Annotated in this window: 44 protein-coding genes and 11 tRNA genes; 34 read left to right on the top strand and 21 right to left on the bottom strand. The window is 45.1% G+C overall.

What is annotated here, in order from left to right; translation table 11 throughout:
* Positions 1 to 130: 130 nt before the first annotated feature.
* The 3 genes from AYJ58_RS15505 to AYJ58_RS15495 form a co-directional block, all read right to left on the bottom strand.
* A tRNA-Met gene (locus tag AYJ58_RS15505) sits at positions 131 to 207 on the bottom strand.
* Between the two features lie 41 nt (positions 208 to 248).
* Positions 249 to 325: transfer RNA gene (locus AYJ58_RS15500), tRNA-Met, on the bottom strand.
* A gap of 41 nt (positions 326 to 366) precedes the next feature.
* Positions 367 to 443, bottom strand: a tRNA-Met gene (locus tag AYJ58_RS15495).
* A 257-nt stretch (positions 444 to 700) separates the two neighbouring features.
* On the opposite strand from AYJ58_RS15495, the gene rlmKL reads away from it, so the two are divergent.
* The 5 genes from rlmKL to rmf all read left to right on the top strand — a co-directional run bounded on the left by rlmKL (position 701) and on the right by rmf (position 7,235).
* Positions 701 to 2,830, top strand: a complete 2,130-nt coding sequence (gene rlmKL / locus AYJ58_RS15490) for a bifunctional 23S rRNA (guanine(2069)-N(7))-methyltransferase RlmK/23S rRNA (guanine(2445)-N(2))-methyltransferase RlmL (protein ID WP_106650812.1) — start codon at positions 701 to 703, stop codon at positions 2,828 to 2,830.
* Entirely contained in the window at positions 2,823 to 3,077 is a 255-nt protein-coding gene (locus AYJ58_RS15485) for a glutaredoxin family protein (protein ID WP_106650811.1), read from the top strand. Before rlmKL ends, AYJ58_RS15485 begins: the two co-directional genes overlap by 8 nt.
* A 1-nt stretch (position 3,078) precedes the next feature.
* Positions 3,079 to 5,004, top strand: a complete 1,926-nt coding sequence (locus AYJ58_RS15480; RefSeq protein ID WP_106650810.1) for an ABC transporter ATP-binding protein — start codon at positions 3,079 to 3,081, stop codon at positions 5,002 to 5,004.
* 28 nt (positions 5,005 to 5,032) lie between these two features.
* The gene (locus AYJ58_RS15475; RefSeq protein ID WP_106650809.1) at positions 5,033 to 6,871 is read left to right on the top strand and encodes a DUF3466 family protein; all 1,839 of its coding nucleotides are present in this window, start codon (positions 5,033 to 5,035) and stop codon (positions 6,869 to 6,871) included.
* A 187-nt stretch (positions 6,872 to 7,058) separates the two neighbouring features.
* Positions 7,059 to 7,235: a ribosome modulation factor gene (gene rmf / locus AYJ58_RS15470; protein WP_006082074.1), complete on the top strand. Its 177-nt coding sequence runs from the start codon at positions 7,059 to 7,061 to the stop codon at positions 7,233 to 7,235.
* A gap of 118 nt (positions 7,236 to 7,353) precedes the next feature.
* Here the strand turns inward: rmf and fabA are convergent, their stop codons facing one another.
* Positions 7,354 to 7,869 carry a bifunctional 3-hydroxydecanoyl-ACP dehydratase/trans-2-decenoyl-ACP isomerase gene (gene fabA / locus AYJ58_RS15465; RefSeq protein ID WP_028759638.1) on the bottom strand — a complete coding sequence of 172 codons (516 nt, stop codon included), beginning with the start codon at positions 7,867 to 7,869 and terminating at the stop codon, positions 7,354 to 7,356.
* 74 nt (positions 7,870 to 7,943) lie between these two features.
* Positions 7,944 to 9,677 (bottom strand): AAA family ATPase, encoded by a 1,734-nt coding sequence (locus AYJ58_RS15460; RefSeq protein ID WP_106650808.1) that lies wholly within the window; start codon positions 9,675 to 9,677, stop codon positions 7,944 to 7,946.
* A gap of 221 nt (positions 9,678 to 9,898) precedes the next feature.
* On the opposite strand from AYJ58_RS15460, the gene AYJ58_RS15455 reads away from it, so the two are divergent.
* The 11 genes from AYJ58_RS15455 (at position 9,899) to AYJ58_RS15405 (ending at position 17,454) form a co-directional block, all read left to right on the top strand.
* Positions 9,899 to 9,989, top strand: a tRNA-Ser gene (locus AYJ58_RS15455).
* Positions 9,990 to 10,357: 368 nt separating this feature from the next.
* Positions 10,358 to 12,355 (top strand): methyl-accepting chemotaxis protein, encoded by a 1,998-nt coding sequence (locus tag AYJ58_RS15450; protein WP_106650807.1) that lies wholly within the window; start codon positions 10,358 to 10,360, stop codon positions 12,353 to 12,355.
* 190 nt (positions 12,356 to 12,545) lie between these two features.
* Positions 12,546 to 12,636 (top strand) — tRNA-Ser (locus AYJ58_RS15445).
* Positions 12,637 to 13,026: 390 nt separating this feature from the next.
* Positions 13,027 to 13,117, top strand: a tRNA-Ser gene (locus tag AYJ58_RS15440).
* Between the two features lie 386 nt (positions 13,118 to 13,503).
* Positions 13,504 to 14,148, top strand: a complete 645-nt coding sequence (gene uvrY / locus AYJ58_RS15435; RefSeq protein WP_006082070.1) for a UvrY/SirA/GacA family response regulator transcription factor — start codon at positions 13,504 to 13,506, stop codon at positions 14,146 to 14,148.
* 103 nt (positions 14,149 to 14,251) lie between these two features.
* Positions 14,252 to 16,081 (top strand): excinuclease ABC subunit UvrC, encoded by a 1,830-nt coding sequence (gene uvrC, locus AYJ58_RS15430; RefSeq protein WP_106650806.1) that lies wholly within the window; start codon positions 14,252 to 14,254, stop codon positions 16,079 to 16,081.
* Positions 16,082 to 16,128: 47 nt separating this feature from the next.
* A complete protein-coding gene (pgsA, locus tag AYJ58_RS15425) occupies positions 16,129 to 16,677 on the top strand; it encodes a CDP-diacylglycerol--glycerol-3-phosphate 3-phosphatidyltransferase (protein WP_006082068.1) in 549 nt (182 codons plus the stop codon).
* 220 nt (positions 16,678 to 16,897) lie between these two features.
* Positions 16,898 to 16,973 (top strand) — tRNA-Gly (locus AYJ58_RS15420).
* 44 nt (positions 16,974 to 17,017) lie between these two features.
* Positions 17,018 to 17,091 (top strand) — tRNA-Cys (locus tag AYJ58_RS15415).
* Between the two features lie 49 nt (positions 17,092 to 17,140).
* A tRNA-Leu gene (locus AYJ58_RS15410) sits at positions 17,141 to 17,227 on the top strand.
* Positions 17,228 to 17,367: 140 nt separating this feature from the next.
* Positions 17,368 to 17,454: transfer RNA gene (locus AYJ58_RS15405), tRNA-Leu, on the top strand.
* A gap of 892 nt (positions 17,455 to 18,346) precedes the next feature.
* Here AYJ58_RS15405 and AYJ58_RS15400 read toward each other — a convergent pair.
* Together AYJ58_RS15400 and pepE are read right to left on the bottom strand one after the other, a co-directional pair.
* A complete protein-coding gene (locus AYJ58_RS15400; RefSeq protein WP_232790820.1) occupies positions 18,347 to 19,930 on the bottom strand; it encodes a glucan biosynthesis protein G in 1,584 nt (527 codons plus the stop codon).
* A gap of 425 nt (positions 19,931 to 20,355) precedes the next feature.
* Positions 20,356 to 21,075: a dipeptidase PepE gene (gene pepE / locus AYJ58_RS15395; RefSeq protein ID WP_106650804.1), complete on the bottom strand. Its 720-nt coding sequence runs from the start codon at positions 21,073 to 21,075 to the stop codon at positions 20,356 to 20,358.
* Between the two features lie 286 nt (positions 21,076 to 21,361).
* Between pepE and htpX the strand changes: the two genes are divergently transcribed.
* Positions 21,362 to 22,225 carry a protease HtpX gene (gene htpX, locus AYJ58_RS15390; protein ID WP_106650803.1) on the top strand — a complete coding sequence of 288 codons (864 nt, stop codon included), beginning with the start codon at positions 21,362 to 21,364 and terminating at the stop codon, positions 22,223 to 22,225.
* 95 nt (positions 22,226 to 22,320) lie between these two features.
* Here htpX and AYJ58_RS15385 read toward each other — a convergent pair whose 3' ends face one another.
* The gene (locus AYJ58_RS15385) at positions 22,321 to 23,256 is read right to left on the bottom strand and encodes a LysR family transcriptional regulator ArgP (protein WP_106650802.1); all 936 of its coding nucleotides are present in this window, start codon (positions 23,254 to 23,256) and stop codon (positions 22,321 to 22,323) included.
* 125 nt (positions 23,257 to 23,381) lie between these two features.
* Between AYJ58_RS15385 and AYJ58_RS15380 the strand changes: the two genes are divergently transcribed.
* Complete coding sequence (locus AYJ58_RS15380) at positions 23,382 to 23,999, top strand: LysE/ArgO family amino acid transporter (RefSeq protein ID WP_106650801.1); 618 nt, start codon at positions 23,382 to 23,384, stop codon at positions 23,997 to 23,999.
* 244 nt (positions 24,000 to 24,243) lie between these two features.
* On the opposite strand, the gene bcp is transcribed toward AYJ58_RS15380, so the two are convergent.
* Positions 24,244 to 24,711, bottom strand: a complete 468-nt coding sequence (bcp, locus tag AYJ58_RS15375) for a thioredoxin-dependent thiol peroxidase (protein ID WP_012197276.1) — start codon at positions 24,709 to 24,711, stop codon at positions 24,244 to 24,246.
* A 3-nt stretch (positions 24,712 to 24,714) separates the two neighbouring features.
* A complete protein-coding gene (locus AYJ58_RS15370) occupies positions 24,715 to 25,266 on the bottom strand; it encodes a glycine cleavage system protein R (protein ID WP_006082061.1) in 552 nt (183 codons plus the stop codon).
* 172 nt (positions 25,267 to 25,438) lie between these two features.
* Here AYJ58_RS15370 and dapA point away from each other — a divergent pair, with 172 nt between their 5' ends.
* From dapA to nadE, 10 genes are all read left to right on the top strand, one after another.
* Positions 25,439 to 26,323 (top strand): 4-hydroxy-tetrahydrodipicolinate synthase, encoded by an 885-nt coding sequence (gene dapA, locus AYJ58_RS15365; protein ID WP_006082060.1) that lies wholly within the window; start codon positions 25,439 to 25,441, stop codon positions 26,321 to 26,323.
* 3 nt (positions 26,324 to 26,326) lie between these two features.
* Positions 26,327 to 27,424 carry an outer membrane protein assembly factor BamC gene (bamC, locus tag AYJ58_RS15360; RefSeq protein WP_106650800.1) on the top strand — a complete coding sequence of 366 codons (1,098 nt, stop codon included), beginning with the start codon at positions 26,327 to 26,329 and terminating at the stop codon, positions 27,422 to 27,424.
* A 369-nt stretch (positions 27,425 to 27,793) separates the two neighbouring features.
* Positions 27,794 to 28,876, top strand: coding sequence for an efflux RND transporter periplasmic adaptor subunit (locus AYJ58_RS15355; RefSeq protein ID WP_006082058.1), 1,083 nt, complete (start codon positions 27,794 to 27,796; stop codon positions 28,874 to 28,876).
* Entirely contained in the window at positions 28,873 to 31,968 is a 3,096-nt protein-coding gene (locus AYJ58_RS15350; RefSeq protein WP_106650799.1) for an efflux RND transporter permease subunit, read from the top strand. Before AYJ58_RS15355 ends, AYJ58_RS15350 begins: the two co-directional genes overlap by 4 nt.
* A gap of 181 nt (positions 31,969 to 32,149) precedes the next feature.
* Entirely contained in the window at positions 32,150 to 34,063 is a 1,914-nt protein-coding gene (htpG, locus tag AYJ58_RS15345) for a molecular chaperone HtpG (protein ID WP_106650798.1), read from the top strand.
* Positions 34,064 to 34,361: 298 nt separating this feature from the next.
* On the top strand, positions 34,362 to 35,225 hold the full coding sequence (locus tag AYJ58_RS15335) for a co-chaperone YbbN (protein ID WP_106650797.1): 864 nt from the start codon (positions 34,362 to 34,364) through the stop codon (positions 35,223 to 35,225).
* A 140-nt stretch (positions 35,226 to 35,365) separates the two neighbouring features.
* Positions 35,366 to 36,010, top strand: a complete 645-nt coding sequence (gene adk / locus AYJ58_RS15330; RefSeq protein WP_006082054.1) for an adenylate kinase — start codon at positions 35,366 to 35,368, stop codon at positions 36,008 to 36,010.
* A gap of 111 nt (positions 36,011 to 36,121) precedes the next feature.
* Positions 36,122 to 37,126 (top strand): ferrochelatase, encoded by a 1,005-nt coding sequence (gene hemH, locus AYJ58_RS15325; protein ID WP_106650796.1) that lies wholly within the window; start codon positions 36,122 to 36,124, stop codon positions 37,124 to 37,126.
* A 163-nt stretch (positions 37,127 to 37,289) separates the two neighbouring features.
* A complete protein-coding gene (locus tag AYJ58_RS15320; protein WP_028759658.1) occupies positions 37,290 to 38,594 on the top strand; it encodes an inosine/guanosine kinase in 1,305 nt (434 codons plus the stop codon).
* A gap of 201 nt (positions 38,595 to 38,795) precedes the next feature.
* On the top strand, positions 38,796 to 39,626 hold the full coding sequence (gene nadE, locus AYJ58_RS15315; RefSeq protein ID WP_106650795.1) for an ammonia-dependent NAD(+) synthetase: 831 nt from the start codon (positions 38,796 to 38,798) through the stop codon (positions 39,624 to 39,626).
* 248 nt (positions 39,627 to 39,874) lie between these two features.
* Here nadE and AYJ58_RS15310 read toward each other — a convergent pair whose 3' ends face one another.
* Positions 39,875 to 40,357: a DUF6942 family protein gene (locus tag AYJ58_RS15310; RefSeq protein WP_106650794.1), complete on the bottom strand. Its 483-nt coding sequence runs from the start codon at positions 40,355 to 40,357 to the stop codon at positions 39,875 to 39,877.
* Positions 40,358 to 40,540: 183 nt separating this feature from the next.
* Here AYJ58_RS15310 and AYJ58_RS15305 point away from each other — a divergent pair, with 183 nt between their 5' ends.
* Positions 40,541 to 42,016: an alpha/beta hydrolase gene (locus AYJ58_RS15305; RefSeq protein WP_106651839.1), complete on the top strand. Its 1,476-nt coding sequence runs from the start codon at positions 40,541 to 40,543 to the stop codon at positions 42,014 to 42,016.
* Between the two features lie 98 nt (positions 42,017 to 42,114).
* Here the strand turns inward: AYJ58_RS15305 and AYJ58_RS15300 are convergent, their stop codons facing one another.
* A complete protein-coding gene (locus tag AYJ58_RS15300) occupies positions 42,115 to 44,295 on the bottom strand; it encodes a diguanylate cyclase (RefSeq protein ID WP_106650793.1) in 2,181 nt (726 codons plus the stop codon).
* Positions 44,296 to 44,791: 496 nt separating this feature from the next.
* On the opposite strand from AYJ58_RS15300, the gene AYJ58_RS15295 reads away from it, so the two are divergent.
* Positions 44,792 to 44,868 (top strand) — tRNA-Pro (locus AYJ58_RS15295).
* 163 nt (positions 44,869 to 45,031) lie between these two features.
* On the opposite strand, the gene AYJ58_RS22040 is transcribed toward AYJ58_RS15295, so the two are convergent.
* Positions 45,032 to 46,036 carry a recombinase gene (locus AYJ58_RS22040; RefSeq protein ID WP_232790819.1) on the bottom strand — a complete coding sequence of 335 codons (1,005 nt, stop codon included), beginning with the start codon at positions 46,034 to 46,036 and terminating at the stop codon, positions 45,032 to 45,034.
* Between the two features lie 15 nt (positions 46,037 to 46,051).
* Here AYJ58_RS22040 and AYJ58_RS15285 point away from each other — a divergent pair, with 15 nt between their 5' ends.
* From AYJ58_RS15285 to AYJ58_RS15270, 4 genes are read left to right on the top strand one after another with little or no spacing between them, the layout of a single operon-like run.
* Positions 46,052 to 46,276, top strand: coding sequence for a hypothetical protein (locus AYJ58_RS15285; RefSeq protein WP_106650792.1), 225 nt, complete (start codon positions 46,052 to 46,054; stop codon positions 46,274 to 46,276).
* Positions 46,277 to 47,545 carry a tyrosine-type recombinase/integrase gene (locus tag AYJ58_RS15280; RefSeq protein ID WP_106650791.1) on the top strand — a complete coding sequence of 423 codons (1,269 nt, stop codon included), beginning with the start codon at positions 46,277 to 46,279 and terminating at the stop codon, positions 47,543 to 47,545.
* A 60-nt stretch (positions 47,546 to 47,605) separates the two neighbouring features.
* Positions 47,606 to 47,821 carry a helix-turn-helix transcriptional regulator gene (locus tag AYJ58_RS15275; RefSeq protein WP_106650790.1) on the top strand — a complete coding sequence of 72 codons (216 nt, stop codon included), beginning with the start codon at positions 47,606 to 47,608 and terminating at the stop codon, positions 47,819 to 47,821.
* The gene (locus tag AYJ58_RS15270) at positions 47,811 to 48,170 is read left to right on the top strand and encodes a hypothetical protein (RefSeq protein ID WP_106650789.1); all 360 of its coding nucleotides are present in this window, start codon (positions 47,811 to 47,813) and stop codon (positions 48,168 to 48,170) included. The genes AYJ58_RS15275 and AYJ58_RS15270 overlap by 11 nt, the downstream gene beginning before the upstream one ends.
* A 296-nt stretch (positions 48,171 to 48,466) precedes the next feature.
* Here the strand turns inward: AYJ58_RS15270 and AYJ58_RS15265 are convergent, their stop codons facing one another.
* From AYJ58_RS15265 to AYJ58_RS15230, 8 genes are all read right to left on the bottom strand, one after another.
* On the bottom strand, positions 48,467 to 49,036 hold the full coding sequence (locus AYJ58_RS15265) for a TetR/AcrR family transcriptional regulator (protein ID WP_106650788.1): 570 nt from the start codon (positions 49,034 to 49,036) through the stop codon (positions 48,467 to 48,469).
* 97 nt (positions 49,037 to 49,133) lie between these two features.
* Positions 49,134 to 49,787: a MarC family NAAT transporter gene (locus tag AYJ58_RS15260; RefSeq protein ID WP_051714268.1), complete on the bottom strand. Its 654-nt coding sequence runs from the start codon at positions 49,785 to 49,787 to the stop codon at positions 49,134 to 49,136.
* A 45-nt stretch (positions 49,788 to 49,832) separates the two neighbouring features.
* The gene (locus AYJ58_RS15255) at positions 49,833 to 52,868 is read right to left on the bottom strand and encodes an efflux RND transporter permease subunit (RefSeq protein WP_106650787.1); all 3,036 of its coding nucleotides are present in this window, start codon (positions 52,866 to 52,868) and stop codon (positions 49,833 to 49,835) included.
* The gene (locus tag AYJ58_RS15250; RefSeq protein ID WP_106650786.1) at positions 52,865 to 53,947 is read right to left on the bottom strand and encodes an efflux RND transporter periplasmic adaptor subunit; all 1,083 of its coding nucleotides are present in this window, start codon (positions 53,945 to 53,947) and stop codon (positions 52,865 to 52,867) included. The genes AYJ58_RS15255 and AYJ58_RS15250 overlap by 4 nt, the downstream gene beginning before the upstream one ends.
* Before the next feature lie 155 nt (positions 53,948 to 54,102).
* Positions 54,103 to 54,438, bottom strand: a complete 336-nt coding sequence (locus tag AYJ58_RS15245) for a hypothetical protein (RefSeq protein ID WP_106650785.1) — start codon at positions 54,436 to 54,438, stop codon at positions 54,103 to 54,105.
* Between the two features lie 20 nt (positions 54,439 to 54,458).
* Positions 54,459 to 55,187, bottom strand: coding sequence for a MipA/OmpV family protein (locus tag AYJ58_RS15240; RefSeq protein ID WP_157825781.1), 729 nt, complete (start codon positions 55,185 to 55,187; stop codon positions 54,459 to 54,461).
* Between the two features lie 655 nt (positions 55,188 to 55,842).
* A complete protein-coding gene (locus tag AYJ58_RS15235; RefSeq protein WP_106650783.1) occupies positions 55,843 to 57,105 on the bottom strand; it encodes a type II toxin-antitoxin system HipA family toxin in 1,263 nt (420 codons plus the stop codon).
* A complete protein-coding gene (locus AYJ58_RS15230; RefSeq protein WP_106650782.1) occupies positions 57,102 to 57,449 on the bottom strand; it encodes a helix-turn-helix domain-containing protein in 348 nt (115 codons plus the stop codon). Before AYJ58_RS15230 ends, AYJ58_RS15235 begins: the two co-directional genes overlap by 4 nt.
* Positions 57,450 to 57,671: the final 222 nt, after the last annotated feature.

Below are 57,671 nucleotides of genomic sequence, written 5' to 3'. Positions count from 1 at the left end.
TTTAATTCTGTCATTTAAGAATCGGTTGCAGTAGCCGGATTGCTAATGTTAAATCAGCGACTACCTTGGCCTGTTGTTTATAAGGAGTTGAGCCCGATAGCCGTTTCTCGTTATAAACACATATAGAAAGTGGTTGCGGGAGCCGGATTTGAACCGACGACCTTCGGGTTATGAGCCCGACGAGCTACCATGCTGCTCCATCCCGCGTCCGATATCTATCTGTTTTACTTTACTATTTTACTTTAAATTGGTTGCGGGAGCCGGATTTGAACCGACGACCTTCGGGTTATGAGCCCGACGAGCTACCATGCTGCTCCATCCCGCGTCCGATATCTATCTGTTTTACTTTACTATTGTGCTTTAAATTGGTTGCGGGAGCAGGATTTGAACCTACGACCTTCGGGTTATGAGCCCGACGAGCTACCATGCTGCTCCATCCCGCGTCCGTCTTCAAAGCGGGGCAGACTATAACGGCAGCGCCTTGGCATTGCAAGGACGAAGATCGAAAAAGGTGGTGAACGCTTAAATATAAAGCGGAGTGGGGGGCTTTCATACGATTTACGTATAAGTTGGGGATTTTTCGTCGATTATCTTAGGTCAAGACAGTGACTAAATGGGACTTGGGCTAATAACTGTTTATCTTTTATGTATCCGAGCAGGTATAATGTCGCTTTGATTTTGACTGTGTACTGATTATCCCATGCTTAATTTTTTTGCCGCCGCCCCTAAGGGCTTTGAATATAGCTTAGCCCAAGAGCTGACAGAATTTGGTGCGACTGAAGTAAAAGAGAGTGTTGCAGGTGTATATTTCACTGCCTCCTTAGCTTTAGCGTATCGTATTACTTTATGGACACGCTTAGCCAGCCGCATTGTGTTGGTTATCTATAAAGGCAGCTGCGAGTCGGCAGAGCAACTCTACAATGCCGCTTATTGTGTCGATTGGCCGGCACACTTTTCCAATAAAAGCACTTTTAGTATCGATTTTCACGGTACGGGTGGTTTTATCAATAATACCCAGTTTGGCGCCTTGAAGATTAAGGATGCGATTGTCGATCGTTTCCGTGATGATGATATTGAGCGTCCGAATGTGTCTCGTGTTGATGCTGATTTTAAAGTTGATGCACATTTCCGTAATGGCGTGATCACGATTGCGATGAACTTCTCGGGTCCATCGCTTCATCAACGTGGCTATCGTTCGACCACAGGTGAAGCGCCATTGAAGGAAAACTTAGCCGCCAACATGCTCGTACGCAGTGGCTGGCAAGCGGCGCCTTCGACTTTGCTCGATCCTTTCTGTGGTAGCGGTACTGTATTAATTGAAGCGGCTTTAATGGCGGCCGATATTGCCCCAGGTCTGCAACGTAGCCGTTTTGGTTTTGAACATTGGCGTCGCCATGATAAAGCCGTGTGGCAAGAAATCGTTGAAGAAGCGAAAGCGCGTGCATCATTGGGCGTGAAACGTTGCGAGATTAAATTCTACGGTTCAGATATCGATTCGCGTTTAGTCGCGTTAGCCAAACGTAACGCCGAAAATGCCGGTGTACTGGAGTTAATCGAATTTAAAGTTGCGGATGCTTTAACGATAACGCCGCCAGCGGAAAGCGGCTATTTGATCACTAACCCACCTTATGGTGAGCGTTTAGGCAATGTGTCTGAGTTATTGCAGCTTTACTATCAGCTGGGCGACAAGTTTAAGAAAGAGTTTGGCGGCTGGAAAGTGGCCATGCTGTGTAGTGATATTGAACTGGTGTCATCGCTTAAGCTTAAAGCCGATAAACAGATGAAGATGTTCAACGGTGCACTTGAGTGTGCTTTTAACATCTACACCTTGCATGCCAACAGTACTCGCCGTGATACACCAGTGCTGCCAGATGGTGTCGACATTGCCGATATCGCCCCAGCTTTTGCTAACCGCATTAAGAAGAATGCCAAGTTATTAGAGAAATGGGCGAAGAAAGAAGGCATCGACAGCTATCGTATTTACGATGCCGACATTCCTGAATATAACGTCGCAGTTGATAAGTATTTAGATTACGTGATTATTCAAGAGTATATGGCGCCAGCGACCATACCTGAAGCCGTGACTAAACGTCGTTTAAGCGATGTGTTATTAGCACTGCCATCGGCCATTGGCATCAATCCGAACAAGATGATCATGAAAACCCGTGAGCGTCAAAAGGGCACGAGTCAATATCAAAAGCTGGATGAGCGTAAGTTAGAGCTTATTACCACCGAATATGGCGCTAAGTTCAAGTTGAACTTAACCGGTTATTTGGATACTGGTTTGTTCCTCGATCACAGATTGACACGTCGCTTAGTCGGTCAAAAGTCTAAAGGTCGCCGCGTACTGAACTTGTTCTCTTACACAGGTTCTGCTTCTGTGCACGCAGCGCTAGGTGGTGCTAAGTCGGTAACGACAGTTGATATGTCTAATACTTATATCGCTTGGGCGAAGGACAACTTTGCGCTCAATGGACTGCAAGGTAAGCAGTATGAGTTTGTTCAATCTGACTGCATGCAGTGGATCCGTGATTGTAATGAACAGTACGATTTAATCTTTATTGATCCGCCAACCTTCTCAAATTCTAAGCGCATGGAAGATTCGTTTGATGTGCAACGGGACCATGTGAATTTATTGGCATCTTTAGTGAAACTGCTCAGTCCAACGGGCGAGCTCGTGTTCTCTAACAATAAACGTAAGTTTAAGATGGACATAGAGACGCTGACAAAGATGAACATTAATGTGAAGAACATTGATGATGTGACTTTACCTATGGACTACAAACGCAATCCACATATTCATAATACCTGGCTTATCACCCATGCCTGAGTTGACTCAAGCAGAATTAGATAACAGGCCTTATCTGCTATATCACACAGATGGCTGCCATCTGTGTGAACTTGCCGCGGCGTTATTGGACGCGGCTGATATTGGTTATCGGGCCATAGATATATGTGACGATGAATACCTCGCGCAGCGTTACGGCGTATCGATCCCTGTGCTTAAAGCTTGGGATGATAGAGAGTTACATTGGCCATTTAACGCAACGCAATTACAAGAGTTTACAGGAGCTTAGTTTGAGTCTGGTTCGTATCAATAGTGGCTCTTTAGCCTATGGTTACACTCCGTTGTTACAAAAAGCGGATTTTACTATTCAACGCGGCGAGCGCGTGTGTATTGTTGGCCGTAACGGAGCTGGCAAGTCGAGTTTATTAAAAATCTTATCCGGCGATGTGTTGTTGGACGAAGGTGAGTTCAACATCGCTGGTAATGTGACCGTGAGTCGTCTACAGCAAGATCCACCTAAAGCTGAGCAAGGTACGGTATACGCGTATATTGCGGCAGGGTTAAAGGAAGTGGGTGAGGCGCTTGAGCGTTATCATCAACTGTCCCACGATGTCGCCCATGCCTCCCCTGAGCAAATGGATCGTATGCTGAATGAGATGCAAGGTCTGCAAGAAACCTTAGATCATTATAATGGTTGGCAGCTCGATTCGCGCATTCAACAAAACTGCGAATTATTAGGACTCGATCCTGATAAATCCTTGAGCGAGTTATCCGGGGGTTGGCAGCGTAAAGTGGCGTTAGCCAGAGCACTGGTCAGCGAGCCTGATCTCTTGTTACTCGATGAACCAACCAACCATTTAGATATAGACACCATTGAGTGGCTTGAAAAGTTTTTACTCGATTATCAAGGCGCTATCGTCTTTATCAGTCACGATAGGGGCTTTATTGCCCGTATGGCGACGCGGATTGTCGATTTAGACCGTGGTGTTGTGACCTCATGGCCGGGCAACTATCAAATGTATCTTGATGGTAAGCAAGAATGGCTGCGGGTTGAAGCTGAGAAAAATGCCTTGTTTGACAAGCGTCTCGCCGATGAAGAAGTGTGGATCCGTCAAGGCGTTAAAGCTAGACGAACCCGTAATGAAGGCCGAGTGCGTGCGCTAAAGGCCCTACGTGAAGAGCGCAGTGAGCGGTTAAACCGTCAAGGCAATGCTAAGATGGCGGTATCGGATACCGAACGCTCTGGTAAGTTAGTGTTTGATGTAACCGATCTTAACTTCAATCTGCCCGATAAAAATTTAGTTAAAAACTTTAATACGACGGTTATCCGCGGCGATCGTATTGCGCTGATCGGTCCGAATGGTTGTGGAAAATCAACCTTGATCAAGCTGTTAATCGAAAAGCTGCAACCGCAATCGGGCGAAATTAAAGTCGGTACTAAGCTTGAAATCGCTTATTTCGACCAATATCGTGAAGCCTTAGATCCTGAGCAAACGGTTGAAGATAACGTTGGCGAAGGTAAAAAAACCATCACGATTAATGGCCAAGACCGCCATATATTAAGTTATTTGCAGGATTTCTTGTTCTCACCTATGCGTGCCAGAACCCCTGTGAAAGCGCTATCGGGTGGTGAAAAAAACCGTCTGTTGTTGGCTAAGCTATTAATTCGTCCAGCAAACTTAATCATACTCGACGAACCGACCAACGATCTTGATATTGAGACCCTAGAATTGCTAGAGTCGCTGCTCACTGAATATCAAGGCACACTTTTGTTAGTGAGCCATGATAGGGCATTTATCGATAATACCGTCACCAGTAGTTGGTGGTATGCGGGTAATGGCCATTGGAGCGAGTATGTGGGTGGTTATCAAGACGCTGTGAATCAGGGGGCAAAGTTTTATTCTGAGGAACCTAGTTCGCAAAAGGCGGTCGAAGCTCCTGCGGTTGCAACGAAAGCGGTTGAAGTTAAGGCTGCAGAACCTGCGAAATCGGTAAAAAAACTGTCTTATAAGTTACAGCGTGAGTTAGAGTCGTTACCCACTGTGATGGAGCAATTAGAGGCTGAAATTCTCGCATTGCAGACGAGCATTGGACATGCAGACTTTTATAGTCAGGCGCAGGATAAAGTTAATCAGGTATTGAGCCTGTTGGCGTATAAAGAAAAGCAATTGGAAGTTTGCTTCGAGCGTTGGGAAGAGCTTGAGTCACTGAAGTAAACCAATAATAAAAATGGGAATAGAATTAATGAAGTCAAAGTTGGATAAAGCCCTTTCCTTGGTTGCCCTAGGTGTCCTTGGTGTATTAAACAGTGCCCATGCTGCACCTGTCTATGAAATCGTTAATATCGATAATTTTGATCTGCAAGGTACCCTTGAAGGTACTCGTAGTGGTTATGCCTTAGGTGTGAATGGCAATGATGAATTAGTCGGTATTTCAAAGGGCAAGAAAAAACTCAGCAGTTCAGATGTTGAAGGTGGCGTTATTGATGTTGCCGATGGTATCGCGCCAGAAGAAACTATTACGTATTCGATAGATAAAGCCATCATTGCTAACAACTTTGCCTTTGTTGCTAAGGAAAATGACGAAACATCTAACCCTTGGTTGCCTACCTTTGACAGCATTAATGGCACTAAACCGCCAAGTGATACGGCTGTGATTAATTCAGTTGATACCTTTTATTACGGTATTAATGATGCAGGTATCAAAGTGGGCAGCATGACTGCACCTGAAAAGAAAACAGAGAATACAGCAACTACTGATGTAACAGATGATTACTGGTATTACCGTGATTATGAGTTCCGCGGTGTCGCGAAATCCGGTCAAACAGAAATTTCTTTACCGCCGCCTTATACTAAATTTGTTAATGCTGACAATACTAAAACAGCTGAGTTAGGTGGATGGTCGGCGGCAACAGCCATTAATAGCAATAATTTAGTAGCGGGTTATGTTAGTACCGATATCAGTAAATATGGTAGCGATCGTGTCAATTATTGTTTAGGTACAGATAATACTTTGCCGTTGGATGTTTGCGTACAACGCGAGCAATACCCGAATAGTACTGGTACACGTAATATTCAGTATCAGACTCGTGGCTATGTATGGCAAATCGAGAATGATGTAGCTACAGGCACTGAGTTACCTTTAGGCCTAACGCCTGCGACTGACAATACCTTGACCTTTACCGCTCAAGCATTGGGTTTGAATGATAATGGTGTCGTAGTGGGTCGCTCACATGTTTATCGTGGTGGTGACACCAATAATTTGCGTCAAGATGCAGCTTATTGGGCTAAAGATACTGAAGGTAAATACCAATACCATTGGATCCCTATGGTCGATTCGATTTCTAGCTCTATTGCCTATGATATTAATGACAGTGGTATTCTTGTCGGTAGTTATCGCAGCTATATTCAAGGTTATTTGCGCGACAAGTTTTTCTATTTTGATACGAATCAAGCTGATGCAACAATAGTAACCCCGAATGATTTCGCCGCTTCTACAACGGATCTTTCGAGTAAACCGAAGAGTATCAACAATAAAGGCCAAGTTGTAGGTTATATTGAGACAACATACGATAAAGAAAAACCCCGTCCTAAAGCCGGTTTCCTGTATGAGAAATCAACTGGTGAGTTTAGCAATCTAAATAAGTTGTTGACCTGCGAATCTAAAGGCTATGAAAAAGCCAGCGATGGTAGCTGGGCACGTCATCAAGTCGAAGTGCGTGACGGTTCGGGTAAAACCTTCACGTACAATGCCGATATTATTGTGGTCGAAGGGACGAGTATTAACGAAGAAGGCACTATTGTAGGGACGGCGTTTATCCGTAAACCTTCTTATCAATTTGATAAAGATGGCAACATAGTAATTGGCGAAAATGGTGAAGCACTATTTGAACTCAATGGAAATGGTGATCCAGTAACTGCTTATGTTCCGCGTATGGTCGTGTTAAAACCGGCCTCTAGCGGTGAAGCTTGTACTGTAGTTGATGACAACACTGATAATAGTAATTATGAACGTCAAGGTGCAGCAACCCTAGCTTGGTTATTTGTCTTGCCATTAGTGTGGTTCCGTCGTCGAATTCGTTAAGTTTTAAGCTTCAATTCAGACTTAAAAAATCGAGGCAAAATGCCTCGATTTTTTTTAATCATGATCTCAATAGTTTAATAAATAGTCGATAAAATGGACGATTTTTTGATTGATCTTGGCGTCAAAAAGCACTATTCCTATGTGTGAAGCTTTTGCTTCTATTTTATGTAGAACAGAGGACGCTTGCATGAAAAGACAAAAACGAGATCGTTTAGACAGAGCTTTTTCAAAAGGATTCCAAGCTGGGGTTGGTGGACGCTCTAAGGAGCTCTGTCCATATGCAAATCTTGATTCGCGATCGCAGTGGTTAGGTGGTTGGCGTGAAGGTGTGGATGGCCGAGTTAATGGGCTATTTAATAAATAATTGAGTTTTACCTCACTAATTAAATAGCCCAGAATAAGTAATGCAGCATATTGCCCTCAGATGAGGGCATTTTTATATCTGCAGTACTTATATCTTCAGTGTTTTGGAGTAAGGCGGATTAGAATGTAGAGGTGTCGCTAAAGACACCGACTTTAAGATCGGTTGCACTGTAGATCTGACGGCCATCCACTTCAAGAATTGCATCGGCAATGCCCATTACCAGTTTACGGTGAATAGTACGCTTGATATTGAGCTTGTAAGTGACTTTCTTCGCGCCAGGTAATACTTGGCCAGTAAACTTCACTTCACCAACACCTAGTGCACGCCCTTTACCTTCAGCGCCTTCCCAGCCTAAATAGAAGCCAACGAGCTGCCACATGGCATCTAGGCCTAAACAGCCTGGCATCACAGGATCGGTAATGAAGTGGCAGTCGAAAAACCATAAGTCTGGATTAATATCGAGTTCAGCGACAATTTCACCTTTGCCAAACTCGCCGCCATTATCATTGATAGTGACGATTCTATCTATCATCAGCATGTTATCGACAGGTAGACGAGGTGAGTTTGGACCAAATAATTTCCCATGGCCACAGGCGATGAGTTCTTCTTTATTGAAACTGTTTGCTTTATTCATTGTTTTACTACTCCAGCAATAAGAGCCGCCAAGATTAGCGAACACGTGTAAGCTAAACAACTCCGATCAGCTAATTAGCGGCGAAAAAATCCCAATTTTGCGAGCAATCTTGTGATTAGACCGATTTCCTCCTCTCCATTTCCTGCGAGCTTATCTAATCGTTCCTGTACGAGGCCGTATAATGAATCATGAGGGAAATCATTATCTTCATCGGCAACACCCGCGGGCATTTGCATTAATAGCTCTACAGCCTGATCCATATGCTCAATGGCATAGATATGAAACAGTCCTTTGCCTACAGCTGTAATCACTTTGGGATTAAGATTTAGCTGTAGCACGTTCGACTTGGGCATAATAACGCCTTGTTCTCCGGTAAGTCCGCGGCGCTCACACAGATTAAAAAAGCCTTCAATCTTCTCGTTGATACCGCCAATCGCTTGCACATTACCAAATTGATCCAATGCGCCGGTAATCGCCAGTGATTGAATAATGGGCTGCTCGGCAATCGCCGACATCAAACAACAGTACTCCGCGAGTGATGCACTATCGCCATCAATTTCTTGATAGGATTGCTCGAAAACGATATTGGCGTTCAGATGTAAAGGTGCGTCTCGTCCAAAGATACGGTATAAACAGGCTGAAAGGATCATCATGCCTTTGGCATGTATATTCCCACCAAGTTCAGATTTTCTTTCAATATCGGCTACTTCACCATCACCGTAGTGAACCGATGCCGTGATCCGCGCAGGTTCACCATAGCTATAATCGATAGCATCAATCACAGTTAAGCCATTGATTTGGCCAACCATAGCACCCGAAGTTGGCAGATTTATGAAATTGTCATCGAAGCTTTGGCCTGAATATTCTTCCGAACTGTTATGCCGATAGTTGGCTTGGGTTAACGCGTGCTCAATACTGCTTGCATTGATACTTGGTTTACCACGGTAGGCTTTTGCTTGCACCATGAGTTGGGCAAACTCGAGCATAGACAAACTGAGACGACGTTGATGTTCGGTTAACCGTGCACTATAACGAAAGAGTGGCGCTAAGCTGGATTGTTCAAGCGTGACATCCACGCTTTGGGCAACCGCTTGCAGCCATGTGACGTATTGTGACTCTTTATAACGCACCGAGTCGATTTCGCTGGCGAGTTCTGCTAGTAGTGTAAAGTGACGTTGAAATTGCCAATCCTCTGTTCTGACTTGGCTATAAATCATCCCAGCACCAACTAGGACAATCTTACAGTTCAGTGGAATAGGACTTAGGCTGCTGCTAATTTGATATTCTTTATGGGTAAGGATTTGCATCACTAATTCCCATAAACCTTCACGTTTCCACAGTGACTCGGCGCAAATGAATACATAATGGCATTGTGCTAGGGCGCCAGCTTTATACTGACTCGTTGTCCCAGTTTGCACCATACGGCCAACTAAATCAGCGCGGCGAATATTACCACTAAGGTAGCAATAGTGAGTGGTTTTCTCGGCAATACTTCCTTGATTTTCTAGTGGCTTATCGGACTGCCACTGAAATGTTACCGCCTTATCAATCGGACGTGTCGCCACTAAATACGCAGGGGATAGAGGTGCTAGGCTATCGATACAAGCTTTGATGATTAACTGGCGGTCAATACTCGGGAAATCGGCTAAATATAAGTGTTGATCGACAACAGCTTGGTGGAGTTTAAACGCATCCACAGTGCGCTCTTGCCCTAAGAGTAATGCGCTCAGATTAGCATCCGTTTCAGAAAGGGTTGGCAGGCTAAATTCAGGTGCGAGTGAAGACGTGGGTATCAAGAGTGAATTCATATAAGCATTTACCGTGAAAAGTTACAGTGATTTTACCATACCAAGACGACAAGTCTCTCACTGTATAGGTGTTTTTACGTCTGTTTGCCCGATTATTCGTTAAAACGGGTGATGTATTTGCCGTAAAAAACACCTGAGTGGATATAAGTTGAGCATTTGATTCGAGAATTAAAAATTGAGGTTTACAAGCTAGCGGTATGCTTATATTATTTTCGGCGTTAGGAGGGGTGGCAGAGTGGTTTAATGCACCGGTCTTGAAAACCGGCGTGGGTTTATAGCCCACCCAGGGTTCAAATCCCTGCTCCTCCGCCATATTTTACGAGAAAGGCCATCAGTAATGATGGCCTTTTTTGTTTGCATGATTTGAACCAAGGTTCCTCATTCTAAGCGCAGCTCCTGCGCCATATTCAGGAGATAGGCTATCAGCAATGGTGGCCTTTTTTGTTTGTGCAATTTGAATCCCATGTTTTCATTCAAAGCTGCGTTACTGTGGCTGATTAGCGGCATTTTAGTCCGCTCTTTCTATTTATGGTCTACACTCAAATCCGTGGCCAACTTAATGGTTTTTATGGCCTTTAAAATTTGCACTAGGATGGTGCGACGTATGATTCTCGACAATCTTGGGTCATACGGCCGAGCAATTCTCCCATCTGGGTGACTTATTTTAAGTAGAGAAAGCTATGTGGTTACCAACACGTATTTCGCAGCGCCTCACTATGGGCAGCATAGTACTGCTTTTACTGACCGGACTCGCCGTTTTTGGTGTGATGTCACTGAGGGGGCAACCTAGAGTAGTGGCGGCGAGTCAGGAGTTAATTGAGCAAACCGGTAGCAGTATCGTGAGGCAACTCGCACTTAAGCTTGCCAGCATTGAGGGTATTACTTTAAGCCTTGCACGCCTTGCAGAAGTGCTACCCCACGAGCAAGCTCTTTATCTTAATTCCTTACCTAATCTAATTGATAACAATGGCGATCTCACTATTGCAGGCGGTGGGATCTGGCCAGAGCCAGATAAATTTGTCGCTGGCAGCACCCGTCACAGTTTTTTCTGGGCCCGTGGTAGCGATAATTTACTGGCTTATTCCGATGACTATAATACGCAATCTGGCCCTGGCTATCACAATGATCCTTGGTATACAGGGGCACGCACGAGTTCAGTATCCCAGTGCCTATGGTCTGAAGCCTATCAGGATACCGTGACGAAAGTGGCGATGGTGACATGCAGTGTGCCATATCGTCTGACGGGGACATTTGCTGGGGTCGCAACAATAGATTTAAAACTTGATGATTTAGCAAAATTTCTAACAGAACATGGCAATGTAACTGACGGCTATGCTTTTGCTTTAGATCAAGCGGGTAATATCTTGCATTTTCCTGAAGCGAATAAGTCCGACATTATGCTGCGCTTTACCGATCTCGTCGGGCAGTTACCTTGGCTTGCCCCCGTTGAAGCTGCGCTTAAACAAACCTCAATTAATAACGTAATTTCCGTGAGTTTAGATAAGGATGGAAGACTCAATCAGGCGAGCGAGGTAAGCCTTTTTGTGATGCCTGATACCGGATGGGTGATTGGTCTTGTGACGCCAAAGACCCGAGTCACAGGGCTTGCCCGTGAGCTGACCTTTGATATTTTGTTGTTTTTATTACCCTTGCTCGCCATTTTACTTTATTTGGCGTGGTTGTCGGGTAAAAAACTGTTGGCGCAGCTTGAGGAAACCACAGATCAAATTGCTTCCCTTGGGAGCGGTAATTTGGGCGCCAATGTCGAGCTGCAAATTCAGCGGGATGATGAAATTGGTGCTTTGCGTCGAGCTGTAAATACCTATGCGGGTACACTGAGGGCAATGCTAGATTTGATCACCCAAGAGGCGAAGAAAGTTCAGTTTGAGGCAACGCAATTAAGTGGTCTGAGCCATAGGTTAGCCCAACGTGCAGAACAGCAGCGGCTTGAGAGTGCGCAACTCGCCGCGGCGATAACACAAATGTCGTCAAGCGCGATGGAAGTGGCGAATAACACTAACGATTGTGCTGCAACGGCGCAATCCTCTTTAATTGTGGTGCGGGAAGGGCAAACCCGAGTGGCATCCAGCAATGCTTCGATTGAGGCATTAGCGGGGGAGATCGCCAATGCGACCAAGGTGATATCCCTGTTGGCTCAAGATAGCCAGAAAGTGGGCGCCGTATTGGATGTGATCAAGGCGATTTCAGAGCAAACTAATCTGTTAGCGTTAAATGCGGCAATAGAAGCGGCAAGGGCGGGGGAACAGGGTCGCGGCTTTGCGGTTGTTGCCGATGAAGTGCGAACTCTTGCTGGTCGTACTCAAGATTCCGCCAATGAAATCAGTACCATGATTAATGCTTTACAATCAGCATCTCGGCTTGCGGTACAAGCGATGCAAACGGGCGAGTCCCGCACTGTCCACGCAGTTGCTGAGGCTGAGGGAGCGGCCAGTTCTCTATCGAGTACTGTACAAAGTTTCGATGATATTTCGCAGCGAGCCCAGCAAATTGCTTTAGCTGCTCAGCAACAAAGCCAAGTGACTCAGGAGATCAATGAGTTGGCGGTGAGGATTAATAGCATTAGTGAAGATAACTCACTTGATGCGACCGCACTCGATGCGTTAAGCCTTGAAATGCAGAAACTATCCGACCGTTTAATCAATATTAATCGAGCTTAAGCCTAATATCCTGATAAAAAGTTATGTAGTTGATCGCCTTGTTAGTGGTGCTTTAACTGACCGGAAATTCAAAGCATAAGCCGAATTACGCGATTTTTTAAGCAAATTGGATGTAGATTGACCATGTGGATTGCTATTTTAAATTAAGAGTTTACAGCGGAGTAGGAGATAGCTATTATCTCGCTCGTTCGGAGGGGTGGCAGAGTGGTTTAATGCACCGGTCTTGAAAACCGGCGTGGGTTTATAGCCCACCCAGGGTTCAAATCCCTGCTCCTCCGCCATATTTTACGAGAAAGGCCATCAGTAACGATGGCCTTTTTTGTTTGTGCAATTTGAACCAAGGTTCCTCATTCTAAGTTCAGCTCCTCCGCTATATTCACGAAACAGGCCATCAGTAATGATGGCCTTTTTTGTTTGTGCAATTTGAACTAAGGTTCCTCATTCTAAGTTCAGCTCCTCCGCTATATTCACGAAACAGGCTATCAGTAATGATGGCCTTTTTTGTTCGTGCAATTTGAACCAAGGTTTCTCACTCTAAGCCACAAGTTTTCTGTTTTTGCTTTGAAACACGTTTTTTAATCAAAAATTGAATTTGAAATAATCAATTAACACGATTAAGCATAAATTTAAGTTTACAGTGGCAGTAGAGATCGCTATTATCTCGCTCGTTCGGAGGGGTGGCAGAGTGGTTTAATGCACCGGTCTTGAAAACCGGCGTGGGTTTATAGCCCACCCAGGGTTCAAATCCCTGCTCCTCCGCCATATTTAGTCAAAATGCCGCTAAGCAATTAGCGGCATTTTGCATTCATATCGTTTGAACCCTTGGGTTCCTGATTTGAAGCGCAGCTCCTACGCTATATTCACGAAAAGGCCATCAGTAATGATGGCCTTTTTGTTTGTGCTGTACTACCGATCCAACAAGCATTTAGGCTGATAGCGCTTTGTGTATTGCTTCGTTTTTAAACGCTTTTTATTGGTATGCTATTCTGGAATCCTTTCTTTAAATATCATCTAGTTAACAATGTTGAATTTATGCTTTGCGAAATGGGGTTGTTGGGCTAAATTAGCCTTATGAACTCGTTATCCGTTTGCTGTGTTGCTTTATTTAACGCACGGAACGAGCTGAAAATAGTAAAAGGTGGATAAAGTTGATTTCGATATATTTGGTTGACGATCATGAGCTTGTGAGAACTGGGATCCGCCGTATCTTAGAAGATGAACGTGGGATCAAAGTGGTGGGCGAAGCCCCTGATGGTGAGACTGCGGTGCAGTGGGCTCGCCAAAATGAAGCCGATGTGATCTTAATGGACATGAATATGCCAGGAATGGGCGGACTGGAAGCCACTCGAAAAATTTTACGTTATCAGCCCCATGCTAAAATAATTGTGTTGACTGTGCACACGGAAGATCCGTTTCCAAGTAAAGTTATGCAGGCTGGCGCTTCGGGTTATTTGACTAAAGGGGCTACGCCACCGGAAGTACTGCAAGCGATACGTCAGGTCTCTCGTGGCCAACGTTATTTATCCCCTGAAATTGCCCAACAGATGGCGCTGAGCCAGTTTAATCCCGCCGATGAAAACCCGTTTAAGTCTCTGTCTGAACGTGAGTTACAAATCATGTTGATGATCACCAACGGCGAGAAGGTAAACGATATTTCTGAGCAGCTGAACTTAAGCCCTAAAACCGTTAACAGTTACCGCTATCGTTTATTTGCCAAACTGGGGATCAGTGGTGATGTTGAGCTAACGCGGTTAGCTATTCGCTATAAGATGTTGGATGCTGGCCATTTTTAATGGAAAGTGGATTGCGTTGGTCGATGACTTTAATCTAGCGAGTTCTTGGGTTATATGTTCCTATGTTGTTTGTGTTAAGTCTGCAAAATTGTGGGTGTAAATGATGTCGAATGAATTTAACGCCCAAAGTTTTTTGCGTACAGTTTCGTCCTCCGCTGGGGTTTATCGCATGTATGACGTCAAGAATGACGTCATTTATGTGGGTAAAGCCAAAGATCTCAAAAAACGGCTCAGCTCGTATTTTCGTAAAAACCTAGGCAATGTTAAAACCCAAGCCTTAGTCTCGCATATACACCATATTGATGTGACGCTGACCCATAGCGAAACCGATGCGCTATTGCTTGAAAATGATTACATCAAGCAATACATGCCCAAATACAATGTGTTATTGCGTGATGACAAATCTTATCCTTACATACTGTTAAGCCAGCATGAACACCCAAGGCTTGCTTATCATCGTGGTCCGCAGCGGGAAAAAGGCCACTATTTTGGCCCTTATCCTAACGGCGGCGCGGTACGTGAAAGTCTGCATTTAATGCAGAAGCTGTTTCCAATTCGTCAATGTGACGACCTTTACTACAAGTCTCGCTCACGCCCCTGTTTGCAATATCAACTTTCCCGTTGCAGCGCACCCTGCGTGGGTAAAGTCAGCAACGCTGATTATGATGAGCAAGTAAAACTCGCCAGCCTGTTTTTAAAGGGCAAAGATCAGCAAGTGATCAGCGCCTTAGTTAACAAAATGGAGCTTGCGGCCGAGCAACAAGCCTATGAGCAAGCTGCACGATTTCGCGATCAGATCATGGCGCTGCGTAAAGTCGCCGAACAACAGGAAGTATCGAATAATAAAGGTGATATGGATGTCATCGGTGTGCATTATGCGTCGGGCATCGCCTGTTTCCATTTGCTGTTTATCCGCGAGGGTAAAATCTTTGGCAGTCGCAGCTATTATCCTTCCGTGCCCGCCCAAACCGATATGGACGAAGTGCTGCGCTCTTTCATCCTGCAGTTTTATTTAAATGCGGATATTCAACGCACGATCCCAAAGGAAGTGGTGATTAGCCACAACTTTGAAGAATTACATGAACTCGAAACGGCGATTTCAGAAGCGCTAGATAAAAAGTTTTCGATTAAGACCAATGTGCGTGCCGATAGGGCGAGCTTCTTACGGTTAGCCGTGACCAATGCGACCAATGCCGTGGTTACGCGCTTGTCCCATAAAAATACGGTCGAGCAGCGTTTTGTGTTACTTGAGGATATCCTTGAATTGAGTACGCCTATTCAACGGATGGAATGTTTCGATATCAGTCATACCATGGGGGAGAGCACGGTTGCCTCCTGTGTGGTGTTCAATCGGGAAGGGCCGCATAAAGGTGAATATCGTCGCTATAATATCGAGGGGATTACACCGGGCGATGATTACGCGGCAATGAAGCAAGCGGTGAGCCGACGCTTCGATAAGATTGAGGCGGGCGGTAAAATCCCTGACATTCTGTTTATCGATGGTGGACTCGGGCAGCTGCGTATCGCCCAGAAGATAGTGGATGAAAAGTTTGTCCATTTAGATAAAGCGCCGCAGCTCATTGGGGTGGCGAAAGGTGAGGGCCGTAAACCTGGGCTTGAAACCTTGATCTTAGGAGATACCGAAACCAGCTTTTCCCTCGAAGGTGATTCGCCTGCGTTGCACCTTATTCAACATATTCGTGATGAATCCCATCGATTTGCAATCACTGGCCACCGTAATCGTCGCCAGAAAACCCGCAATACTTCAACACTGGAATCGATTCCTGGAATTGGTCCTAAACGTCGTAAAGCTTTGTTGCAGCATTTAGGTGGCTTGCAAGAAGTGAAAGGAGCAAGTGTGGCGGAATTAGTCAAAGTACCAGGGATCAGCATAGAAATGGCACAAACCATTCATGATGCATTGCGAGGGTGATAAAATTAAGGCAAGATTGGCGCTGCTTTTGACTAACTGGTTTGATCATGCCGTTTAACTTACCTATAGCATTAACTCTTTTCAGGCTTTTTTTACTGCCCATTTTCGTGGTGCTGTTTTATTTACCCTATGACTGGACCCCTTTTGTTGCCGCCTTTACCTTTTGGCTCGCGGCGTTAACGGATGCATTAGATGGTTATGCTGCCCGTAAATTGAAGCAATTAACCCGTTTTGGCGCTTTCCTCGATCCAGTCGCTGACAAGTTGATGGTGATCACAGCCTTAGTGCTGTTAGTCGATCAATACGCCAATATCTGGTTGACTATGCCTGCACTATTTATGATTGGCCGCGAGATTGTCATTTCAGCGTTGAGAGAATGGATGGCTGAGATAGGTAAACGTGGCACTGTCGCCGTGTCTTGGATTGGTAAATATAAAACTGCCGCGCAAATGGTGGCAATTATTGGCCTTATTTGGCAATACAATCCTTTAATGACCAATGCCGCTTTTGTGCTGCTATATATCGCCGCAGTATTAACGTTTTGGTCAATGATGAGTTACATTTTAGCCGCTTGGAAAGATCTGACTGCTGAATAGTGCAATAAAAAATCAAAGAGATTATTTAGTGTGCAAGCAGTAAGTTATCGATAAAACAGCGGTTGACACTGGGTGGTAAATCGGTAGAATGCCACCCCGTAGACAAGAGACGATGTGAAAACAAAATCTTAACGCTACTGAATATTGAAATGTGATATTCGCTCTGTTGGTAAGGTGAAATACGATACCTTGTTGATTTGAGTCAATAGCAAAACACAATGCGACATTAGCTCAGTTGGTAGAGCGATACCTTGCCAAGGTATAGGTCATCGGTTCGAACCCGATATGTCGCTCCAATATTCTTGAAGTCTGATTCTGGTTAATCCAAGTTAGCAACTATGGCGCGATGGCAGAATGGCTATGCTGCGGATTGCAAATCCGTCGATCTCGGTTCGACTCCGGGTCGCGCCTCCATAGATTAACGTATTAATGACACGATTCCCGTCGTTAATATAAAGAGTTTGCCCGAGTGGTGGAATCGGTAGACACAAGGGATTTAAAATCCCTCGCTGGTAACAGCGTGCCAGTTCAAGTCTGGCCTCGGGTACCATTATTTTTTATTATAATGGTAAAAATAAAGTCCTAAGCATTAATAGGAGTTTATTAAAGATTTAGTTGTTGTATTAAGTGTTAGCTATATAGCGTTAATAATATTTTTGACATGATTCCCGTCATTAATATTCAGAGTTTGCCCGAGTGGTGGAATCGGTAGACACAAGGGATTTAAAATCCCTCGCTGGTAACAGCGTGCCAGTTCAAGTCTGGCCTCGGGTACCATTATTCTGTATGAATAGCATAAAGCCTCAACGAAAGTTGGGGCTTTTTTGCATCTGGATTTCCACATTTAGTCAGTGTTGTCCGCGAGAGATTTAAGGCCAAACTTGACTAACACGCTTGGCGTGCCGCTGCCGATAAAAGCTTAAGTCTGGCCTCGGGTACCATTATTCTGTTTGAATAGCATAAAGCCTCAACGAAAGTTGGGGCTTTATGCATCTGAATTTCCACATTTAGTCAGTGTTGTCCGCGAGAGATTTAAGGCCAAACTTGACTAACACGCTTGGCGTGCCGCTGCCGATAAAAGCTTAAGTCTGGCCTCGGGTACCATTATTCTGTATGAATAGCATAAAGCCTCAACGAAAGTTGGTTTTTTTTTGCATCTGGATTTCCACATTCAGTCAGTATTGTTCGCGAGAGGTTTAAGGCCAAACTTGACTGACACGCTGAGTGCGCCGTTTCCGATATAAGAGATTATCTCAATGTGTTGAACTAATCTCGCTTGCCTTAGTTAGCAGGGCTTCTTGCTGCGGGCTAGTCATGGGACGGAGTGCTGAAAACCATTGCATCATGTAACGGCGGTGTGTTTGAAGTTGATAGCATCATTTTGAAGCAAGCCAGTAGCTATGTGGATTTAACTCTTTGTGCAGTGAACTCAGAGCAAAAGCCGTGATATTATTTCGGCGAAATAACAGGTCGTGAGTTTTTTGCTTTGGTTTAACTTATTTATGCTTAGATAAATCTAGGAATGGAAAACTTATCAATAAAATCTCTCGATAAACGCTAGGTATAAAAAAGCGCCAGTAAATACTGACGCTTTAATTAACTCTAGCTTTTTATTAACGCAATAGGCTTAGTTGATGCTCGTTCGGCAATGGTTTTAATAAACAAAAACCTATTGCCAATCGTCGCTATTCCAGCGGTATAACCAAGTCGCTGCGAGGGGTTTATCGTCTTTCTTAAGCTGTAATCTCAGTTCCGCTACATTGGTGCTTTCTGGTTCGAAGCTGACAAATACCCGTGCGCCATTGATGTCAGGGTGAGCAACAATCCGAGTAGACAGGATTTTGCCTTTGCTGATACTGGCGTCGATACTAATTTTATCAATATCTTGTGGCTTGATATTACTAAAGTCGACGAGTAACTCTTTACCCTTGCTGAGCACTTGTCCCTTCGAACTGCGGACTACCCGCGCTTTTGACGCGATCGAAGGGCTGTCGTTTGACGCTGTCATACGATAGGAATATTTATAGGGTTGATCTTTTTTCAGGCCGCCTTGCGGCTCCCAATAGGCAACTATGTTGTCGTTGGTTTCTGCACTCGATGGGATTTCAATCAACACCAGCTGACCCTTGCCCCAATCATTGAGTGGCTCAATCCACGCTGAAGGGCGAAGTTGGTAGTTTGCACTCAGATCTTGATAGTCTTCGAACTTACGGTGGCGCTGGATCAGACCAAAACCTTTAATATCTTCATCGGCAAAGGCGCTGACTTGCAGTTTGTTGGGGTTATTTAGGGGGCGCCATAGACGCTCGCCATTACCGCGATCGATTTGCAGACCGTCGGAGTTGTGTACTTCTGGGCGGTAATCGGGTTTATCCGAGTTATCTAATCCACCAAATAGGAACATAGAGGTCAGTGGTGCAAGGCCAACATGTTGAATATCTTTGCGTGGGAACAGGGTTACATCCACTTCGACACGTGATGGTGCGCCAGGGTAAATACCAAAACGATAGGCCCCCGTGACACTTTGGCTGTCTAGCAGGGCATGCACCACAATCGCCGTTTGGTATTTGGATGGTCGTTCAACCCAAAAGCGCTTAAACAATGGATATTCTTCGCCTTTAGGTTGGGCGACATCTATTGCTAAACCGCGATTCGACAGGCCATAGGTTTGGCCTTTAGACAGTACGCGAAAATAGCTCGCGCCTTGGAACATGATGAATTCATCTTTCATTTCATCGTCATTGATGGGGTAATGCAAACGCACGCCAGCATATTGACCTAATTGGGTGATGAGTTTTTCAATGGCGTCACTGGGCACATCGAACGAGGCCTCAGTGAGCTCTATCGGTATCGCTTTGCTGTTTTCGACCACGTCGATATCGACAAGGTTTTTATAGAGAAAACCCGGAGCAAAAAGCTGTACCGAAAATTTAGTGGGTGTACCGCCCCAAATCGCGGCATTTTCTTGATAATTGATTTTGCCATAGGTGGCAAAATCAAGATCGATCAGCTCTTTAGGCGCTTTCTTGGCTTCTTTAAATGGCTTTTGCGACAGTTGTTGCGCGAGTTCGACTACAGTATCGTGGGTAAAATTTTTAGATTTTTTTTCTGGGACAGACGCAGGTGCTGCGGTTGTCTGTGCGGCATTGACGTTATTGATGCCGACGACGTAGACGATGGCGGTCAAGATGAAAAAAGGTAGTTTTTTGAGTAATGCCGGATAACCGGTAGGGTAATTCATCATATGATTCATTCGCAAAATGGAAACTCCTTACTAAAATGACGCTGATCCATAGGCAGATATGCAATATGTTTCAGTCTAGCTAAAGATGTTTGAACTATTTAATCCCTAATTATTAATAATTTGTCTGCGACAAAGCCCGAAGTTGTTGGATTCGAATAGCTGTGGCGAGCAGTAATTTTACCTGCGAAGCTTGATATTTGTAACATAAATTATGACGGATGCTATTTAGCCGTTGTATGCCACATTACTCTGTTGATACCTCAATCAAATGAATGTGCCCTCTATTAAACTCTTGGTTGCTTAGTGAATTCAGTAATGAAGGTTAATTTAATTACAACTGATTTAGTTCAAACGATGACTTAAAGAAAACAATATTAGTGGTTGAGGCTCACATTATTTTGTGAGCCTCAAAAAAGTGACTCTGAACATGCCTTTCAGAGCGATGGCTTGAGTAAATTTGAGAGATCGCTGCCCACAGGGATAGGTATTTCTTGCTGTTCTCCGCAGAACAAATACGCAGGTTGGTTACCTAAGAGTGAGAGTTTGTCTCCCTGACGCCACAGGGCTGAGCCTTCGACTATACCGACCACAGGGGTTAATGGGTCGACTTTTGTGAACTCTAATAACCGCTGGGCACGGGTTTCACCATTGTGGCCCGGTGCTTGGTAATTGGAATAATGCGGATTGAGCTGGAACGGTACTAAGTTTAATGCCTTGAACGATGGCGGCTCGATGATGGGCATATCGTTCGTGGTGCGAATGCTTAACCCTGATACGTTAGACCCCGCGCTCCAGCCGATATAAGGTTTACCTTGGGCGACTTGATCACCAATTAGCTTAACCAGATCATAACGATATAGTTGGTGCAATAAATGAAAAGTGTTGCCGCCACCGATTAAAATACCGTCGGCATCTTTAATCGCTTGTTGTGGATCGGGATGCTGGTGAATGCCACTGATATCGAGTTCAAGCTCACTTAACCCTGTCACTACAGACGCTAAATAAGTGTCATAACTCATGCTGACGCCAGCATAGGGGATAAAAATCCATTTCTGCGCCTTGGCGGTAAGCGGTTTAATAAAAGGGATCGCGTGGGCAAGGTAAGGTGTATCACCGACACGAGAGCTGCTCAGTAGTAGGGCATTGATTGTCATTTTATATCCTGAAATCTCGGAATGTGCTGGCATGTTAACAAAGATTAATCCCGATAAACATAGAGAAATAAAGCAGAATTGCGCTGTAGCACTGATAGCCGCTAGATTTAAGTTTCGATTAATATACTGTCCCTAGACTCTCGATCCATGAAAGACAGTGCCTATATACGAGAAAGATAACCTAATTTAAAAACTCTTTTCTTTTACCACTTGAATTTCGATGATTTGGACATATTATGTCTTTGAGCAAAGTTAAATGGCACATTCTTGCCCTAAAGGAGCTGAAATGAAGCGTATATTTTTATTGATTGCGACTAACCTAGCTGTGTTGCTAGTAGCCTCAATTGTGATGTCTATTCTAGGCGTTAACACGTCGACTATGGGTGGACTGCTGGTGTTCGCTGCCATTTTTGGATTCGGTGGGGCCTTTATCAGCTTAGCCATTTCAAAATGGATGGCGAAAAAGACCATGGGTTGTGAAGTGATCACCACCCCACGTGATAGCACTGAGCGTTGGTTAGTAGATACGGTTGCCCGTCAAGCTAAGCAAGCGGGGATTAAAATGCCAGAAGTGGCGATTTACCAATCACCCGACATGAACGCGTTTGCCACAGGCCCAAGTAAAGACAATTCATTGGTGGCTGTGAGTACGGGTCTGTTATATGGCATGAGTCAAGATGAAATTGAAGGCGTATTAGCCCACGAAGTGAGCCACGTAGCTAACGGTGACATGGTGACCTTGACACTTATTCAAGGTGTGGTGAACACCTTCGTGATCTTCGCAGCCCGTGTGGTTGCCGGCATTATCAACAATTTCGTGTCGAGCAATGATGAAGAAGGCGAAGGTTTAGGCATGTTCGCTTACATGGCGGTGGTGTTCGTGCTTGATATGCTATTCGGTATCTTGGCTTCAATCATCGTCGCTTACTTCTCCCGTATTCGTGAGTACAAAGCCGATGAAGGCGCGGCCCGTTTAGCGGGTAAAGGCAAGATGATTGCTGCGCTTGAGCGTTTACGCCAAGGTCCAGAAAGCACGGCAATGCCTGCACAAATGTCTGCCTTTGGTATTAACGGCAAACGTTCAATGGCGGAAATGATGATGAGTCATCCTCCATTAGAAAAACGCATCGCAGCGTTAAGAGCAAGCTAATAAAGAGTGAGTTAGGTTTACGTTTTAAGCCTCACTTACAATCAGAACTATGACTCTGAATATCGGGCTCAAACTTTGGTTTGAGCCCGATTTTTTTATGCCTGCAGCAAATTGTGTTGCGCGGTTGCCGCAAGGGCGCGATAGACCAGTGTCGTTTGTTTCGCTTTGATATTCCAATGCTGCCAAAACAGTGGCACACGCATGCGCCGTTCGGGCGTGAGCTCTATCAGTATTCCTCTATCGATTAATGGTTTAGCTTGCAGATGACCAACGAGTCCGTAACCTAAGCTTAAGTTAATGGCCTCTAAAAAACTTTCTGACGAGGGGATAGTATGTTGCCACCATTGCCCTGGTGTCATATTGAAATATTGGGCGAGAAATTTCTCATGTAGTTTGTCTTTGGTGGAGAACACTACCGCAGGCGCCTTTGCTAACTGGGCTTGGTTTATGGCATTGAATGACGAGGTGTTACTTAATGATGTGGTATCACTCGGCTCGCTAAAATAGCGCGCGGCAAATTCGGGCGTGGCCACACACAGATATTCCATCGTGCCTAAAAACTCACTGCTGCAACCCGCCATCGGCACTTCGGTTGTGGTGACACAGCCGACTGCTTCACCATTTTTCAATAGATGATGGGTGTAAGACTCATCATCGACAATTAATTCCAATAACCAAGCGTGGCGACTGAACATGCCAGCCAGCGCGGGTAAAAACCATGTGGCTAAGCTATCGGCATTCACAGCAATACGCACTGTGGTCGGATGGTTGGGATCGTCGGCGTCCATCTCGGCTCTTAATTCACTCTCAAGTAATTGCACCTGCGAATAGTGGCGCAGTAGGCGTTTGCCTGTGGGTGTCGCGACCACAGGATTGGAGCGAATAAGTAATGACTGACCGACTTTTTCCTCAAGTTGCCGAATACGTTGCGATACTGCCGACTGGGTGATGTGCAGCACTTTGGCCGCGCGATCGAACCCGCCTTCCGAGACCACAACAGCAAGGGCTTTGAGATTGGCGTATTCCAGCATAGTCATCCTTAATCGATGTGTGTTTGATGATTATTAATTTTACTTATGACACATAAAAAACATTAGTTATATTAATTTTGTTGTTTTGACTATGCTAGCGCCTTCTTCGAACATGAGAGGTGATTATGCAAGCGGCATTTATACAAGGTATGGGAATTGGTGGCAGTTTGATTATTGCTGTAGGCGCGCAAAATGCCTTTGTGCTTAAGCAAGGTATCAAGCGCTCGTACCCGTTACCGATTGCCTTGCTCTGCTCTATCATTGATGCGCTGATGATCACTGCGGGTGTGGCGGGGCTGGGGCACATCATTGAATCTTTCCCGACCATTAAGCATGTGGCGAGTTTCGGTGGCGCCGCGTTTCTACTCTGGTATGGCGCGAATGCGCTCAAGGCATCGTTTGTGGCCAAAGGCATTGAGATGGAGCAGGCTGATAGTGCCGATACCTTCAAAAAGGCCGTGTTGACCACGCTTGGGATCAGTCTGCTTAATCCGCATTTGTACCTCGACACTGTGGTGTTGCTCGGCAGTATTAGCACTCAATTTGATGATTTACATCGGCCTTGGTTTGGCGCGGGTGCTGTACTGGCATCGTTTATTTGGTTTTTTGGCTTAAGTTTTGGTGCGCGTTTGCTGGCGCCCATTTTTACTCGCCCAGCGGCATGGCGTTATCTTGACCGTTTTATTTGGTTAACCATGTGGAGTATTGCCGCCGCGATTATTTGGCCCTATGTGGCAGGATAAACCGACGTTGTGATGCCATAGAATACGGGCTAGCTGAATGCTTTTGCGGTTTTTTTGCTCGGTTAGATCGTATCTTGTGATATGAAAGTGAAAATTTTTCATGAAAAAGGTCCTGATTTCAGGACCTTTTCGTTATCGATTGCCGATTATTTATTCAGCCTTTTGACATCAACCCACGACATTTACACTTTTGTGCCGATTAAATCAGCAGCTTGAAGCCTTGTATTCGTCGCCATATCTGTCATTAACCTGCGATTTGCGCGAGCACGACTTCATGGTGATCTTTGGTTTTAAACTTATCGAATACGTGGGCGATGGTGCCGTCGGTATTGATAAGGAAGCTTAATCTGTGGATGCCATCATAGGTTTTTCCCATGAATTTCTTTTCACCCCAGACCCCAAACGCGTCGGCGACACTGTGGTCTTCATCGCTCAGTAAAGTGAAGTTGAGTGCTTGTTTCTCAGCAAATTTGGCCAGTTTAGCCACAGGATCTGGGCTAATGCCAAATACTGTCACATTATGGCTATCGAGCGCCGCTTTGCTGTCACGTAGACCGCAGGCTTGCACTGTACAACCCGGCGTCGCTGCTTTAGGGTAAAAATACACTAAAACAGGACCTTGCTTGAGGCTGTCCGCCAGTGAAACTGAGTTGCCATGTTGATCTTGTAGGGTAAATTGAGGCGCTTTTGCCCCAGCCGTTAAGGTGTTCATCTATTATCCTCTGTCCTCTAAAATGGCTGTGCCTTCCATACGACGAATAGTGCAATCTAAGGTCATATCTTGGGCGAGTTGATAGATACTCTGTTCGAGCTTTTCTAGTTCAACTTTTTCAGGAATATTAATGGTCAGCGACACGTTTTGCGTCTGCTCACTGTCAGGTAATTCTTCAGAGAAAGAGCGCACTGCAGCCAGATCTAATGACCTGTCGGCAAGGAACTGGGTAATGCGTTTTATCGTGCCGCGCTGGTCTTTACCCGTGAAGCGAACTTCAAGGCGAGAAAGGTAATTTTGTGGTGTGTGTTTAGAGGTACGTTTCATCACTGTCATCAGTTCTAATTCGACACAGAGACTGGGGAGCATGCTTTCAATTTTCGTTATTGATGCCCACGAGCCTGACAACATCATGATAAGGGTAAATTCGTTACCAAATAATGCCATACGGCTGTCGACGATATCGCAGTCACAGTCACTGGCAAGACGAGCTAGTTTACTTACGAGTCCAGGACGGTCGAGACCCATCGCTGTTACGACCAGGAAATTGGTCATGAATTTTCCTCACTTTTTCGATATCATAGAGCGAAAACTCAGGGTTGAAGCTGAGTTTTTGTGCGGGATGTAATGCTACCATAACTAATTCAATTTGAGAGCCCCGTTAATGCTTGTCATTAGTGGTTGGCATCAGTACCATAGCGAATCCTGAAATCTTGGGGAAAGTCAGATGATAAACGGAAGCATCGTAGCCTTAATCACGCCAATGAACAGTGATGGCTCAGTAGATTTTGCAAGTCTTGAAAGGTTAGTCGAATTCCATATTGACCAAGGCACAGATGCCATTGTGGCCGTTGGTACTACTGGCGAGTCAGCGACTCTGCCTATGTCTGAGCATGTAACGGTCGTTTCACAAACCGTTAAATTTGCTGCGGGCCGCGTTCCTGTCATTGGTGGCAATGGTGCCAATGCCACATCTGAAGCCGTTGAGCTCACCAAGTCCTTATCTAAGGTGGGTGTTGCCGCTATGCTTGGCGTAACGCCATATTATAATAAGCCAACTCCTAAGGGATTGATTGCACATTATAAAGCCGTGGCTGCCAGCACAGATATTCCACAAATTCTTTATAATGTCCCTGGCCGTACTGCCGTTGATATGTTGCCAGAGACCGTTGCCGAGTTAGTCAGCGTGAGCAACATTATTGGCGTAAAAGAAGCGACCGGTGACTTATCCCGTGTAAAACGTCTGCGCGAACTGTGCGGCGACGATTTCCTTTTGTATAGCGGCGATGATGCCACTGCCAGAGAGTTCTTACTCTTAGGTGGCAATGGCGTGATTTCAGTGGCGAACAATATAGTGCCACAAGCCTTTAAAGCTATGTGTGATGCGGCGCTTGCCGGCAATGCTGAGCTTGCGCTGAGCATAGACACACCACTGCGCGGTTTATACAGCACACTCTTTTGTGAAGCCAATCCTATCCCAGTTAAATGGGCTGCCCATCGTATGGGTTTGATTGAATGTGGCCATATTCGTTTACCTTTGACTGAACTTTCTGAGCAATGTCATGGTCTGTTGATAGAAGCAATGACTCGTGCCCAGATAGAGGTTAAATAATTAATGTTAAAGAAAGTCACCCCACTGATCTTAGTTGCTGCCGTTGCAGCCTGTAGTTCGCCACTCGATCGCCGTCAAGCGAATGGTACTGAAGACTATGTTCAGGCTGAGCAAGCGCCTTTGCTTAAGATCCCTGCCGGATTAAAAACACCGCCCTACAATAAAGAATTTGATGTGCCAGCATTGGGCCCTAAAGCCAATGCTACAGTCTACGGTAAAAATTTGGATATCCGTCCGCCACTGCAAGTACTGCCTATGGCTGAAGGTACTCACGTGGAAGAGGGCAGCGACAACATTAAAATCGTGGTCGAATCTATCGACAATACAGTGGACTTGAAACAAGAGATCTTTAGCAACTTAGATGGTTTCTTGGCCCAAAAAGGTATCGCTGTTCGTAGCCGTGATTTTGATAAAGGCAACATAGAAACCGATTGGATCGAAAGTCGCGAAGTAATCGAATCAAACATGTGGGGTTCAGATAAAGTTTATCTGCTGCGCCAACGCTACCGTTTCGATGTGGAAACACGTCCACATGGCCGCACTGCCAATATCGTTATTCACTTAGTTGAACACGAAGAGTTTTACGACGATAAAGCACAAAACGTGTTACTAAGCGGCGAAGATAAGCAAAGATACACGATTGATATGCTGAACAGTGCCATCGCCTACATCAGTGTTAAACGTGACCAATCTATTCAAGCGAACCGTTTGAAGCAAACCTTAGGTATCAATGTCGATTTAGTTACACCAGAAGAAGGCAAAGCCTACTGGTCTGCTAAAGCCCCTTACAAACAAGTGTGGGATCGTCTGCGTATCGTGCTGCCAGAAATGGGCTTCGAAATTGCCGATATGGATAGCGCGAAAGGATTGTACTTTATCAAGTTTGACGATAACTCAGGTTTCTGGAGTTCATTGTGGGGCGAAGATAAGTTAGCGCTAAAAGAAGGCAGCTACCGTTTACTGCTTGAAGATGGCGATACGCCTGAAGACACTAAGATCTTCCTCCGCGATGCTGAAGATCAGTCATTGAGCGATGAAGTCGTTACCAATGTGTATCAGTCACTGTCAAACCTGATGAAAGAAGAACGCAAACTGCGTTAATTTCAACGGTTGATGAGAGAAGGGCGAATTATCGCCCTTTTTTATTGGCTGCGATTTAGCGCAATGGATCAGGTTTTGATGATTATCTAAGCAAACGGTGTTTTAGGATTTAATTGTCTACATATCAATATTTTTTAAATGGTTTTAGCAATAAGTTCCGCTGGATTTATCATTTTTAGAGATAATCACTAACCACCCTCGTTATCGTACTGCATTCTGGCTATTCTGCCATGTATATCGCCAAAGACACTTAATCACACATATTTTGCGCTATTGGCGTAATTTGTAAGAAAAAGTAAAACGTATTGATGCGATGATGTGAGTGAGTAAACTAGCCGTCATTAATGCGAGTCATCCCTTGGAAGCCCGATGAAAAAAATTATTCTAATAATCGCCCTATTGGCCGCGGCATGGTTTGGATATCAAGCCATGCAACCGCAAGAGATTGCCACCGCGCAAATGAAACTCATGCCTAACGTGGTGATTGCCACCGCCGCTATGGCACCTATTCGCGATGAAGTGGAAGCCATCGGCACCAATAAAGCCGCAGAATCTGTGACCATAACCCCTAAAGTCACCGACATGGTGATAGCGCTTAAGTTTGATGATGGCGACATAGTCAAAAAGGGTGACTTGCTAGTCCAACTGCAAAATGCCGAGCAGATCGCTAAGGTTAAAGCCGCGCAAGTTAAAGTCAGTGATAATCAACGTGAATTCAATCGTATCAGTTCGTTAGTCACCAGCCGCACTGTGGCAGAGTTAGAACGCGACAGATTACAAACCCTTATTGATACCACCCGCGCTGAGCTTGAACAGGCGCAAGCATCACTCAATGATCGCAGTATTCTGGCGCCTTTTAATGGCCGTTTAGGTTTACGCCAAATCAGTGTCGGCAGCCTAGTGTCGCCCGGCACTGCGATCACCACCTTGGATGATATCTCTAAGATTAAACTCGATTTTTCAGTGCCTGAGCGTTTTATTCAAGATTTAGCCCCAGGTAAGAAAGTTGAAGCCAAAGCTGTGGCCTTTCCTGATTTTACCTTCAAAGGCGTGGTGACATCGATTGATAGCCGCGTAAACCCAACGACGCGCACTGTGATTGTCCGTGCCGAAATCCCCAATCCTGAGCTGCGTTTATTACCGGGCATGTTGATGAAGGTCAAACTCATCAAACGTAGCCGCGAAGCCTTGATGTTGCCAGAATCTGCTATTATCCCAATCCAAAATGATCACTTTGTTTACAGCGTTAATGCCGACAATGTGATTGAGCGTAAACAAGTCACTATCGGGATTCGTACCCGTGGTTGGGTTGAGATCTTAGACGGTTTAGCCTTGGGCGAAAACGTGGTGATCCGTGGCTTATTGAAAGTCCATCCTGGGGATAAAGTGCAAACTGAGTTCGCGGAAAAGTTTAGTTATCTTGCGGATACGAGCGCGGAGCCAAGTGTATGATCCTGACTGATCTCTCGGTAAAACGTCCCGTATTTGCCTCAGTGATCAGCTTGCTGCTGGTCGCCTTCGGGCTTGTCTCCTTTGATAAATTGCCCCTGCGTGAATACCCAAACATCGATCCGCCTGTGGTGTCTATCGACACTAACTACCGCGGCGCCAGTGCCGCCGTGGTGGAAAGCCGCATTACCCAATTGATTGAGGACAGGATCAGCGGTGTCGAAGGCATTCGGCACGTAAGTTCATCGAGCAGTGATGGCCGCTCATCCGTCACCTTAGAGTTTGATATTAGCCGCAATATTGAAGATGCGGCTAACGATGTGCGCGACCGTATTTCTGGCTTACTCGACAATTTACCCGAGGAAGCTGATCCCCCAGAAGTGCAAAAAGCCAATGGCGGCGATGAAGTGATCATGTGGCTCAATTTGGTGTCGGATCAAATGACCACCCTCGAATTGACCGATTACACTAACCGTTATTTAGCCGACCGTTTTTCAGTGGTCGATGGTGTGGCGCGGATGCGTATCGGCGGCGGCAAAGTGTATGCGATGCGGATATGGCTCGACAGACAAGCCTTGGCATCGCGCAGTTTAACAGTTGCCGATGTGGAGTCAGCGCTTAGAGCCGAGAACGTCGAGTTACCCGCAGGTTCGATTGAATCCAAGGAGCGGCATTTTACGGTGAGGCTCGAGCGGGGTTATCGCACCGCCGAAGATTTCGCAAATCTAGTGATCACCCAAGGGGAAGATGGTTACTTAGTTAAACTGGGGGATGTCGCGCGGGTGGAAATCGGCTCTGAAGAAGAGCGGATTATGTTCCGTGGCAACAAAGAGGCGATGATAGGGCTAGGCGTGTCTAAGCAGTCAACCGCCAATACCTTGGAAGTGGCGCGTGCGGTGAATGCGCTAGTCGACAAAATCAATCCAACTTTGCCAGCGGGCATGTCCATTAAGCGCAGCTACGATAGCTCAGTGTTTATCGAAGCCTCGATTAAAGAAGTGTACCAAACCCTGTTCACTGCGATGGTCCTAGTGATTATCGTGATTTATCTGTTCCTTGGCAGTGTGCGCGCCATGTTGATCCCCGCGATCACTGTGCCTGTGTCCTTGCTTGGCACCTTTATTGTGCTGTATGCGCTTGGTTATACCATCAACCTTTTGACCTTGTTGGCGATGATCCTCGCCATCGGCATGGTGGTGGACGATGCGATTGTGATGCTGGAAAACATTCACCGCCGTATTGAAGAAGGAGATTCCCCACTCAAAGCTGCTTTCCTCGGTGCGCGTGAAGTGGCTTTTGCTGTTATCGCGACCACACTCGTGTTGGTCGCGGTCTTTATGCCAATCACTTTCCTTGAAGGTGACTTAGGTAAACTCTTTAAAGAGTTTGCTGTGACCATGAGTGCGGCCGTGCTGTTCTCTAGCCTAGTGGCTTTAACGCTCACACCTATGATGTGTTCTAAGTTGCTCAAGCCTAGCTCGCAGGATTCTTGGTTGGTGCGTAAGGTTGACGGCATCATGACCAAAGTGTCAAACCGTTATCAATTATCGTTAAAGTCTGCCATGGCCCGCCCGTTATTGATGTCGATTTTGGTGTTGATAGCCTTGGGCTCAAGTGCCTATTTAGCTCAAAAAGTGCCGCAGGAATTTGCACCGCAGGAAGACCGAGGCTCGTTATTCTTGATGGTCAACGGACCGCAAGGCGCGAGTTACGAATACATAGAATCCTACATGAATGAAGTGGAAAACCGCTTGATGCCGCTGGTTGACACGGGTGATATTAAACGTCTGCTCATTCGTGCCCCCCGTGGTTTTGGCCGCGCTGCGGATTTCTCTAATGGTATGGCCATCGTCGTGCTGGAAGATTGGGGCAAACGTCGCCCCGTTAAAGAAGTGATTGCAGACATTAACAAACGGCTTGCCGATCTTGCTGGGGTGCAAGCGTTTCCTGTGATGCGCCAAGCTTTTGGCCGTGGCGTCGGTAAACCCGTGCAGTTTGTGATTGGCGGCCCAAGCTACGAAGAGCTGGCCCGCTGGCGCGATATTATGATGCAAAAGGCGGCACAGAATCCTAAATTACTCGGTTTAGATCACGACTATAAAGAGACTAAGCCGCAGCTTCGCGTCGTCATCGACAGAGACAGAGCGGCGAGCCTTGGGGTATCGATTTCAAATATTGGTCGTACGTTGGAATCCATGTTGGGCTCACGCTTAGTCACGACCTTTATGCGTGACGGTGAAGAATACGATGTGATCATTGAAGGCGAGCGCGGTAATCAAAATACCGCAGCAGATCTGCAAAACATCTATGTACGTTCCGAGCGGACTCAAGAACTTATCCCGCTGTCGAATTTAGTGACGGTGGAAGAGTTTGCCGACGCCAGTTCGCTTAACCGTTACAACCGCATGCGCGCTATCACCATAGAAGCCAGTTTAGAAGATGGTTATAGCCTAGGTGAAGCCCTTGATTATATGAATCAATTGGCGCGTGCTTATTTGCCAGCAGAGGCGGTAATTAGCTTTAAGGGCCAATCCCTCGATTATCAAGAGTCGGGTAGCTCTATGTACTTCGTGTTCTTGCTCGCGCTGGGAATTGTATTCCTCGTGCTGGCGGCGCAGTTCGAGAGTTACATTCACCCTATGGTCATCATGCTGACTGTGCCGCTGGCGACCGTGGGCGCCTTAATTGGTTTGTGGCTCACGGGGCAGAGTCTTAATATTTACAGTCAGATAGGCATTATTATGCTGGTCGGGTTGGCGGCCAAAAACGGCATCTTGATTGTCGAGTTTGCGAACCAATTGCGGGATAAAGGCGTTGATTTTGATAAGGCGATTATCCAAGCCTCGGCGCAGCGTCTACGACCTATTCTGATGACTGGCATCACCACCGCCGCTGGCGCCGTACCTTTGGTCATGGCCGCAGGCGCGGGTGCTGAAACCCGTTTTGTGATTGGTGTGGTTGTGTTGTCGGGGATTTTACTGGCAACCCTATTCACTATCTTCGTGATCCCAGCCGCTTATGGACTCTTTGCCCGTAACAGTGGCTCGCCCGAAGCCATAGCCCAACAGTTAGAAAAAGAACTAGCCCAAGACTAACGCCTACATCGGCTGATGTTCAAAGCACACATATAAGGCGCTTGGTATTCATCAAGCGCCTTATTTTTAGCCATTCGAACCTCGTTTTAGCCCTTGCCCTTGAAAAGCAAATTTGGAGCCCCATTTAGTAAACACTAAGCGTTACTTTTACCAAATTGCGTAACAAATAAAGGAAAATTTCATGTCACAACAAGAAACTCATGGTTTTCAAACAGAAGTCAAACAGCTGTTGCATTTGATGATCCATTCTTTGTATTCCAACAAAGAAATTTTCTTGCGTGAACTGGTCTCCAACGCTGCGGATGCAGCGGACAAGCTGCGTTATCTGGCGTTGACCAATGACGCTCTGTACGAAGGCGACGGTGAACTGCGAGTCCGAATCAGTGCCGATAAAGAAAAAGGCACTGTGACCATCGAAGACAACGGCGTGGGTATGACCCGTGACGGCGTAATTGAGCATTTAGGCACAATCGCTAAGTCGGGCACCGCTGATTTCTTTAAGAATCTATCGGGCGAATCTTCAAAGGATTCACAGTTAATCGGCCAATTCGGTGTCGGTTTCTATTCAGCCTTTATCGTGGCGAAGAAAGTCACGGTTCGCACCCGCGCTGCCGGTCATAAGGCCGATGAAGCCGTATTGTGGGAATCAGAAGGCGAGGGTAGCTTCACCGTTGATACCATTACTAAGGCGAGCCGTGGTACTGAAATCACCCTGCACCTGCGTGATGAAGAAAAAGAATTTGCCGATGATTGGCGCCTGCGCTCGATCATCACTAAATACTCTGATCATATCTCTGTGCCAGTTGAAATGTGGCAAGAAGGTACGCCAGAGCGTGATGGTCCAGATGGCGAAAAAATTCCTGCGACCGAAGGCCAATGGAAAGTCATGAACAAAGCCACGGCTTTGTGGATGCGCAGCAAAGCTGACATCAGTGACGAAGAGTATCAAGAGTTTTACAAACACATTTCCCACGATTATAACGACGCACTATTGTGGAGCCATAATCGGGTAGAAGGTAAGCAAGAATACACTAATCTATTGTATATTCCTGCAAAAGCGCCTTGGGATATGTGGAACCGCGACCGTAAACACGGCCTAAAACTGTTTGTGCAACGTGTGTTCATCATGGATGACGCTGAGCAATTTATGCCATCTTATCTGCGCTTCGTGCAGGGCTTGATTGACTCAAACGATTTGCCGCTGAACGTATCCCGCGAAATTCTGCAGGATAACCACGTGACCAAAGCGATGCGTACGGGTATCACCAAACGTGTGCTTGGCATGCTGGAAAAACTGGCGAAAGACGATGCGGAAAAATATCAACAGTTCTGGGCTGAATTTGGCCAAGTGCTGAAAGAAGGGCCTGCGGAAGATTTCGCCAACCGTGAACGTATCGCGGGCTTATTACGTTTTGCCTCGACCCACACGGGCAGTGCTGCGCCGACTGTGTCACTCGATGACTACATCAGCCGCATGAAAGAAGGCCAAACTAAGATTTATTATATCGTTGCCGACAGCCATGAAGCCGCCGCTAACAGTCCACATTTAGAGTTGTTACGTAAGAAAGGCATCGAAGTCTTACTGATGTCAGAGCGTATCGACGAGTGGCTAATCAACCACTTAACTGAGTACAAAGAGAAACAACTGCACTCAGTGACCCGTGGTGACTTAGAACTTGGCGAGCTGGAAGATGCAGCTGAAAAAGAAGCGCAAGAAAAGCTTGAGCAAGAATCAGTAGCCTTGGTTGAACGCATTAAAGCGGCATTAGGCTCAACCGTTGCAGATGTGAAAGTCACGTCACGCTTAACCGATACCCCAGCTTGTGTGGTTGCAGGTGAAGGCGAAATGTCGACTCAGATGATCAAGCTGATGCAAGCTGCCGGGCAACCAGTGCCAGAAGTGAAGCCAACATTTGAGATCAACCCAGCGCACCCATTAGTGTCGCGCTTAAATGATCTTCAAGATGAAACCGCCTTCGCGGATTGGTCAAATCTGCTGCTGCAACAGGCGCAATTGTCTGAAAAAGGTAGCCTTGCGGACCCATCGGCCTTTATCAAGCTGATGAACCAAATGTTACTGGCTAACATGAAGTAAATGACTATCGGGGCCTTCTTTGAACGGCCCCGATATTGTTTCTAGTGCAGGAAGAGTGGTTTGAGCCTAGTGCACTCCACTTCCGTGTTGCATCAATTCAAAAGGTGGTCGTTCAGACATTGATACGCCTTGAATTGAAGCACCCTAGGCGCTCTGAAACTCGACTCTTCAGGTTGCTTGGGTATACAAGCTGTTAAGACAACGATTTTAAAATAGCGCGTTGAAACTGAGTGCTAACACTTAGTTTTAAAAGCATAAGGCCTCCGATGTTTGAGGCCTTAAACGTTAAGGGAATACTATGGACAATATCCTCAGCCTGACTAAAGACAATATTCAGCAAGTGGTTGACGCCTCGATGCAGCAGATAGTGGTGTTAGCATTTTGGGCACAGCCGCAGGAACAAAGTGTGGCTATGCTACGCACCTTAGAGCACATTGCCGCGCAAAATGCGGGTCGATTCGTGCTCGCTACAGTCGACTGTGAAGCAGAGTTAGAAATCGCCAATTACTTTCGCATTCAAAGTCTACCGACCACGTTAGTCTTGGATAAAGGTCAGCCTGTCGATGGTTTTGCGGGGGTGCAAGATGCGGCGCAAGTCACAGCTATGCTGGATAAACATTTGCCGCCTATGTGGCAGTTACAGTTAGCACAGGCCAAAGCATTGCTCGCGCTTAGCCAAGTGAGTGCAGAAGATCTTGCTACTGCAGCTGTGTTGCTTAAAGAAGCACATACAGGGTCAAATCAAGCGGGTGAGGTGAGTCTAGTGCTTGCCGATGTGTATCTGATGCAGGGCGAATTAGTGCTAGCACAAGCCATGCTTGAGAAAGTAGGGCTTGCCGACCAAGATGGTTATTACCAGAGTTTAAAAGCCAAGCTCGCACTTGCCTTAGATGCAGCGGATACCCCTGAAATTCGCGATTTGCAGCAAAAGTTTGAGCAAAATCCAACAGATTTAGTGTTATTACTCGAGCTGAGTAAGGCATTGCATGCTGCTCACCGCGATGATGAAGCATTAGAACTGTTATTCGGTGTGCTCAGTAAAGATTTAGGTGCTGAAAATGGCACAGTAAAACAAGTATTTATGGAAGTATTAACGGCACTTGGCCAAGGTAATCCCATAGCCAATCAATACCGCCGTAAGCTCTATACTTTGCTCTATTAATGAAAAAAATCGCTTAGTAACCGCAGTTTATTTGCGGTTTCTGAGGCTAAAGTCGAAGCTAAAACCCTTCTCAATGGCGGCCAGATGTGCGAAGATCGCCGCCCTAAGAAGAATATCAATGCGAAAAGAGGACTCTTGAGATGCGCATTATCCTATTGGGCGCCCCAGGTGCCGGTAAAGGTACCCAGGCCCAGTTCATTATGGAACAGTATGGTATCCCACAAATTTCCACTGGTGATATGTTACGTGCCGCGGTAAAAGCGGGTACTCCACTGGGTTTGGAAGCGAAAAAAGTGATGGATGCTGGCCAACTGGTTTCTGATGATCTTATCATCGGTCTGGTTAAAGAGCGTATCGCACAGGAAGACTGTGTTAAAGGTTTCTTGTTAGACGGTTTCCCACGTACCATCCCACAGGCGGATGCGATGGCTGCAAACGGTATTAGCATTGATCACGTGATTGAAATCGACGTGCCAGACGAAGAAATCGTTAAGCGCATGAGCGGTCGCCGTGTTCACCCAGGTTCTGGCCGCGTTTACCATGTGGTTTTCAATCCACCTAAAGTGGAAGGCAAAGACGACGTAACGGGCGAAGATTTAGCTATCCGTCCAGATGACGAAGAAAGCACTGTGCGTAAACGCCTTGCAATTTATCACGAGCAAACTAAGCCGCTGGTTGAATACTACGGTAAAGTGGCAGCAGCAGGCCAAACTCAATACAACAAGTTTGACGGCACTCAATCGGTTGCGGCCGTGAGTGAGCAGCTTGCCAGCGTGTTGAAATAACCTAAAAAGCTAAATTTACGAGAACGAGTTCTCATATTAGAAAAAAGCCTGCCGATGCAGGCTTTTTTTATGGGTATCGCAATGTTAGCCTCCAAGTGAACTCCATTAACCATGAGCCTAACGTTGAATCCTTCCCCTGCTTTTGGTGTGCTATTGGTTAACCTCGGCACGCCTGATGAACCTAGCCCTAAGGCTGTAAAACGCTTTTTACGGCAGTTTCTCAGTGATCCTCGTGTCGTCGATTTATCGCCGTGGATTTGGCAACCGCTGCTGAACGGCATTATTCTCAACACCCGTCCGGCGAAAGTCGCCAAACTCTACCAAAGTGTGTGGACACCAGAAGGCTCGCCCTTGATGGTGATAAGTGTACGCCAAGCACAAAAGTTGGCGGTGGACTTAAGCGCCACGTTTAACCAGACCATCCCGGTTGAACTGGGCATGAGTTACGGCAATCCCTCCATCGATGCGGGATTTGAACGCCTGAAAGCCCAAGGAGCAGAGCGCATTATTGTGCTGCCTTTGTATCCCCAATATTCCTGCTCGACTGTGGCCAGCGTGTTCGATGCCGTTGCCAGCTATCTTAAAACCGTGCGTGACATACCGCAGGTTCGCTTTAATAAAGACTATTTTGACCACAGCGCTTATATTGCTGCGCTGGCACACAGTGTGACGCGCCACTGGAAAACCCATGGGCAGGCCGACAAGTTGCTCTTGTCATTTCATGGTATTCCATTGCGTTATGTGAAAGAGGGCGATCCTTACCGCGAGCAGTGTTTTGTCACGGCTAAACTGTTGGCGCAAAAACTTGAGCTGAGCGAGTCGCAGTGGCAAGTGTGCTTCCAATCGCGCTTTGGCCGCGAAGAATGGCTCACGCCCTACGCCGATAAACTATTGGCCGAGTTACCTGCGCAAGGGATCAAAAGTGTCGATGTGATTTGCCCAGCTTTTGCGACCGATTGCCTCGAAACCTTAGAAGAAATCTCCATCGGCGCTAAGGAAACCTTTTTACATGCGGGTGGCAGCGACTATCGGTTTATCCCTTGTTTGAACGACGATGAGTTACACATTGAATTATTACGGCAATTAATCCAAGAACAAGCGGTATCTTGGGTATAGGAGCACTGGCTTCGAACTGATTTTGTGATAGAATCTGCGCCCTTCCGGCTAAGGGGTGGTTTTTTTGTCTCGCTAGCCTAGACTCAATATTTTTAGGATGCTGCTTGGCTTGACCGCCTCGGCAGACGCCAATTAGCATGGATGCCAGGAAAAGAGAGCCACTATGAAGTTTCCCGGTCAGCGTAAATCTAAACATTATTTTCCGGTTAAAACCCGAGATCCGCTGCTTGAACAGCTGACTCAACAGCCTCAGCCGTTTGCGACCTATATCAGCGGTATTGATCAAACCTTAGTGGATATCGAAGCGAAAGTGGAAGACGAATTGCTGAGCCGTTATGGCTTGCCCAAAGGCAATTCTACCCTGATCAATGATGAACAGGCCCACAGACTCTACACTGAGTTAAAAATTCATGGTTTGATTAGCGATGAATTTGCTGGTGGCACTATTGGTAACACAGTGCACAACTATTCTATTCTGGCCGATGACCGTTCAGTGCTGTTTGGAGTAATGAGTCAAAATATCGAAGTGGGCAGTTACGCCTACCGCTATTTATGTAATACCTCTTCTAAAGTCGACCTTAACTTTCTACAACCTGTAGATGGTCCTATCGGTCGCTGTTTTACCCTGATTTCTGAGTGCGGCGAGCGAACATTTGCGATCAGCAAAGGCGCTATGGATAAACTCACACCTGAATTTATCGATAAAGACGTGGTGCAGGGCAGTTCAGCCTTAGTGTTGACCGCGTATTTGATGCGCGCCAGTGATGGCGACCGTATTACCGATGCGGCCATGTGCGCTATCGAATATGCAAAAGCCGCCGAAGTTCCCGTGGTATTAACCTTAGGCACGCGTTTCTTGATTGAAGAAGATCCACAATGGTGGCAAAACTTCATCAAAGAACATGTCACCATTTTGGCGATGAATGAAGACGAAGGTGAAGCTTTAACGGGTTCACGGGATCCTCTGCTTGCCAGTGAAAAAGCTTTAGAATGGTGCGACATGGTATTAACCACAGCGGGTCCAATCGGGCTTTATACTGCGGGTTATACCGAGGACTCAGAAAAACGCGAAACGACTCACACACTGTTGCCGGGTGCTATCCCTGAATTTAATCGTTATGAATTTTCTCGTCCAAAGCTTAAAAGTGACTGTGAAACACCAATCAAAGTGTTTGCCCACATTTCACCTTACATGGGCGGCCCAGAAAAAATAGGTAACACTAATGGCGCTGGCGATGGCGCATTATCGGCGTTATTGCACGATCTGGCGGCCAATACTTTCCACAAGACTAACGTGCCAGGCTCAAGTAAACATAAGCGCGATGGCCTGTGTTATTCTTCGTTCTCTCAAGTGTGTAAGTATGCTAACCGCGTCGCCTATGAAGTCTTAGCTCAGCATAGCCCGCGTTTATCCCGCGGTTTACCTGAGCGCGAAGACAGCTTAGAAGAATCCTACTGGGAAAGATAAGTCGGTAGCTGTATTGGTATTAAGCTGACTGATTTACGCTAGGGCAATAACGGCAAACCGTTGTTGCCCTTATTTTTATAGCGTTTATCAATAATCAATTAACTAAGCATTAATTTTAACTACAGGCAGTTGCGAATAAATGTTAACGTTAGTTGGGTTCAGGTAGTCCAAATACAGCGATAATTTAAGGTGGAATTTTCGGTGAAAGCGCAAATCTTAAGAGAAATGAAGGTACTCACGGCCATAGAGCCAGAGTTCGAAGTGCAACGTCGTGTCGCGTTTATTAAAACCAAACTAAAAGAAGCGCGTAGCAAGGCATTGGTATTAGGGATCAGCGGTGGGGTGGATTCTTCTACCGCTGGGCGTTTGTGTCAGTTAGCGGTGGACAGTTTAAACCAAGAAAATAGCCAAGGCGGTTACCAGTTTATCGCTGTGCGATTACCCTATCAGATCCAAAAAGATGAGCATGAGGCGCAATTAGCCTGTCAGTTTATTCAGCCCTCTAAGTTGGTCACTGTGAATGTGCATCAAGGCGTTGATGGTGTGCATAGCGCTACCGTTGCCGCGTTAGTCGAAGCTGGATTGCCTTTGCCCGATGTGGCGAAGGTTGATTTTGTGAAGGGTAACGTTAAAGCCCGTATGCGGATGATAGCGCAATACGAACTCGCCGGACTCGTGGGCGGGCTTGTGGTGGGGACAGATCACAGTGCCGAAAATATCACAGGTTTTTACACTAAATGGGGCGATGGTGCCTGCGATTTAGCGCCATTATTTGGTCTTAACAAACGCCAAGTTCGCCAACTCGCCGCGTATCTTGGCGCGCCAGAATCGTTAGTCTATAAAGCGCCGACCGCGGATTTAGAAGACAATAAACCGTTACTCGAAGATGAAGTCGCACTTGGGCTAACCTATGCGCAAATCGATGATTTCCTTGAGGGTAAAGATGTCGGCAAGGCAGTTGAAGACAAATTGATTGGTATTTATAAGGTAACGCAGCATAAACGTCAGCCTATTCCAACCATTTACGACTAACGCTGAATAGTCCTCGAATATGCACTCGTTTGAACTCAGTTCGCGAGTGCTTTTTTATGTCTTTTTTACCTAGTTGCTGAGCTAGTGGCAGCCTTTACAGCTGTTGGCGTCGCTGTAACGAGGAGACTGGCTGCGATTATTCATTGAAGCTGGCTATCCTGCAGGGGCATCTCACTGGGGGATGTTGCCGAGACCTGTGACAGTGGCATCTGGTCGCAACATTTAGCCACGGCATCTTGTTGTAGGGATTATGGCACGACTAAATGTTGCCGTGTCAGGGCGATCAGCTGGTTTGGGTACTGGCGATAATCCAAATAGGGCGTGAGCAAAAAATGCTGCCCTTGGGAAGATGGAAGCGTCATCGCGGTTATGGATTTATTTTGGGCGGTTAAATGCTGTGCATGGATTTCGTTTGCAGAGATGGTGAACCCTAAACACTTTGCAGCCACTTGCCCCGCGACAAGATGGATCTTCGCGTTTGCCATCAATTCAGTGGCGCCTATGCAGAGCAGTTCATTTTGCTTGAGTAACACTTGGTCACGATAGCTGCGCCAATCTTCTCCAACCGCGCTGATTTTTGCCATAATAGTGAAGATCTTACGCCAATGATTGCCATTTAGAGTAATGAGTGACCCGACTGCGTCTGGTTGAGTGTAATGCCAGCCGTCAGGTATCAGCGGCGCGGTAGGAAGATAGTAGGCGAACCTAGCGTGTGGATTACCGATAATCATCAAGTGTATAAATTTCGTTGGAATAAGACACTTTCGATCCTAACCCAATTAGGGCTTATGCAGTTAATAAAATGGCGCGGCTTATGGCGGAGGATGTTATCACGGTAAAAAATTTGAAGGATGTTTTTATCTAACCGTATAATTGGTTTGCTCATTTTATCTTATTTTTTGCTAGGAATCGCCATGAAGGCCATTATCATAGGTTCGACAAAACACCTATTCTTAGCCGCAGCGTATGCGAGTATTGGTATTGCGGTGGCGTTGCTCGCGACAGGGATTTACTTTCTTAATGCGCGACCTGAATTGTCGTTATGGCATACGGTCGAGCTAGATAATGAGTTCCATTACAATACTAAACTCGCTAGTTTTAATGAGTACTTAGCGCTAGAAGAGCGCTTATTCGCCGAAGTTGAGCGCAAAGTCGTCCAAAAAATTCCTGCCAATGAATTTTCTCCCGTGAACCGCTATGTCAAAAATAGTTTATCCGATCCTGCCCATTGGCCCCAAAATTGGAATCGCAGTTATGAATGGCCCAAAGCCGATGCCGAGTTTGGGATATTGCTGCTCCACGGCATGTCAGACTCGCCCTATGCCTTATCCAATGTGGCAGCGCATTTTAAAGGTAAAGCCCATGTACTGGGCTTAAGATTGCCAGGGCATGGCACCATTCCGAGTGGCTTAACAGAGGTGTATTGGCAAGATCTTGTCGCCGCGGTAAATCTAGCGACGGCGCATATGCGGCAAACACTGGAGAGTAAACCGCTATTTGTTGTGGGTTTTTCGACTGGTGCCGCCATAGCACTAAACCATGAGTTAGAGCGTATCAGTCAAGATAAAACCCCAGATTATGCTGGGATGATTTTTATCTCGCCTGCGATAGGGTTAACGCCATCGGCGGCGGCCGCACGCTGGCAGAGTTGGATTGGCCGATTGCTGGAGCTGGATAAGCTGCAATGGAACAGCATTCAAGTGGAGTACGATCCCTTTAAATACACCTCTTTTGCGGTCAATGCGGGGGATGTGGTGTATCAGTTAGCTCTACGCAATCAAGGTTTATTGGCTGGATTAACTTTGCCGCAAAGGGTGCAAGTTCCATCGATACTTACTTTTCAGTCGGTCGTGGATGCAACCGTTTCAACTTCGGCGGTGGTGAATAATCTGTATCAAACGTTACCAGAAAAAGGCCATGAGCTCGTGCTGTTCGATATGAACCGACTCGATGTAAATACCAAAATGGTGTCCAATGATCCGTTAGCAGGCTTGCTGTCGAGCATCAATAGCCCTGCGCAGCATTATCGTGGCACTGTGGTGGAAAATATCAGTAATGAAACCACGCAAGTTCAAGCGCGCAGCTTTGGTTTAGATGCGCTAGGTAACGTGGTCACAGAAGGTAAGGAAGTGCGTGCATTAGATTTGTATTGGCCCGCTGGCGTGTATTCCTTGTCCCATGTTGCGCTCCCCTTTGGTGTGGATGATGGCCTCTATGGCGCTGTTATTCAGCCTGATTTACATCGGATACAAATTGGTGCCTCAGCTTCGCGGGGGGAGCGCGGTTTATATAGCGTGTCGGCATCGGAAATGTTGCGCCAGAAATGGAATCCCTTTTTCCCATATCTACTCGAGCGCATGGATGAGTATCGACTCGCGCATATGCACTAGGATTTTGTGCTTGATTAACCGCTCAGCGAATCTGGCCTAAACCTTCTTTACCTTTGAACGACTGCCTCTTCAACAGCTTTCTCCTAAACAAGCGCCAGTTAAACAATCAGGCTGCAAACAACCCGATCACGCCCCTGTTCCTTTGCAAGATACAAGTTATTGTCGGCTTGCTTAAGCCAGTGCTCTAAAGAGTCGCTATAGGTGGCATTGGCAATCACAGCGCCAATACTCGCCGTGACATTGAAGCTCCGATTATCCTGCGGATTGATTATCACAGTATCAGCGAGTTGCTGTTTAAATTCATTAAGATGTGCTTCGACTTTCAGGGCATTACACATAGGCAAAATCAGTAGAAACTCTTCGCCGCCGTAGCGCGAGATTAAATCAATATCCCGTTTGAAGAGTGACGTTAAGAGTTTAGCAACCACTTTTAAACACTCGTCGCCGCCCAAATGACCATAAGTATCATTGATTTGTTTGAAGTGGTCCAAGTCCATTATGGCAAGTGTCATGGCATCTTGACCCCGTTCGCACATCTGTTGGATGAGCGGGAATTGGTGTTCGGTATAGCGGCGATTATAGAGATTCGTCAGCGGATCGCGCTCGGCTAAATCCTTTAATTTCACATTAGCGGCCTCTAAATCTTGGGTGCGCTGCTGTACTTTTTGTTCAAGTTCTTGTTGGTGTTCGAGTAAGGCTTGTTGGTTTGAGGCTAAACTTTCATACAAGCTATAGATCTCTTTAGGGGTACTTTTATCGAGTAGATCATGTTCAAACTTCTCGTCACTGACTTTTTCTTGCTTAGCGGGACCGAAATGCTGCGCTAAAAGCGACAGAGGTTCGGTCAGTAACTTACTGATGGCTTTAGTAATAAAAAAGGCGCCGACTAAAGAGCAAAACAGCAAAATTACCGTGTTGACATATTGGCGTTCAGCCAGTTTTAAAAGCGGCACAAAAGGTTCTAAAACATAGAGTTGCCAACCATTATTTAGCTTCTGCTGGGCATAGATGTACTCAGGGGTATTTGAGTCTAGATTATGCAGGTTCATCAGTTGAAGCCGGGCGCGATATATCTCGCTGCCTTTGCTGAATGACAAGGGAGCGAACGGTGCGAGTCCTAATCCTTCGGAGGCATAAATCAGGTTATTGTTCTCATCGGTCAGTAAAATAGATTGCTGCTCATGGTGCAGGTTTTGTTTATCTATGCTGGAAAAATAGCGTAAATCTAAGCTGCCTTCGACTATCCCTCTGGCTTGATTGGGAGCATTTGGACTAAAAATGGGGGCACTGATGGCAACGATCACGTCATTACCAAAACCTCTACCTATAAATGCGGGTGATACAAAGGTTTTATGGTTATAAAACGCTTGGATAAAGTATTCCCTATCCATCACAGAAGGGATTTCTGCTAGGCGATCTAAGTTCACAATATTGGCCATTGGACTGGCAGCGAGCAAATTGCCTTGTTCATTAGCAATCAACATAGTTTTAAAGCCTTGATTGCTATCATGTATGCTCGATAGCAATGCCTGCCACTCATTGATGCCAGCGTTCGACAGACTCAAAAACTTGGCCGTGCTAGCGATGACTTGCGTGTTGTAAGCGAGGTAGTTGTCGGTTGCATGGCTCAAATGAGTTGCGGTATCGTCCAGATTGCGATTAATCATCACTTGTTGTTTATCAATAAAAAAGTGATTAAAAGCTAAGGATGAGACCAATAAGCTCACAGTAATAATTAAGGTAAACAAATAACTGAGCTGCGAGCTAAAAGTACGGCGATTAAGATTGGTCAGCTTGCCTTTAAAATGCCATAGGCTTGGAATAGCAACCACACAGAGTTCACCAATTGCAGCGTAAATCATGCCATTAACGGCTTGTTTTATCGCGGTAAAAGGAATGTGGCTGGCGGGCATTTTAGCAATGACTGCCACATAAATGGCTAACAGCGGGATCCCCAATAACACCCAATAACTCACACTGGCATAGAGTATTTGAATATCTCGGCGCCTTGCAAAACCAAGCCATAATGCTTCGAGTAAAAACAGTAAATACACGTGGGGGCTCGACCACACGATCATGAGCCCCGTTGCGGTAAATAGGGCGGTGATCAACGCATACCAAGGCCCTAAGAGTATTGCCACTATCACCACGGCCACGTTGCCGAGAATCAATTGCACATTAGCGAATAGAGGGATGGGAAAAAGATTCAGAACTAAGCCGAATACCCCAAAAATAATAGCCAGTCTGAGATGGGTGGTTTGGAAGGCGGGTAGATGCAAAGAAAAGTCCCTTTAGAAAATGGCTTGTGTTAACTGTCTGTGATTATGGCACAAATAAACCCAACGCCTCTATCCCAGTCATTCAATTACCTCCCCAAACAAAGCTATAACTTAAATAGATTGTTGAAGCTGATGATAGAAATGGATTGTCGAAACGGATTGTCGAAACAAATAGTGTCACTAGATGATTTCGCTGAAGATAGGTCAATTCTCGTCAGTCGCAGGCTGACGAATGCTATAACCAATGGATGGGGCCATTTCAGAACCGTTATCGATGAAAATTGTGTCATTCAGAACATAAACTAAGCAGTTGTTCAAAGAGATCTCATGAAGCCCTTGCGCAGTTGCAAGGCAATTGCTACAGTTCTGGCTCGCTTAAGATAAACCCCATAAACAGTATCTTAGGTGATAAGTGATTTAAAAAATTAGCTTGAAATAGTCAGTACGTTCTAACTGATTAAATCAAAGCTGATAACGTCGATCACTTAAACAATTTCGGTATGTAGCGCAGCCCGGTAGCGCACTGTCATGGGGTGTCAGGGGTCGGAGGTTCGAATCCTCTCATACCGACCAAATTCTAAATAAAAAAGCCTGTAAACTTAATAGTTTGCAGGCTTTTTTATTTTAATCCGATTTTAATATTCATTTTTAAGCGGTCAAACTATGGTCTAACTCAGGTCAAACAGGCTTTGAATAACCGAGGCCATTCAGGCCCGTTTGCCTTAGTTTTTCTAGGCTAATTTGCCATGTTAATCTCTGCATGTGGCACCTCAGTCCATTCCAAATGATCACGAACATAGACCTTGGTAGACTTCGAATCGGTATGCGCCATGCGGCCTTGAGGATCAATCCCCATATCCGAAAACAATCTTGCAGATAGGGCGCGGATTTCATGAAAAGTCGGCCGCTGATTAACTTCAAGGTGACTAAATAATCCAATGTCATCCCTTACCGCAGAAAATGCTCTGCTAAGGTAGTTTGGATCAAGCTGATAACGGTGGTTAGTTTCAGCGCTTTGCCTAGTATTTCGCTCAGGAACCCGATGAACAACATACGGGCATAAAATCCCATCGCGGCTTCTATCTATAATCCCTTTAATCTCCTGACCAATAGGGATAGCGACATGGCTAGCTTCCTTTTCCTCAACTTTTTGCCTATGGATAAACAGCGTTCCATAGATCCCATCAACCGGAGTCTCAAACCAAATACAGCCGCATTGCCCATCCTTAGGTTTTTTAATGCTGTACTTTATTCGAGAGATTTCTAACCTTGCCTGTGATGCTTGAAGCGCTAACTCCATTGCTGTTTGTAACCAAAGTGGCGCCGCAGCGTGGATAAGTTTGAAAGCATCCAAACTTAAGCGTTGGCGCTCTTTGCCTTTGGTTTTTCGCTTTTTCATCTTTTTGGCGGCAGGGTTATCAACCATCAGGGATTGATCAATGGCGTAATTAATCAACTTTTCAATGAAACCCAGCTTGCGATTATGCACATTCGCACTCGCGTTAGGATGGTACTGGTTAAGAAATCCATTAATATGCTCAAGGCCAATATCCTGGCTTGGTATAGCCTTGAAGTACTCCTTCACTCTCGACGCATCGTTTAGCATAGTGCTAGCGAATTGCTTACTGGGTGACTCCTCTTTGAAAATGATCTCCATCAAACGGTCAACATGATCAGCAAAAGGAAGTTGCTGCTCAGATTCAATACCGCCCGAAGCCTTTATCAGGTCATCTACAATCAACCCAGAACTTAAACGATGGCAACTAAACCACTGACACAGCGCGAACGCTTGATGCGCATCATCACAGGCAAACGGTTTTGGACCCTGTTTGAAATCCAGCAAGAGAGCTTTAACCGCTTTGGAGTTCACGACAGCGAAACGGCCTTAAGTGCGCGGTTTCGGGATATGCCGATTAACCAGCGGGTAAAACGCATACGCTCGGGTACCCATCACACCTTTGAATATCGGTTGGAGGGCTAGATGGCGCAGGTGATGACAGCAACAGGCGTAGAGCAAGGCAAGTTAAACGATGCAGTATTGCGCCGTTGGTTGCGGGCAGGGATAACACGGGACTTTCGGGACACGCAGTTTCCGGCGGTGCGGTTACGGGCCTCGACCGATAGACGCCAAGCCTCAGTGTATTTAGTGATGAACGAAGCGGGCAAAACCGTGTGGCAAAAACAGGGCGTGTGGCCAGTGATGTGCTTGAAGACCTTTTTAGCCGAGTTACCCAGTTTGCTCGCCAAACGCAGCATGGGCCAAGTGGTCATCAGCAACGAGTTTGCCACTGTGGCGCAATTACTGGCGTGGTTTGTCACCCATGTGGAGTGCAATCGCACTTTAAGCAACAGCTGGCGCAGTAACTGTAAATCGTTAGTGAGTAAACATCTCAGCGGCTGCTTTGGTGAGTTACCACTCAATGAGCTGAACTTTATCGCAGTGGACAGTTATTTAATCAAACCCATGTTGGCGCAGGGCTACTCGGCCAATTACATCAAAGCCGCGGTGAAAGTGTTAAAGCGGGCGCTATCGGTCGCGGCCGATTTACGGGTATTAGACACCAATAGCTTGGCGGGGTATCGGGTGCAAATGAGTTTGAAGATGCCGCCTTTGGTGGGCACGCAATTAAGCGAATCGGACGTGGGCCCGTTATTCAGCGCCCTACGAAATGCAGCAAGACCGGTGGCCATGTTGTTCGTGTTGATGCTGATGTTCGGTACCCGCATAGGCGAAACCCGTTTAGCACGTTGGGACCACTTTGCCGGCGATTATTGGTTTATTCCCGCCGAGAATGCCAAGAACCGCCAAGAGCATCGCTTACCTATGACGCCGACGGCCAAGAAGCTGATAACCCATTACGCCCAGTGGCAATACACCCATGTGGGCAAGCGGGCATTTTTGTTCCCAGGCAAAGTGGGGCCGGTGAGCATTCGCACTGCGCAGTATTGGAGTGAAACGATTCGGTTTAAGGCGTTTACCTCCCACGCACTGCGCAAACTGTGCCGCACGATTATTGCCGATATGGGCGTCGATACTATGGTCGGTGAACGGATATTGAATCACACCTTGCCATTGCTGCTGCGCACGTACGTCAACAGCACCTTAGATAAGGGCATGTTGATGGCGTTGGATGCCTACCACGCGCACTTAATCACGCTGGGGTTTGATGATGTGGCGCCCGAGATTATGCGCCAATCGACCACTGAGACGAGCGAGCCAGACGAGCCAATGTTAGTGGGGTGGTTATGACGATATCAATAACAATATCAATTAGCACAACTGGTTTATGGACTTCACGCAGGAGGATTTATGGCTAATCGCGCCGCGGATGTATTGAAAGTAGGGCGCCGTTTACGGGGCATGACCCAAGACGAAATGGCTGAGATTTACGGCATTAGCCGCAACACTTACCAACGTTGGGAAAATGGCCGTACTACTGCGCCCTATGACGATGTGACATCGATATGCCTTGATGTGTTTAAGCTTTCGATTGAGAAGATAAATGAGGTGGCCAATGGGCTTTAGCGATGAACCCGAGCAGATGATGAACATTAAGGCGTTGCGGTTAGGGCTTTATCGCTGGGGCCGCTATTGGGTGTACCAAGAACTGGGCAAGGGGTTTTCAAACCGCAGCGCCTGCGACCGCTTAGGCGAAGCGCTGGGCGGCGGCAACTTAAAGCACGAGTTAAACGTGCCTGCCCACGTCGCCCATTTTGACCACCTCGTTGAGCAGTTATCCCTTAACTGCAAACGCGCCATTCGCGCCCATTACCTGTGCAAAGAGCAGTGGGCCTTAATGGGATTTGACAGCAAAAAGTCTTATATCTTCTGGCTAAGAAAAGCCGAAATGGCACTGCTAGATAGGATGAATTAAAAGGAACGCCCTCTTACGAGGGCTGGCGGGTTAGAGGTTGTCCACCAAGACTGCTAACCCGTTGATAGGATTTTATCAAAGGTTCGGATAGATACCTATGCGAAATAATTAGCTATTCAAATACAAACACATTTGCCTCATTTCAATCTAGCAATGTAATTCACAAGTAACTTCAGTGCCGAAAGATTGACCAAATTTTAGTAATGCAACAGAGTGACTAGAGTTACTGTGGCGATTCAGTAGCATTTTTGCATTGAATTCGGGCATGAATAATCTAAAATTAACCCATGAAAAATTCAGTTTTTATAACAAATTGTTTGCCAACTCATTCTGCAAATTTCATCTAGTTTAATTGGATCATACGGCATAGCTTCACGACGTATATAACGTGATAATGCTGATGCCGACTCTAAAGAAAGAGCTATAAGATAGTTTATTTCAATATTTAAAATTTCACCCTTTTCAATAGCCTTCATGTAAATTTTATAAAGAGGTGAAAATAATGATATTTCATATTGGTTAACACTATCATTTGATATTTTTGGTAATCGTAAGTATTGGTCAAAGCTAATTTTCTCATTACTTCTCACTTTTCCATATTTCACAATATTGAACCAAACAATACGGTAATTTTCCCATGAAGAGTGATTGTCATTAATACCATTAAGTAGTTCAGTTGCTAAATTTGCAATAACAGCCTTTCTTAGCTCCATCATAAGATCATCTTTACCACTAAAATAGAGATAAATGCCTCCTGCGGATATGTTTGCTTCCTTAGCGACTTGCAGCATAGAAAGTCCATCAAATCCTTTTTGGGCAATGACTTTTTCAGCAGCTGCCAGAATTTGCTCTTTCTTAGATAACATAAATACAGCCTTTTAAGTTAAGCATGTGAAGGAGATAAAGAGCTAACTATATCTCCTAAGTACATAGGATAAAAGTCGTCAAATGAGCGATACAACATTAGTTAGCATTGCATAGGACTCGAAATGCTGGATCTGTGAGCAAATCCTTTACACCATTGATCATAAATTGCATCCCCATACTGACAAGCAGAAATCCCATTATTCTGGTTAATGCATCGATACCTGTTTTACCCATGAATTTACAAATTGGCTGTGCCATTCTGAGGACCAACCAACTGGTGATACTGATAAGTACAAATGCCGTAACCATTCCGCCATAAATAGGAATACGATTAATATCTTCTGGTATATCAGAAATTTCTGCTGCACCGCTGATGACTAATGCCATTGTTCCTGGGCCACACATACTGGGCATCGTGAGAGGTACAAAGGCTATGCTTGCATCATCTTCAGTGTTGTTGGTTGTTGTTTGGTTTGGAAATAACATTCTAAAACCAATAAAGCCAATGATAAGACCTCCACCCAATCTTAACCCTGGAATTGAGATCCCAAAAATATCGAGGATGGATGAACCGATAAAAAAGGTCACGCAGAGCGTTAAAAATAACCAAATAGCTGCCAGATTGACCTGTTGATTAATGTAGGCTTGGCTTCGTCCTTGTGTTAATCCGAGCAATAACGTTGCTGTTGTTGGTGGGTTAACCATGGGAAGCAAGGCTGTGAAAGCGAGTAATGTGACTTGAAAAAACATCAGGTTCTCCTATATGGGAGGGGAGCCCGAAGGCTCCCGTTTGAATTACCTTTGGATTCTAAATAACACGGCATAGAGCAACGGGATCACAATCAGTGTTAATACTGTTGCGAACAATAACCCGAACATGATAGTGACTGCCATGCTTTTGAAGAAGGGATCTAAGAGTAAGGGAGCTACGCCCATAATCGTGGTTGCAGCGCCTAATACTACCGGTTTAGCTCGGCTCAGGGCAGCACCGACCACGGCATCAAAGGCTATCGTACCTTCTCGAATATTATTATCGGCTTGATCAACCAACACAATAGCATTTTTGACCATCATGCCTATCAAGCTTAAAAAGCCCAAGATTGCCATAAATTCAAAGGGGGTTTGAAATATGATTAACCCTACGACAACACCAATCACAGCCAGTGGTACTGTCATCCAAATAACCATAGGTTGTTTGAATGCATTAAACATAAAAATGACCGCTAAGATCATTGCTGCAAATCCATAAGGCGCAGAAATGGCGATCCCTTCATTCGCATCATTTGAGGCTTTATATTCGCCATACCAAGTCAACTGATAACCATCAGGTAACGCGATTTGCTCAATTTTATGTCTTATACTATTGAAAGCATCACTAGTTAAAACGCTTGGTGCAGGATCTGCTTGTGCAAGAATAGTCGGCATACGGTTGATTTTACGAATTAACGAGTCTTCCCATTCAAGTCCTACATCAGAAACGAATTGACTAATAGGGACGTAAGCCTGACTTTGATTACTGTATACACTAACATTTTCAATGACCCTATCATGTCTCCGCTCATTTTCTGGGGCTCTTACCACAACCGGAATAAGCTCGTCGTTCTGGCGGAACTGTGCGATTTGCCGTCCATTTAATGATTGAGCGATAGCTTGATTTAATTCCCTTGCGGTCAAGCCTTGTTGTTGCATGATTTCTGATAGGTAATTGGGTTTGATAACAGGGATTTGTTGGCGCCAATCGTCCTGAACGGCTATCAGATTATTATCAGAGTTCATGAGTGCTTTGGCTTCTTCAGCGAGTGCTCTGAGTACTTTAGGATCAGGCCCTGAAAATCCCGCCTCTATTTTCTTACCGCCACCGCGGCCAAGCATAAACTTCCACACTTTAATCGATGCATTGGGAAACTGTTGCGACAATTCGGTTTGTAACTCGTCAACTAATTTGTTGATGTTTTTGTAATCATCAACATCTATCAACAATTGACCATAGGCTGAATTTCTTGGCTCTGGGGCATAACTTAACATAAACCTTAAGCCACCACTGCCAATGAAAGACGTTACATCGGTAATGTGTTCCTTCTGTTTAACGAACTGACTCATGTTGACCATCATATTGCTGGTCTTACTGATATCAGTGCCTTGAGGTAAAAATGCATCAACAACAAATTGAGCTCTTTGTGATTCCGGCATGAAGCCAGGAGGTATGCGCCCCATATTTGCAACGGCGAGTACTAACAACCCAAGTAATACCGCGCCAGAGATTAACCGATTGCGTAAAACTAAAATAAGAATTTTGTGATAGAAAGCTAAGATGCGGCTTTCTTTAGCTGCCGTTTTATTGTTATCAACACTTAAAAATTGATAGCACAAAAGAGGGGTAATAGTGATAGCAAACAACCAGCTTAACAACATCGAGTAGCAAATAACCCAGAATAGGGAACCTGCATATTCGCCCATATCACTTGGGGACAAACCGATTGCACTAAAAGCAAGTATACCCACCACAGTGCCACCGAGCAGTGGCCAAATGGTTGAATCTACGACCTCATTTATTGCAGTGACTTTGTCTTGTCCCTGCTGTAGACGCACTAATACACCATCAGTTACCACAATGGCATTATCGACTAACATACCAAGCGCAATAATTAAGGCACCAAGTGATATCCGTTGCATGGCGATATCATCAATCAACATGATAATTAATGTACCTGCGACGGTTAACAATAAAACAAAACCAATAATGATGCCTGATCTCACTCCCATAAAGACTAATAACACTACAAATACAATTACGACAGCTGCGATTAGATTATCGATAAAGTTAGCAACAGATGCTCGAACTGAATCGGATTGTATCGAGATCTCATTGAGTTCCATGCCGTAGGGGCGTTGTGATTCAAGTTCGGCTAAACGCTGTTTAACAGCATCGCCCATTTCAACCACATTTCCACCAGAAACATTAGAAATGCCCAAGCCGATAGCATGTTGACCGTTGTATGTCATTAAAACACTGGCTGGCTCTTTATATCCTTGATAGATATGTGCAATCTGATTGAGTTGTAATAAGTTGCCATTTGTATTGATACCAATTTTTAGCTTTTTTAAGTCATCGATAGTCAATACCGTATTATTAGGGAGCACAGGAATACGCATACCATCGAGTTCAATGTCCCCTGCTAAAGTTACTAATGTCTGGTTTTTCAGTGTTTGGTATACCTGCTCAAGGCTCATACCATACTGTTGCAAACGTTCTGAAGAGAGCTCAATAAAAATTTGTTCTGATTTTGTGCCTAAAGTCGCAGTCTTTGCGACACCTTTTACTAATGCCAGTTCCTTCTGTAAAAACTTAATATAGTCATTGAGCTGCTTATCGGTATAACCTTGACCGGTTATAGCGTAAAAGAGGGCATAGACATCTGCAAAATCATCATTTACAAATGAAGGACCTGCCCCGCTGGGGAGGTTTCTTTGCGCATCCGATACTTTACGCCGCAGTTTATCCCAAACTTGGTCTAGCTCAGCTTTGGTTTTCGAAAAATCGAGTTTGATTTCAACCGTTACCTCTGAACTCCCTTGTTTAGAAATGGATTTAACTTCTTTGAGTTCTTGTAAAGACTGCACAGCGGTCTCAATCACTTCAGTAACTTCATCTGCAACTTCAACGGCTGAGGCGCCTGGATAGGGAGTAATAATGACAGCTTGACGAATAATAAATTCAGGGTCTTCGAATCTTCCTAACCCCTTGTAGCTGATAAAACCTCCAATTAATAACAGAAATATCATAACCCAAAGGCTATTCTTTTTCTTTATTGAATAGGCTGCAATGTTCATTTGCTTACTCCATCAGCGTTAAGTGATCTTACAAGATCACCATCTTTTAACGCATTTACGCCAGCAATAATGATTCTATCTTTGGGTTTTAAACCTTTGTTAATGACAATTCTGTTCCCGAGTAATGTACCTGTTTCAACATATTGTTTTGAGACTTTATTGTTGCCATTAACAATCCATACAAATTCCTTTCCCATATTATCTGGAATAATAGCGCTGATTGGTATAGAAACATTAATCGCAGCCGTATCATTGGTCTGTGGGGTTACAGTAATTGACATACCGGGCAATACATTTTGCTTCTTTAAATCTGAAAAGGCTAAAACAACAGTGTAAGTTTGTGTTGACCTCTCTGCATCTAACGTAAAATATCGATAATAGAGTGGGAACTTTACATTACTAATACCTTCAACTTCACCTACAGCATTTATATTTCGACTGCCTTCTGCAAAAAGCTTAGAAGGAACATCTATTACTGCCTCCAAGCTATTTAAATTTTGCAATACAAATAACGGTTGATTAGGTTGAATGACAGAGAATTCATTTACTAGTTTTTTTGTAATCACACCAGAAAAGGGAGCCGTGATTTTTGTATAATCTAGTGTCTCTTGGGCAGAGGTGAATTTATTCTTGGCCAAGTCACGTTCAGTTTTTAGTTTTTCTAAATCACTTTTTGATATCGCTTGGGTCGAATTAAAAATCGTTAGCCCACGTTTGTAATCAGACTCTGCTTTGTCGTACTGGGCTTTTGCGGAGTTTAACGCAATTTTTTGTTCCGTATTATCAAGTTCAGCTAAAAGCTGACCTTGGCTGACAGATGAACCTTCTTGTAAGTAAATTTTGATGATTTTGCCTGATGTTTTAAAGGATAGCTCAGCTCTTTGTGCTGCTCGGACTGTACCTGTAAAACTGAGGCCAGAAATATCCGAAGCCGTAATTTCTTCAATCATCGCAGGACGTGAAAACGACATATCTACAGCAACAGTTTCAGCAGGTTGCTCACAGCCACTGAATGCGACTGACAATGCTATGATAAGTAATGTTTTAACTTGAATCTTTTTAGTCGTAAATTTTTGCATAATTTATCCTAATGACTTTTAAATTAATTGGTTACATCATATTCTCTGCATGATGAATATTCAATTATCTTGTTGCAATTTTGTTAAGTTAAATTTTGAGTGAAATTAACCGAAAAGCACCTATGAAGGTGCTTTGACTGTGCTGCTCTTAGACATTATCGCTGCTTGAAGCGTTTCCATTCACTAAGATTTAACAAAGAGCGACATTCGTTTTTGTCTAATTTTTTTCCGAAATACTGTCCTTTACGATTAGCATTATCTCTGCCGAGTCCGTAACTAAATTTTTCTGCACCCAACATATCCTTAAACTCTTCAGCCGCACGCAAACGAGCCCATTTGTACCGATCAGTATCATCAAATTTATCTTCGCAGTACTTCATTGCCCCTGAAAACGCACCAAGTTTATATTCTTTGGAATTATCATCAGCTTTAGTCATCCACGAGGTGAATGTAATTAGCATTGTTAATAATGTAATTATGACTGTTTTCATAACTTGACCTTTATGTGATTTCAAAATTGATATGTAAGCGATAACATCGCCATAGTGACGCTGTCATTTTCTGCAATTGGGGAGTTACTTATGTCTTTATCTAAAACAATGTGCCTTAAAAAGGCTGTTGCATTTAACGATTCTGATATTTTATATGAAAGAATTATGTTTAAGGTCAAATCAGTAGTGTTACCAACATTATAGTTATCAGTGCCATAATAGTAGTTGGCAACGTCAGCACTTTTAAATGTAGTGCCAACTGACGGAATAAAACTTAAGTCATTTTTTAGACGTATAGGATAACTATAATTTATTTTAAATATGCTACCTTCGCTATGACCTGAAATATCATATAGTGCTGATGTATTGAAAATCCCTATTGGAGAGTGATAAGTCAGTTTTGCTCCTGAATATATTGATATTTTTCTATCTTCAAGCATTCTGATGGCTAAATCTTTGGAATCAGAAGCCTTTAAAAAATCCTCACCCAACGCTGTGGCAAAAGAGAGTTTTAGGCGTTCAATTTCATAAATATCATATTCAAGATTAAAGATGCTTGCCCTTAATCTCTCGCCATTGTAGTTAACCAATGGTAGGCCATAGTTCTTATTATCAACGCCAATGTAAGGCGATGATAGATTGAGAACCCCTACACCTAAAGACCAAGGTGAATCGTTAGCTGAAGCTTCAATAATGAGCCCCATTGAAAATACGGAAAGAAATAAAGTTTTAACGTATGGACAACGCATGTTATACCTCATAAACAACTGCACCAAAATGGTGCATAAATGAATATTGATTCATAATGAGGTGAAGTGTAGATTTTTGATCGTTTTTTGTCAATGTGGTCAAATTACAAACAGCTTAAAACCGATATGTTGTTGCGTCATTTTACTGCTGGTAATTTCAGATTTTTTGGGGAGATAACCTAAGTAGCTCAAGCGATTCAGACTGCTTAAGCTGCTATCAATGCAGCCTTTATGAACATTCAAAAATTCGTCGTTTGAGATTTCTGAACAAAGTTGGATGATTATCTAAGTGGTTAAGGATTTTGATGAGTTTCGAGATTTCTGTGTTTAAGAGGGAGTTATAAAAGCTAAGTTGGTTTGCTCGTTAACGAGTTCTAATACTCATCTTAAATAACCTGCCTTACAAATATTAGTCCGAAACTAATGGATTAGATTAGAAGATCTAACAAGCTTCTGTCCCAAAATGAGCCAGTAGAATCACTCTATAGCAGACTGATTCACGCCAACCGCTAAAACCCGCTCTAATGCAACGTTTGCGGCCATTCTTGGGCGTATTTTCCCTTAAGATGAGTTAAATCTCTAGATAACTGATTCAAACCGATACCCAGATGTTGTAACCGAAATCAATATTGCTATCAGGCCCTGATATCATTAGCTAGCAGAGGATTTTAAAGTCGTTATGTAGTTTGGCCCAGTGAGCTTTTAATATCGTTTTATGCACTTCATGCATGGGGAGTTCAGCAAGTGCCTTTGGCCAAAGAGTACGGGCTTGTTGCATGGCATCCAGTAAATGAACCTTTATCGCGGGCCATGGTAGGCCTGTTCTCGTTGCCCATGCTTGGAAGGTGGTGATATCGATGGCGTACCATAGCTTTTGTTTATTCATGTTGAGGGCTATGGCGGTTTCGCCTTCTACGTAGGGTAAGGTGCTCACAATATCGTAAGCGGGCGAGAGTATCGCATTTTGGGTATCTGGGTAGATAACACTCCAATTTTTTAAGTGGGCATCACCGTTGGCGAGCAAGATATTGGCCAGCAACCGCCTTGCCATTTGCTGCACGTCTTTTAATCCATTGTAGCTGCTCATATATAGAGCTTTAGCTATGGCTTCGTAGTTGTATTTACCGTATTTATCATGGGCGTAAACTTCGAATATTTGGGCAAAGTCCTCTGCATGAATGCGGCCCGTATCACTGCGGTCAAAGCGCTTAATTGCATAAGCCGTGGGCTCATCTGGTAGTTTGATGTTGGGTAGGTTATCCAATGCGTTAAGCGAGATGAGCTCAATTTCAGGGATATTCACTCCGATTATTTGTGCCAACTTCATTGCAGTGTATTCATTTTGTGGGACGTTGCGATGTACTGTTGAAGGCGTCTTGATAATCCAACTATCTTGGCCTTCTTGATTGGCATTTATGTTGAATCGTCCATCGTTTCTGCTTGTCGAGAATTTCATTTGAACACCGGCAAGTGAGAACTTATTACTGGTGTGGGTGATATCGATTACGATGGCCTCTGTTCTTTCCCGTGGCGATAGTGCCCAAGCTGGAATATCTTCTTTTGCTATGGCTGATGCGATTAAGCCGCCGGGAAGATTGTTTCCTGCCCATGCCAATATGGGAAATTCGTTGTTCTCATGTACTTTTAGCGCGGCTGACATCCAATGCCGCAATGCGCCCTCGGGGAGCAAGTTGGACAGCACCGATGATAATCTTTGTGTTCTGACTTGTATTTTATCGATGTAATGGGGGTCTAGCAGCTGGGTGAGCGTTAATGTTGGTCGAAGTGCTTTTGGCATCGCGATATATTCAGGGTCAAATTTCAGAATGTTTTTACCACCAGAATAATGGGTGAGTATCGCAATCCGTTGATGATTTAAATAAAGCGCGAGGGCCTCTACTGATTCAGCAGGTTTCATAGATTTTCTTCTTTATCATCAACTGAATGTAAGACCTTATCCCAAGATGTGCCCGTCTTTGCCGTTAAGTGGTTAGGCGAATGACGGTCAATTTCTGGTTCTGAAGTTGCTTGGTTAATGAGGGCTTTTACTGCACTTACGTGCTGTTTAGGAACGATCATCATTTCAAGATTTAATCCTTCCAAGACTCTCAGTAATGTCGATATGCGAGTATCACTGCCACTTTCTATTCGTTGGTATTGTTGCTGTGACATACCTATGTTCAACAGCATGTCTTTCTGACTAAGTGCTAGTTGTTCTCGGTAGTGCTTGAGTTCTGTGGCTAATTCGCTGAGATGCTTCATGGCGTTGGCTCGGTTATCTTTTACTCATAAACATCATATTAGTTGTTATTCGTCATTAATTACAACTAATACGATGTTATTATGTATAAATACAATCAATTTGTTGTTTACCCTTATAAATACAACATATTCGTTGTATGTGTGCCATTGATGTCGTATTGGATTTTGTCATAGGTGAGGCGGTTGTCGCGGGCTACGTTATGGCCGAGCTGGGGGGATTAG

Source organism: Shewanella sp. Pdp11 (assembly GCF_002838165.1).
In the GTDB taxonomy this organism is placed as follows: Bacteria; Pseudomonadota; Gammaproteobacteria; order Enterobacterales; family Shewanellaceae; genus Shewanella; species Shewanella hafniensis.
This window is presented reverse-complemented; position numbering and strand designations above follow the sequence as displayed.

Excerpts from the sequence above, each read along its gene's own strand:
- rlmKL (WP_106650812.1), top strand. The coding sequence starts at position 701 with ATGCTTAATTTTTTTGCCGCCGCCCCTAAGGGCTTTGAATATAGCTTA.
- AYJ58_RS15485 (WP_106650811.1), top strand. The coding sequence starts at position 2,823 with ATGCCTGAGTTGACTCAAGCAGAATTAGATAACAGGCCTTATCTGCTA.
- AYJ58_RS15475 (WP_106650809.1), top strand. The coding sequence starts at position 5,033 with ATGAAGTCAAAGTTGGATAAAGCCCTTTCCTTGGTTGCCCTAGGTGTC.
- rmf (WP_006082074.1), top strand. The coding sequence starts at position 7,059 with ATGAAAAGACAAAAACGAGATCGTTTAGACAGAGCTTTTTCAAAAGGA.
- fabA (WP_028759638.1), bottom strand. The coding sequence starts at position 7,869 with ATGAATAAAGCAAACAGTTTCAATAAAGAAGAACTCATCGCCTGTGGC.
- AYJ58_RS15460 (WP_106650808.1), bottom strand. The coding sequence starts at position 9,677 with ATGAATTCACTCTTGATACCCACGTCTTCACTCGCACCTGAATTTAGC.
- AYJ58_RS15450 (WP_106650807.1), top strand. The coding sequence starts at position 10,358 with ATGTGGTTACCAACACGTATTTCGCAGCGCCTCACTATGGGCAGCATA.
- uvrC (WP_106650806.1), top strand. The coding sequence starts at position 14,252 with ATGTCGAATGAATTTAACGCCCAAAGTTTTTTGCGTACAGTTTCGTCC.
- pgsA (WP_006082068.1), top strand. The coding sequence starts at position 16,129 with ATGCCGTTTAACTTACCTATAGCATTAACTCTTTTCAGGCTTTTTTTA.
- AYJ58_RS15400 (WP_232790820.1), bottom strand. The coding sequence starts at position 19,930 with ATGAATCATATGATGAATTACCCTACCGGTTATCCGGCATTACTCAAA.
- pepE (WP_106650804.1), bottom strand. The coding sequence starts at position 21,075 with ATGACAATCAATGCCCTACTACTGAGCAGCTCTCGTGTCGGTGATACA.
- htpX (WP_106650803.1), top strand. The coding sequence starts at position 21,362 with ATGAAGCGTATATTTTTATTGATTGCGACTAACCTAGCTGTGTTGCTA.
- AYJ58_RS15385 (WP_106650802.1), bottom strand. The coding sequence starts at position 23,256 with ATGCTGGAATACGCCAATCTCAAAGCCCTTGCTGTTGTGGTCTCGGAA.
- AYJ58_RS15380 (WP_106650801.1), top strand. The coding sequence starts at position 23,382 with ATGCAAGCGGCATTTATACAAGGTATGGGAATTGGTGGCAGTTTGATT.
- bcp (WP_012197276.1), bottom strand. The coding sequence starts at position 24,711 with ATGAACACCTTAACGGCTGGGGCAAAAGCGCCTCAATTTACCCTACAA.
- AYJ58_RS15370 (WP_006082061.1), bottom strand. The coding sequence starts at position 25,266 with ATGACCAATTTCCTGGTCGTAACAGCGATGGGTCTCGACCGTCCTGGA.
- dapA (WP_006082060.1), top strand. The coding sequence starts at position 25,439 with ATGATAAACGGAAGCATCGTAGCCTTAATCACGCCAATGAACAGTGAT.
- bamC (WP_106650800.1), top strand. The coding sequence starts at position 26,327 with ATGTTAAAGAAAGTCACCCCACTGATCTTAGTTGCTGCCGTTGCAGCC.
- AYJ58_RS15355 (WP_006082058.1), top strand. The coding sequence starts at position 27,794 with ATGAAAAAAATTATTCTAATAATCGCCCTATTGGCCGCGGCATGGTTT.
- AYJ58_RS15350 (WP_106650799.1), top strand. The coding sequence starts at position 28,873 with ATGATCCTGACTGATCTCTCGGTAAAACGTCCCGTATTTGCCTCAGTG.
- htpG (WP_106650798.1), top strand. The coding sequence starts at position 32,150 with ATGTCACAACAAGAAACTCATGGTTTTCAAACAGAAGTCAAACAGCTG.
- AYJ58_RS15335 (WP_106650797.1), top strand. The coding sequence starts at position 34,362 with ATGGACAATATCCTCAGCCTGACTAAAGACAATATTCAGCAAGTGGTT.
- adk (WP_006082054.1), top strand. The coding sequence starts at position 35,366 with ATGCGCATTATCCTATTGGGCGCCCCAGGTGCCGGTAAAGGTACCCAG.
- hemH (WP_106650796.1), top strand. The coding sequence starts at position 36,122 with ATGAGCCTAACGTTGAATCCTTCCCCTGCTTTTGGTGTGCTATTGGTT.
- AYJ58_RS15320 (WP_028759658.1), top strand. The coding sequence starts at position 37,290 with ATGAAGTTTCCCGGTCAGCGTAAATCTAAACATTATTTTCCGGTTAAA.
- AYJ58_RS15310 (WP_106650794.1), bottom strand. The coding sequence starts at position 40,357 with ATGATTATCGGTAATCCACACGCTAGGTTCGCCTACTATCTTCCTACC.
- AYJ58_RS15305 (WP_106651839.1), top strand. The coding sequence starts at position 40,541 with ATGAAGGCCATTATCATAGGTTCGACAAAACACCTATTCTTAGCCGCA.
- AYJ58_RS15285 (WP_106650792.1), top strand. The coding sequence starts at position 46,052 with ATGGCAACTAAACCACTGACACAGCGCGAACGCTTGATGCGCATCATC.
- AYJ58_RS15280 (WP_106650791.1), top strand. The coding sequence starts at position 46,277 with ATGGCGCAGGTGATGACAGCAACAGGCGTAGAGCAAGGCAAGTTAAAC.
- AYJ58_RS15275 (WP_106650790.1), top strand. The coding sequence starts at position 47,606 with ATGGCTAATCGCGCCGCGGATGTATTGAAAGTAGGGCGCCGTTTACGG.
- AYJ58_RS15270 (WP_106650789.1), top strand. The coding sequence starts at position 47,811 with ATGGGCTTTAGCGATGAACCCGAGCAGATGATGAACATTAAGGCGTTG.
- AYJ58_RS15265 (WP_106650788.1), bottom strand. The coding sequence starts at position 49,036 with ATGTTATCTAAGAAAGAGCAAATTCTGGCAGCTGCTGAAAAAGTCATT.
- AYJ58_RS15260 (WP_051714268.1), bottom strand. The coding sequence starts at position 49,787 with ATGTTTTTTCAAGTCACATTACTCGCTTTCACAGCCTTGCTTCCCATG.
- AYJ58_RS15255 (WP_106650787.1), bottom strand. The coding sequence starts at position 52,868 with ATGAACATTGCAGCCTATTCAATAAAGAAAAAGAATAGCCTTTGGGTT.
- AYJ58_RS15250 (WP_106650786.1), bottom strand. The coding sequence starts at position 53,947 with ATGCAAAAATTTACGACTAAAAAGATTCAAGTTAAAACATTACTTATC.
- AYJ58_RS15245 (WP_106650785.1), bottom strand. The coding sequence starts at position 54,438 with ATGAAAACAGTCATAATTACATTATTAACAATGCTAATTACATTCACC.
- AYJ58_RS15240 (WP_157825781.1), bottom strand. The coding sequence starts at position 55,187 with ATGCGTTGTCCATACGTTAAAACTTTATTTCTTTCCGTATTTTCAATG.
- AYJ58_RS15235 (WP_106650783.1), bottom strand. The coding sequence starts at position 57,105 with ATGAAACCTGCTGAATCAGTAGAGGCCCTCGCGCTTTATTTAAATCAT.
- AYJ58_RS15230 (WP_106650782.1), bottom strand. The coding sequence starts at position 57,449 with ATGAAGCATCTCAGCGAATTAGCCACAGAACTCAAGCACTACCGAGAA.